This is a genomic window from Gaetbulibacter aquiaggeris (assembly GCF_044003965.1).
GTDB lineage: Bacteria > Bacteroidota > Bacteroidia > Flavobacteriales > Flavobacteriaceae > Yeosuana > Yeosuana aquiaggeris.
Map to the genome: position 1 here is coordinate 230,687 of NZ_JBAWKC010000004.1, position 57,671 is coordinate 288,357.

Consider the following 57,671-nt stretch of genomic DNA (forward strand, 5'->3'; position numbering starts at 1 on the left):
ATTTTACAATTTTTACAGCAAGTAACGGATTGTATATTTCTGAAAAAGAACGAACCCAGAGCAATTTGATAGTCTTAAATTCTCTTAGTTTGAAAGGATAATTTTTAAGATCAATCGCATTTGGAATAATCATTACATTAGAAAAACCTTGTTTTGAAAATTCAGACTGTATATATGTGGAAGGTGAAATGTTTATAAATGCATTTTTAAAAATGGCTTTGCTTAATTTAGGATTTGATTTTATTCTCTTTGGTAAATTACCACCGTGTAAAATGGGAATGAACTTTAAATTAACAATCCTACATAATTGGCTACATAAAAAGGCATAATAAAAATTTGAGGTACTATATGTGTCTATTAAAACATAATCTACTTTTATAGCATATTTTAAAATAGCAAAAAGCATATCAAAAAGTCGAACCAGTTTATTCCTTTTATTTGAAAAGGCAAAAACCTTATAACCTTCAAGTCTTAAGGATTTACTCAAGGTTTCAATAGTGGTTTCTGTTTTACCGGTTTTGGATAGATGATTTCCTATGTACAGGAGATTCTTCATACTTGATGTTTAACAAACAAAGTCCATAAATAAAGGCTGGTGCCGCGATACGCATAGCGGAATGATTAATAGTCAGAAGCCAAAAGATATAAAAAGAATAAAAAAACAAGTTCGATTTATTCTTTATTCTATAAATCAAAGGCGTAATGAGTAAAATTAAAAAAGCAAACACCCCTAACAATCCATGCTCTGCCACAATGCGACTTATTTCATTATGAGAGGCGGCTTCAACCCCGGTTTCGCTCAAACGTACTTCTTTTACTTTACCAACTCCAATTCCCAGAAATGGATTATCGACAAACTCGGCAAACTCAAAAGCTATTAAATCAGAACGACCTGTTGATACATCTTCCTTAACGCGACCTGCTGCATCCTGATTAGCATAGCGCTTGTCTATGAAGCCGCCCGTTTGCACCGAACTTATAATCCACGTAAAAAGTATCATTATCATGAAAATAATTAAGGACAGCTTAATCCGAAATTTTGTTTTTAAATTAACTTTTATATAATATAATCCAATAAAACTTAGAATCATGATTATTGCTGTTAGGACTCCTCCTCTACTAAATGTAATGATTGCTCTAAAACTTAAAATTCCCAATAAAGCTAAATCAAATAATCTGTGAAAAATAGTTTCTTTTGATATAAAAAACCTAACAGCTAACACAAACATACCAATTCCTAAAACCGTAGCTACTTGATTCGGACCAAAACCACCAGACGTTTCAAAGTTAGATTCAGTACCTGTAACAACTTCTTGTAAATTGGGGGTATACAAAACCAAATACACAGTCATACTTACTATGGGCAATAATAAAAACAACAAAATATTTTGAATTTGCTTAAAAGTAATGGTACGCTTATAACAAAATATAGCAGTTATTCCCAAACACACAGGTCCACTTAAATTAAAGGCTATGGCTCTTCGGATATCTGTTTGAAACCCCATTTCTGTTACGGCTACAAAAATCCCTGGTATTAGAAGCAATATATATAAAACAAATATCAGAGATTGGTTACTAAAACTATTGCTTATCAAACCCATCATAATAAATGCAATCACTAAATATTTAATAGCTTCATAAAAAAAAGTGCCTCCATTCATTCTTAAAAACACTTCAATACCCACAATATAAGCACAAGCCATTAATACATAAAAAGACTTGTTTTTTTTTGGAGCCATGAAGATTTTATAACTAAAAAAAATAGTAATGAATAAAAAATATAGGGTCGCAAATGGGCTAAATAGAAATATTACCACCGCTAAAAAGACATGAAAAACAAGCAGTTTATAATATAATGACAAGGTCATTTTTGATGTTTTTTATATATGTTCATTAAAGTTTCCATTGTACTCGATTCCGAAAAACTAGATGTTATTTTATTATTTAATTTTTTAGCAACATGTCTTGTCAAATCTACATCATTTATAAAAGTTAATAAAGCTTCAGCTAAAACTTTATCATTTTTTGGTTCAACTAAAATTCCTTCATCCTTATTGGAAACAACTTTATTACAATCACCTACCTTGGTAGCTATTACTGGCAAACCAGCTAAGCCATATTCTAATAAGGCTAAAGGTAAGCCTTCAGACTTTGAGGACAAAACACCTATAGTACTTTGTCTTAATATATGATGTACATCGGAACAACTTCCATAAACAAAAACATGATTATCCAATTTATTGTATTCAATAAAACCATTAATAGCATGGTAACATTCATCGTCACTAAATGCACCTATTAAATGCAAACTCCAATCATTATAGGTATTAAGAATCGAATTAAAAGCTTTTAATAAATTAATATGATCTTTATCTGGTCTTAAATTAGCTAAACAAACAATTCGTTTTCCTGATTCGCCATGAAGTGTTGTTGTTTTTAATTCTAAATTTATTGTCGGAAAATTAGAAAGCACATATACTTTTTTGGCTAAAAGTTTGTGTTCTGATCGAGTTTTTAAAGAATCATTGACTGCTATAATACCTGAAAAAAAATGAGAACTAATTTTTAGTATGAATTTATTTATTGATGAAGTTTTTTCTCTATTTCCATAATGTTCATGCCATATTACAACCAATTTTGGGTGTAATATTTTTATAATTGTTGCTAAAAAAAAAGAGGACGCATGGGCGTGAACAATATCGATTCCATGCCTTTTTATAAAACGATGTAGTTTTGAAATGGCTTTAAAATCCAGAGTATATTTTTTATTTAGAAACAGATAATGGACATCTTTAGAAAGACTTGTTTTTAACAATCCTTCTTCTCGTGTTGAACATAAATAAGACACTTCAATGCGGGGCACCAATGAATTTGCATAATTTACCGCTACACGTTCTGCTCCACCAGCATTTAATGAATCAATAAGCTGTAACACTTTCATGAATGATGTATCAATTTAGAAATTTCAGTTTCAAAAACCTCTAAAGTAAAGTTTTGAGACCAATTGGCTGCTTTTTCAGACATTGATTTTAATGTATCAACATCTTTTAATGCATCTTTAATTTGAATGACATCTAGTTTCAAGTTAGCTTCCATTAAAATGCCCCGGTTACCAAAATCTAACATATAAGGCACACATGAGACAGAAGTCGCAATAGGAATTACGCCAAAAAACATGGGTTCTGAAATGGCTTTTGGCCAACCTTCAGATTTTGAAGGTAATATCGAAAAATGAGCTCTTTTTAATGTTTCTTTTATAACCTCTTTTGGTTGATTTCCATGTAATATAACTAATTTTTCAAGTTTATTAACTGAAATATACTCTTCTAAAAGTTCTTTTAAAACACCATCGCCATAAATATCTAAATGTACAGGAATGCCTTCCTTGTGTAAGGCTTCAATAATTTGAATCGCTAATAATGGTCGTTTTCCTTCAACCAAACTTCCTATAAAAACAAATTTTAAATAACCAGAATAATCTCTTTTTAACGGTTCTATTATTTCTGATTTTCTATAGGTTGCAGTAAAAAAATGTTTTACATTTTTGGTTTGACACGGCCAATCGCCATAGACTAAAACCTGTATGTTTTTAGTTAAAAATGTGTTACTTAAAATCCACTTTTGCAATTTATAACTTAAAGGTTGTTTTGCTTTTGGATCCCAATTTCCAGCATATTTTGCTGTTTTCATTTTCTTCGGAAAAAAAATCTGAACAATACATCCTATGAAGCCAATATTGCCTGGGCAACGTAAATGAATATGATCTGTTCTTTTGCAGGCTTTTATTAAAGCAGCAATAATAATTGGCACCTTAAATAAAGATGTCAGAGTCGTTTTAAAAGACGTAAATTGTATTTCTGGTAATGCACTAAAGTGAATATTACTATGCTGATAAGCAATTTCAATTACTGTTTGCTCACCCCCGATCCTAGGTGCTACAATTTCAACTTTTTCTACATATTTTAACCATAAATTCATTTCAAGAACATAAGGAGCATAACTAAATATAGCGTCTTCTTTAGTTTTATGTAAAGCATGCGAAATAATTAAAAACCTCATATTTCTATCTTAGGAGCATTAAATATAAGTGAAAACCAACCAACAATACGTCCGAAACTCTCAGTCAACGCTTCCTTTTTGTTAGATGTTGTTACTATATTAAGTAGTCTTATTTTGGTCAATAAAATGGCTGTTAAATGCCACTTTAACCTCGCTTTTAAGGACGGATTGGGGTATTTAACACGCCATACATACCAACCATTTCTAATCACCATTTTACCATAACGATATTTATTGGGGCGACCAGAAAAATTATGATAATGAGCTAGTTGCGCATTTGTATTTATATAAAGCTTTCCTTTTTTAGCCAATCGTAGCGAAAAATCGGCATCTTCATATAACCCATAACCCTCAAAATACGTTGAGAATTTTAGATTTTTAAAAACTTCTTTTTTATAACTGGAAACACCTCCCATAAGTTGTTCTACTTGATATGTTTTACCTGAAGGCGGCAAAAAACTAATGGAACGCCCATGCGAAAACGTAGGCATAAAACCAGGATTAACATCTGGTAACAAACCAAATAGTTTGCGAATTTTAAAACGTGATGGCTCTTCTCGCATCCATCCGTCGTAATAAAATTTAGATTTATTATTTTGATTATCTGACTCTTGCCAATTAACTTCATTAGTTATATACCCTCCAACCGCCAATGCATCGGGTTTTTCTAAATAGGTTTTAATTAAATTTTCGAAATATTGTGGTTCCAAAATAATATCATCATCTAAAAAACAGATTATTTCTGATGTTTCATCAACTAAATTAACACCATAATTACGCTGTTTTGTTAAGCCTCTATTCTTCTCATTAATTTTAAAATACTTTAAATTTTCGAACGTATTTTCTTTTAAAATAATTTCAGTTTCACTATTGGTAGATCCATCAATAATTAAAATGTCATTAGGATATAAAGTCTGCACTTTAACCGACTGCAACAATTTAAGTATAGGTTGCGGTCGCATATATGTACATATAATTAATGTGAAGTTCATAATTATTTTGTTCTTTTTCCTAACGCAATAAGTTTTTTTGCGTAAAAAGTTGACCGATTAAACTGTAACATTCTTAATGGGAATTTCAAAATTCTTATTGGCAATTGCGCTAATTTAGCTTTCGAAAAATAAAACACAAAGTACTTGATTTTATACTCTTTACGTTGTCTTTCGTCGAAATGTTTAAACAATTGATACATAATAGTTGGGCTTGGTATTGGGACAATCCACTTAACAGGTGTGTCTAATTCCCAAGGTTGTTGTTTTCTTTTTTTGCCTTTTATCCCCGCTTGTTGCCCCCAAAATCGGTAACCGCCAACTGGAGGTTTTAAATGTAAATTAACTGAAAATGGGTTATGTAAAACAGTGACTCCCAGTTTTGTGATGGACAAACCAAAATCACTATCTTCACCATAACCGCCATCGTAATTAATATCGTTACCAACTAATAAGTTAACAACACGTCTTGAAACACAAGAATTAGCGTTACTGAATGATTGTGCAGCACCTACCTTCCAACGTGCATCTCCCATAGCTTTTAACTTTTCATCTAGATCGGATAAATCTTGTTGTTGATTATCCGCACGAATATCCAACCCATTGCAAGCTTCTGCGTTATATGTTTGCAATAATCGAATATGATTCTCAATAAAATTAGGTTGAATTCTTATATCATCATCTCCAAAAACAACATAATCACCTGTGCATAGATCAATTGCTTCATTTCTTGCTCTACAACTTCCCTTAGTGGTTTGCCATTTAAAAATTACTTTAAATGAATAGTTTTTAGTATCATATAAAAATTCATCTCTTGAGTTTGCAGGCGTTGCATCTACAACAATGACTTCAAACGGTTTATAGGTTTGATTTTCTAAATCGTTTAAAAGATTTAAGGTAAAATCCTGACGCATCATGGTGGGAATGATATAACTCACCTTTGGAGTTTCATTGATGGCATGTAATTCTCTTGATTTTAATAGGATTGACTTATCTTTAAACTGAAAATTCCTTTTTGCATACCAAAAACTATTGATTTCATTTAATTTCCAAAAACCTCTACGAAATAACATATAAATACTATGAGACCGTTTAAAATTTTTTACATAAAACGTATAAATATCTTTCGTTGAAATCGTGACTTCTTCAACAGTTTTATTAAATAACCCTTTAATAAATAAAGGAACGGCGCCTTGATATCGTAAGGTGTTAAATCCAAAATCTAATGCAGATGTTTGAATGTTTTCGTAATCAAAATCAAACCCACCAAACATCTCCCAAACCTGTTTCCTTATAACAAAAGCATTAGGATTTATACGCCAACTAACCGATTTGTCTAAATGATCAAAATCCTTGGCATACCAAAAATAAACCACCGTTTGATATACAATTTCAGGAAAGGTATTTTTATATCCTTGGTCTAAACTACTATGCCAAATATCGCCTTCGCCTAAAGCCAACTCATCTAGCAATTTTAAATCTGGATTGCCATGATACAATAATTCCTCGCCTGTTAATGTGATATGTTCTTTTAAATGTATCAAGGTTTGAGTAATGTTTTATAAAATTCTATCGAACGTTTCGCTATTAAATTATGACTAAATTGAAGCTTCACTTTTTCTCTAGCCGCAATGCCAAATTGAAGACGTTTTTTATCATCATCTAATAATTCTAAAATACATTCTGCATATTGTTTATGTTGCGTTGGATGTACTAAAAACCCTTCCTTCCCATCTTCTATCATCTCATTTGCCCAACCAATGTTAGATGCCACAATGGCCTTCTCCATAGCCATAGCCTCCAACCACGACACGGGTAAGGCTTCAGCAAAGGTAGGAAAAACACAAACCGTCGCATCTTTTATCAAATCTTGAATTCTAGAATAGTCTACAGCACCCAAATAACTTACTTTTTTTAAGGCAGTTTTATTGAAGAGTGGTTGCATTAATTGCCAAGTTGAAGAGGACCCTGTTTTTATATCGGCACTATCTTTTCCTACAAGAATTAATTCTACTTCCTTATTTGAATTGTGAACCACATTAAATATTTCTGGCAATTCTAAAAGCCCTTTTTTTCGAATTAATGTTCCAAAATAAAGAATAGTTATTTTTTCTGAATCGCTTTGTTTTGGCTGAAACAAAGACGCATCAATACTGTTTGGAATTACTGTAAAATTTCTATTCAAATTGAATAGCTCATTAGTTAAATTACCAGTGAAGGCACTCACGCTTATAATGCCATCAGCTTTTTTAAGCGCCCGTTTCTCAAGAAATTTGTTTTTATATTTTACTTTACGATCATCTAAATAACAAAAATAAGTGTCACTTCCATTTTCTCTAATAACTAAGGGGCATTTCGGATTTACAAATGCGGTAAAACCAGTCCAGTCTGGAGCTTCTAGGATATCTATTTTACCAGAAGCGTACAAGGAATTAATTAATCGCTCTACTTTTTTTTGAGTAAGAATAAGCGATACCCCTTTAACTTTCATGTTTTTTATTTTGAAAAAATGAATGTTACCTTCCAAAAAATAATCGTCTTTATCTTGTCCATAAGCAAGAATGTTTATTTCGTGCCCTAAATCAGATAAGGCTTTTGATAAATTGAAAATACTGGTACCAATCCCGCCAGCATTCTTCATTTTAAGATGCGGATATTCTGGAGTTAGAAAGGCTATTTTCATATATCTAAAATTTCTATATGATTATATACCATAGTATTAATTGAAAATTTATTTTCAATTAAGGTTCTAGTATTTCCTTTAATACTTTTATTTCCTTCAATTACTGAACTCAATATAGATGATAGAGCTTTAATATCTTTTGTTTCAAAGATAAATCCGTTTTCATTATGAGTAACAACTTCTAAATTGCCACCAACAGGTGTTGTAATTACAGGAATATTAGCTGCTAAACTTTCTAAAATAGACAAGCTAAAACATTCCATATGCGTAGGCTGAATGAGATAATCATAATGTTGGTACAACTCATTGACGTTAGAATGACTTCCTTTAAAAATAAAATTGTCTTCTAGTTTATATGTAGAAACTGACTGAATCAACTGATTTTTATAAGGACCATCACCATAAATATCAATTTTTAAATCTGATTTTAAATCACTTGGCAATACCCTAACTGCCTTAATTAAATCTTGAATACCTTTTGATTCTCTTAAATGCGAAACCACTAAAAACTTAGGGTTTATCAAAATTCTTTTAGTAGTTTTTGGTATGATATCATCCATATAAACACCATTATATATTGTTTGCGTTTTATCTCTTAAAAAACGACCAAAATCATGTAATATAGCACGACTTGTATAGTCTGAAACTCCAATAAATAAATCAATATGCTTAGAATATAACCATCCCTTTATTCTTTTCTTAATTCGCTTTTTAAGTGAATAGCCTTCTAAAGGTCTTGGGTTATGATCAACGACAATAACTTTTGCCCTTTGTAGCTTTTTAATGGTTGAATAAAAAGACGTACACAACTCTATAAAATGGGTGATGATATGTGAATATTGAGCTTTTTGTGTTTTTAAATATGTTGTAAAGTGTTGTTCCAGACTTACATTATTAGCAGGCATAATATTAAATTGATGATAATCTCCATGTGAAGCTCTATTAGGAAAAAACCAATCTACTTTAATATTTTTTTCGATGCATTTTTTATTAAAAGCCCAGAAAAAATAGTCCATTCCTCCAACCCTGCTTTCAAGAAGTTCGTAGTTGCAAATAATAGCAATATGTTTAGGGTTTACATCCATTGGTTTAAACTTAACACTAATTGCTTATTTGTTTCTTCTAAAGAAACACCTACTTGTTGTTTAATAAATTTTTTACGATTGGCAGAATCTTCATCATTATTTAAATAAACTGAAATGGCATTTAAAAGCGCTATCTTGTTTTTTACAACCTTTGAAGATTGACTATTCACTAGATGTTGTATGTGAGCATACCCAAGAAACCGTTGGTCATCATACAAACCATTAGTTTTATTTCCAAAAACAGGGTTAATAACAGACTTATCAAACAACATAAAATCTAAACTCATGGTAGATAGCATGTTAATATTTAAATCGGAATATTCTAACAATGCTCGCAATTGTTTAACATCTTCAAGTGTTGGAATACGTTGCGACCATGATTCTTGATGGTTGGCACGAACTTGTTTCCATTTTGGAAAATTCCACTTTATAAATGGAAATTTATGAACTAAAGTTTTAAAACGAATGGGGTCTTCAGCTGGCGAGGTTCTAACAATAAAATTAACAGTTTCAATGGTTTTATTCTGAATAGCTTTTGCAATGGTTTCAATATATAGCTCATCGTTTTTACTTGTTGAAATATCGCCACAACTAAAACAAATAGTCATTAAATTAGAATCTAAATTGAATTCTGAAATAAAATCTTCTTTTGATAATTTATAATCATCCATTACATACGGCACAAATTGTGGCGTCCCAACGACTTTAATTTGATCTTCGTTGATTGCGGTATAAAACTGAAGTAAATCTTGTTTCATTAAATCACTCCAAACTAAGTAATAATCAAAATTTGAAGCCATTCTACCTTTTGAAGCTAAATTATCCCAACTAAAAATAAAGGCTGCAGTTTTTAATTTATTCTTTTGCGCAGCATAAACCAACGGTGCTATATATGGCGGACGCTGATGCGTAAAAAATAACAAGTTGAATTCTTCTTCCTTTAGAATAGAAGCATATTCAATCGTTATTTTATGATTACCAAAGGTACTATTTTGTAACTTTTGAAATTGTTGAATATTGTATTCTGAATGAAATACGGATGTTAATTTGTAGATAAACCGCGTTGCATATCCTCTACTAGTTTTTAGTTTAGAATCATTTGTTTTTAAATTATCTTGAATGCCTAAATTTCCTTTTTGATTTAGCTTTAAATGCGCAATTTCTTTAGCTTTTCTAAAAAACCAGGTTTTAAAAGTTTCTACAAAAACATCAAGTTCAATAACTCTTAAATTAGTGTGTTCACTATAGATTTCTTTGGGTAAACATGATAGAATAACAACCTCATCAAAAGTTTTATTTGCATATTTTAAAAAATCACTTAAAATGAAATTTCTAAAGCCAACGCCATCGGTAATTACCAATCCAAGTTTTTTCATTAAAGCTCTCTAAATTGTTTTTGATGATTTGTTTTCCAAAGTGATTCTGATTGTAGAACCTTTAAAAATTCTTCAGCACTGTTTCCATTACCAAAATTATTGGTTTCTTTAGGAAAACTAATATTTTTTATCTGTTCAATACTTTTCAAAATCTCTAAGCCAGTGTATTCAGAATTAATAATAGCTTTTGAAAAAACCCTGTTATTTTGCCTTGTGCCAATATTTACAGTAGGAATTCCATAATAAGGCGCTTCCCTCACGCCGGCACTACTATTGCCAATAATAAATTCAGAATGCTTTAACAAGGTTAGAAAATATTCAAATCGAACAGATGGAAATACCCTAAAATTAAGATATTTATTAAGCAATTGGTAAGCGTTTAATATGGTTTGACTTCCCATGTCATTATTTGGATAAATAACCACATAGTTTTTACTACTTTCAATTAATGCATTTACAAATTCCTTAGCGTAGTTTTCCATTTGCCTATGCTCGGTGGTTACAGGATGAAACATAGCCATGGCATAAGTTTCAAAAGAAATATCATAATAGGATTTTACGGTTTGTATATCTGGTAATGCATTAGAAAACATAATATCAACGTCCGGAGAACCAATACTATAAATAGATTCTGGTAACTCTCCCATTTGCTCTAACAACAATTTTGCTTTGTCATTTGAAACAAAATGAATATGACTCATTTTACTAGTGGCATGGCGCAACAATTCATCAATGGTACCAGATAATTCGCCTCCTTCAACATGCGCCACCAAAATATTGTTTAAACTACCTACAATGGCTCCTGCTAAAGCCTCCACACGATCACCATGAATAATAATTAAATGGGGTTGAACTTGTTTAACAAATTCAGAAAAACCTGTAATGGTTTTAGCTAAGGTTAAATCCATACTGGCTTCATCAGTATCGTTTCTAAATGTAGAAATATTTTTAAAACCGCAACGCTCTACTTCAATAAGTGTATACCCATAAGTTTCAAGAAGATGCATGCCGGTAACAAAAATATGAGGTTCAAAATCTTTATTATCCTCAAGAATTTGAATAAGGGGTTTCATTTTACCGAAATCGGCCCGTGTACCCGTTAAAAACGCTATTTTTTTTACCTTATTCAATATCGCCCCAAGTTAATTGTTCATCATTTCTAATATCGCGAATAGCTTTCTTTCCTAAGATACTTTCAAAATGTTCTGCTAAAATCTTTCCTGTACCAGGGCGTTTTACCCATAAATTATCTTTCGTAAATAGGTCACCTTTTTTTATTTTTGAAATACTGCAAACCGACGCAAAAGCGAAATCTATGGTAACTTGTTCTTCTTTCGCAGGTTCTTTAGTGCCGCCTCGCATTAAGGCCATTTCTTTACTGTCAACAATGAGGTTTTTACAAATAATTTCATCCATACTACAAACAATATCTGGACCTTGACGATTCATATGGTCTGTAAAGTGGCGTTCTAAAATAGAAGCCCCTAAAGCTACAGCACCTAAACAAGCATTGTTATTAAGTGTATGATCGCTTAAACCAAATACCTTATCTGGAAACGCTTTATGCAACTCTATCATAGCTCCAAAACGCACTAAATGACTTGGTGTTGGATATAAATTAGTAGTATGAAGCAAAGCAACTGGCACATGATGTTTATCAAAAATGGCGACTGCTTTTTTAACACTTTCGATGGTATTCATGCCTGTACTCAGAATAACAGGTTTCCCAAATTGCGCAATATGCTCTAATAATGGGTAATTATTACACTCACCAGACCCTATTTTATAAGCGGGTACATCAAACCGTTTTAAACGTTCAGCAGCAGCACGTGAGAAAGGTGTTGAAATAAAAATCATGTCTTTACTTTCTACATAATTTTTTAATTCAAATTCATCTTCTTCATTAAAAGAACAACGTTCCATGATGTCATAAATGGACACATTAGCGTTTCCTGGGATTACTTGTTTAGCAACACAGCTCATTTCGTCTTCAACAATGTGTGTTTGGTGTTTTACAACCTCTACACCTGCTCTATGAGCTGCATCGACCATTTGTTTTGCTACTTCCAACGAACCTTCATGATTGATACCAATTTCGGCAATGACCAAAGGTGGATAATCCAGTCCTATTTTTCGGTTTGCAATTTCTATGAATGGGTAATTCATCAATTATTAAATTTTCTAACTTTTCGTTTCACGTATGTAAATACTTTTTCTTTAAACCAATATATCTTCATTAAAAAAGTTGGGTTTATAAATATCAACTGACCTCCACCTAAATAATTTTCAAAACTATTTCCTCCATGAACATAAGTAGGATTTTTCTTTAAAGTAATCACATTAACATAATAATGTTTTGGAAATAAACTCTTTAAAGTTTGGGTTTGAATACTACGATCTCCTTCTACAAATAGTATTGTATGTGTCTTTACATAATTCTTAATTTGATGCAATGAATTATCTAAACCATCAATAATAATCAAATCAAATGTTTTATTATCAATACTTTTAAGTTCATCAAATAATTTCACATCATTAAAATATTTAACATTAATTGGTAGAACAGACAAACAAAATTCATTTAACTCTGTACCATAATAACTTAAAGACTCTTTTTTTTCTTTTGAGCATTTTAGGATTGTATCGGAAACTGAACCAATCCCCATTCCCAATTCCAAAACACTTTTTATTTTAAATTTTTGAATTAAATTTAAAATAGTAAAAAGCGCAAATTCTGAAGCTATATAATCACTCCCATTTAATTCACAAAAAAACTTATAGTTTTCTTCTGCTATTTTTTTTATTAAAAACTTACTCATTATTATTTTAATAGTTGTTTAAAATAAATTCTGCTAAATCAAAATCTACTTGGCTATCAATATCAATGGATGTAAAAGGATGGTTGACTATTAGTGGAAATACATTTGATGTAATTATTTCGTTATTTAAAATATGCTTTGATTTTGTAATATATAACAAGCCGTTTTCAAAATACAAAGGTTCTAAATCCTGACTACGTTGCCCAATTTTATAATTAAATGGTTTGAATTCATCATTCTTAATTGTTCCAAACTTCTGATGATTCCTCGAAACCGTAAACAAACTATCACATCCTCTTTTTTTAAATAATTCAATGGCCTCTATTAATAAATGTTTTGGTCTTAACGGATTTGTAGGTTGTAATAAAACAACGTTTTCAACTTGTTCTTTAATACTTTCTAAAACATGTTTTAAAGCTGAAACTGTTGGTTCTAAATCACCTGACAAATTACATGGTCTATCAATAACTAAAGCGCCATGTTGTAAGGCTATGTTTTTAATGTTTTCATCATCAGTTGTTACATATATAGCGTCAATAAATTCATACTGCTTTGCGTAATTGATACTATGTACTAACAACGGAATATTTCCTAATAATTTAATATTTTTATTGGGTAATCGCTTGGAGTTTCCTCTTGCTGGTATGATGGCTATCGTTTTCAATGTTTTTCTATCAATATCATATTTACATTTTTTTTTAGGAACTATTTCATAACTCATACCTTTAGCTAAAGGGTTTCTATATTCAATAAATGATTCAATTTTAGATTTCACCCAATCTTTGACTGACGCTATTTTTCTTTCTTTATATTGAGTATCAACAATGGCATATTCCAAAATTTCTAAACCACACTGTTTTAAAAAATGTTCTACTACATGCTACAAAGGAGTGAATACATGGTTTTCTATTAGGTGTTTTTCTTGAAATGCATACAACAAACCTCGTAAAAACAAACTTAAGATATTTTTACTAGATTTAAGGATAGGAGTAGTTAATACTAAAAAACCACCTTCTGCGATATGATTGGCGATATTTTGAATTCCCAGAAGCGGCTTATTTAAATGCTCTAACACTTCTAAAAACATAACTATTCCTGCATTATTAACACCACGAGGACCTTCATCATTTAAATTCCATATGATAGTTTCGTCTATTTTTTTAACAGAATCAAATGGCTGCCACTTTCTATTTAAAGATTCAATTTTATCCTTCATATGCCCAAAACCTGTTCCAATATCACTCACAATTAAATTTGGTGATTTAGAATAATACCTATCTAGCATGGTGTTTGCGAAAATAGTACGGTTTTTAAATGTTTCTGTTTTTATACTCATTGAGTATCTTTTTAAGATGCTTATAAATTTATAAATCTTTTGGATTCCAATATAGTTTTGTAGCTGGAAGTTTTGAATACTCCAAAAATTCTTGTTTTGATAACCTGTTTGAATTTCTAAACAAACGTGACAAATTGATACTAACATCGCTCAAAGCCTGTATAATAGCCAAAAATGCTTTAATATCCCCTTTAAATACTTTAATTTTAAATTGAATCCATAAGGTATATAAAAACCGTTTTGGAATTAATTCCCACGGATAAAACAAAAAATACAAATACCAACCCGAACGTAATGAACGCCTTAAACGGAATTGGTAATCTTTTTCCTTTTTCCTGTTTTTTATATCAACCCTATGATGAACCAAAACATTGGGAACATAATGTACTTCCCATTTTTTTTTGAATAGATGATAACTTGCAAACGCCTCTTCACCATAAAACACAAACCAATCTGGATAGTTTGGTATATCTTTCCAGGCTGCCATTCTCCAAACGTGTCCGCAACCCACGAAACTTTTTACTCTCTGTGGTTTTAAATTATGTTCGGTATTTTGTAATACATTTTTACCCCAAAATATTCTAAAAGCAATCACAGCACATTTTTTATTGGATTCAAAAAATGTCTCAATTATTTCTAAAGGGTTTTGCGATAGTATATGAGCATCATCATCCAAAGTAATAGCATAAGATGCTTTTGTTAAGTTAAGCAATTCGTTTCTACTTGCTATTAACCCTTTAGACTTTTGATGTTGTATTAAAATAATATTTGGGTAGTTATCCCTTAAATATTTAGAAGTTCCGTCACTAGAGCCATCATCACAAATAATACATTCGATATTATCGTTTTGAATAAAATAAGCTAATTGATTTAATGTTGTTTTTAAATCATTAAGTCTGTTTTTTGTAGCGATTAATATAGAAAACTTAGTCATTGTCAAACACCTTTTCGAGTTGTTCTTTTAAATACTCTTTTCCTAAATAGTTTTCTAAATCCGGTCTATTTAAACGTAACGTTTTGGTCTTATTTAACCATTCGCTATAAAGTTTTTCTAATATTTCAGAAATCGTTTTCACATTATCAATTTCTGTCCAATATTCATAATTCTCACCAAGTAAACGCTTCGTTTCACTATGATTTGGACCTAAATGTAATATTGGTTTGTCTGCTTCAACACAGTGAGGAAACTTACCGGGCAAAAATGGACTAATCTCTGAATTTGCTTCTAAAATAACATTTACAGATACCTGTTTTTGCAAATAATAAACTTCAATAAAAGGAACATTCATAAGTTTTATAAATAGCTGAGGTAAACTAGTCGCAAATTTATTAATAGACTCTTTATGATAATCAGCATTACCCAATAACAAAAGCTGAGAGTCTTCTTTAGCTTTTGGTTTGTTTTCAAGAAACAGCTCAAAGCCCTTTATTAAACCTTCTGGATTACGCTGCTTCATTAAGTTTCCTGCATGTAGCACATTAAACTTTGTTGTATCAAAATAACTTGGGACTTTTAAATTTATTAATTCTTCTTTAAAATTTTGATGGGGTATCACGATACCGGTTTTAATAAAATTAGGGAAGTAATTACACATCCATTCTTGTAACAACAAACTTGGAAATGCTGAATATTTGGCATTTTTTGAGACTTCTTTAAAAAAAAGTCGTTTTTGTTTATGTCCAGGTTCATTCCACTGATATGGTTGCGGATAACAACTCATGGGATAAGGATCGTGTATATATGCCATCCATTTTTCATGTAAAACCGGCAGTTTGTTTATTGCATAATGCGGCCTGAAACTTGCGCCTTTACTTAATGTCAATATCAAATCAAATTTTGAAATATCCAGTTTTTTCAACGCTGCTTTTATGCTATTTACATCATTAAAAAAAGTAAAAGAAAAACCAAAAACAGACTCTAAACAGGCAGCTAAGTTAATTTTAAAATAACGTTGAATGACCCGTTGTGTTCTACTTAAAAAATATAATGGTGTATATTTTTTTTCTTTTATTGAAACACAGGTAACACCTTTTAAGTAAATATCATTTTGTGTGTAATGCATAACTGTGACATGATAACCTATTTTAGAAAGATTATTTATTAAAGCTACTCTTCCTTTTGAGGCACTACTATCATTTACATTAATTGAATCTACTATTACTAATACTTGTGAAATTTGATTCAACATTATCTAAATTGATTTATCAATGATAATCTTCTTTAAAACACTAAGAATTCTTTCTGCTGTTTTGCCATCCCATTTATCAGGAATATTTCCTCTTTTCCATTTCCCATCAAAAACAATATTTAAAATTGAATTGAAAATTTCTGGATTTGTTCCAACTAATTCATTAGTCCCAATAGATACTGTTTCAGGTCTTTCAGTAGTTTCTCTAAAAGTAATGCAGGGAACCCCCATAACAGTGGTTTCTTCTGTTATACCTCCTGAATCAGTTATTACAACCATGGCATGTTTTGTAAGAAAATTAAATTCTAAATATCCCATTGGCTCAGTGAAGTGTAAATTATTATAATTTATTTCGAAAGTTTCTAAGACTTTTAAAGTTCGAGGATGTACCGGAAATATGATTGGCGTATTTTTAGAATTCTCACATATTTTCTCTAATACTAATTTTAAATTTTCTGACACATCAACATTAGATGGTCTATGCAATGTTAACAATATATATTCTTTTTTTTGAAGATTTAATTCGTTCCAAATTGGAGGTCTTTTTAAATGATCTTTAAACTTAACTAAAGTGTCAATCATTGTATTTCCTACAAAAAAAATTTTATCTGAAGCAACCCCTTCTGCTCTTAAATTATCACATGCTGATTGTGAAGTAGTAAAAAAATAATCAGTTATACTATCGGTTATAATTCTGTTTATTTCTTCCGGCATTGTCATATCTCGAGATCTTATTCCAGCTTCTACATGGGCAACTTTTATATTGTTTTTTTTTGCAACAATAGAGCAAGCCATGGTTGAATTAACATCTCCTACAACTATGCATAAATTACTTTTTTGAACAAGCAATAGATTCTCATAAGACAACATAATAGCAGCTGTTTGTGATGCTTGACTACCACTTCCTATTCCAAAATTAATAGTTGGTTCAGGTATGCCTAGTTCTTTGAAAAATTGAGAGCTCATCTTTTCATCGTAATGTTGCCCAGTATGTATCAGTCTATAACTTATGTTTAAACCATTAGCTATATGAGACTTTAATGCATCAACTAAAGGAGCTATTTTTATAAAATTTGGTCTTGCACCAGCAATTATATCTATTATCATTTTTTTATTTTAACCTTATAAAAAACCCAAACAGGAAACTGATAATATTTTAGTTTGTAAAATAACTTTAAGTACCACTTTGGATTTGTAATGTTAAGAATATTTTTAACCAATTTAAAATCCCTAAACGAGATAGCGTAATTTACTAAGTATTTAAACAGATATGGTGTTAAGAGTTGTTCTTTGTACAAATTGCTAACAACTAATATCATGGCTTTTTTTTTGGATGCCACGCGTACAGCATCACCTTTCCAGAATTCACCAGTGTTTGAATTGGCATGTTTTCTATTAAAATACAACACTTTATCTATAACGACACCCTTAAACTTGTTACTGAGTATTCGCTGATAACATTCCCACTCCTCTGCATACATCAAATCTTCATTAAAAACACTTTTTTCAAAACATTCCTTTTTCCATAAAACTGTACAAGATGCAAAAGGAATTTTTTGTGTGACAACGTTTTCTAATAAATCATCTTTGGTTATGTCAAAATGATATTCTTTATTTCTATCGATTATATCATAATCAAGCTTCTCAAAAAAAGCGGCTTTCTTATAATTACAAAAAGACACATCATGAACGGTATTAAATACAGATAAACAAATTTCTAAACATAACGGATGTACTACATCATCATCATCAAAAAAAATAATATAATCTCCTTTTCCTAAACCCAAACCATAATTTCTGCTGCCTGGCAAGCCTTTTTTATAAGTTGAGGGGCGTTTATAATATTGAAATCGATTATCTTCTTTTAATATAGGTTCTAAAATTTCTTCCGTATTATCGTTGCTTCCATCATCAATGATTAAGCATTCCCAATTGGTATGGGTTTGTATTTGTATGGATTTTAAGGCTTCTACAATAAAATGTGATCTATTGTAGGTTGCCATGATGATTGAAACTTTTGGAAACAAGTTCATTTTAAAAGCGATTTTACCCAACGAATAGGTATTAAAATGGTTCGACCAATTTTAAATTCCAATCGCTCATTATTTTTTATTTTTTCCTTTTCTTCTCTTTCAGCCTTATTCAACAAATGCATTATTGTTAACTCATAATTATTAATGTATAACTCTTTATGTTTTAAAAGGATGTAATTGAGCAACTCATATTTATTTTTATTGGCAATGGAAGTTGTAGAGCTTAATCTCTTTCTATAATTATATAAAGGCTCTTTAATAACCTTAGCGGTTCCACCATTTTTTAAAAGCCTTATAAAAAACTCCCAATCTTCAAATCCATTCCGCATAGTTTCATCATAACCTCCACAAAATGCCCAATCTTCCTTTTTAAACATTGAAGTACCTAATGATTGATTAAAAAAAAGAAAATCTTTAATACTTCCACCTTGAGGTTCGAAGCGCGTCGTGATCCCATTTTCTAAAATTAAATTTGCATAGCAACTAACTATCTTAGTATCCATATCAGATGTGAGTATATGCATGGCTTTTTCACAAAATGTAGGTTCAGAAAAATCATCACTATCTAAAACTAGTATATACTCTCCTTTAGCTTCTTTGATTCCAATATTTCTTGCTTTACTTTGCCCTTGATTTTCTTGAGTGATTAACCTAGTGATTTTAAGTTCAAGTATTTTCAAAACCTGTTTCGTTTCTGAATTTGAACCATCATCAACAACAATAACTTCTATGTTTGGATAGGTTTGATTTAAAGCTGAATAAACAGCTTGCTCGACAAATTGACCATCGTTAAAACAAGGTATTACTACTGATATTAAACTAGATACATTTAATTGTTTACCATTCATCATTTAAAACGTGTTGTGCTTGTTTAATCCAAAAATAGCCTTTACCGATGATAAAATTAGTTATTATCCACATAGTATAACAACATATCACTTTTAAATCACCAAACTTTATTAATTCTTTCAACACGGTAAACTGTACTTTTCTGAGAGTGAATTTTTTTTGAGTTTCATAACTTAAACTAATTAAGCGTTTAAAACACCTCCTGATTATTTCTTTAGGAACTTTTCCTTCTATATCATTTAACAGTACAAATTCATTAAATAATCTTTCTTTTTTCCTCTTACTTACACTCTTTAATAACTGCTGTTGGATTGAATTATCATGTATTCTTCTTCTAGTTAAAATATTGTCTAGAAACAAACCTCTATTAGTGTGTAACAATACTTTTACAAAAAAATTATATTCCTGTCCAGAGTTCAATAATTCATTAAATATAATACCTTCCAAACATTTTTTTTTAGCAAAAAAATCTGGAGTGTACCATGTTACTAAACCCAAAATATAATTATTAGCCGTGATAGCTTTATTTTTATTATCATTTTCAGAAATTTCAAACTCATGCCCAGTATTATCAAAGTTCACTGTCTTAGAAAAAACGAAGTCAAAACTAGTCTCTTCTATTGCTTTTAGCTTACAACTTATAAAATTTTTCAGCATTATATCATCGCTATCAAACCAATTAATATAAGTTCCTTTACTTAATTCAAAACCATAATTTCTACAGGCATTTGCTCCTTTTGGTCTTTCTTCAGGACGTTTATAATATTTAAATCTAGCATCTTTTTCAACATATTCACCAATAACCTCTTCTGTATTATCTGTACTTCCATCATCAACCAATATACATTCCCAATTTTCATAAGTTTGATTTAGAATACTATCTAAAGTTTCTCCAACCAAGTGAGCTCTATTGTAAATTGGTATGATTATTGAAACCATTGTCATTTTTGTAAACTTTTTAAAAATAATTTTCTAAAAATATACCCTTTGTTAAAAATCCTTCCGGTAAACTGGTAAGTAAGATATAAAACCATAGATTTTATTTGCCCTAATCGTAAAAACTCAAAAGAAATTATTAAAATTCTTTTTATGGGATAATCCACTTCCATATTAATAGAGTTGTTTACTGTTTGGTTAAAAAAATAAGGTATTGTATCTACCGTAGTTAGTGACTTTAACTTTTTTAAATCTAACCAATTGTAATAATAAATGAGACCTCTTTCATAAATATACTGTTGCGGTTTCTTAATTAAATTTCCTTTTACAGAATCATCATGCATTCGTCGTTTTGTCAATACAACTTGTTTTAAAAGTGCATTTTCTGATATTGCAGTGAGTTTACAATTAAAATTAAATTCTTGTCCTGAATGTAAATTTTCATTGTATTTAATTTGTTTGGATAATTGCCTTTTTACAAACAAATCAGGGGTTAGCCAATTTAGTTTTTGAGTGCAATAATTATAATGGGTAATTTTGAATTTATCAAATGTGTAATATTTGCTATTAATCTCTAAACTATCGTTAATATTTGGATGTTTAAAATCTTGTGTAAGTGTTATAAGATAATCATAATTGGTATTTTGAAGTAGTTTCACTTTAGATTCTAAAAATTCAGAAAGCATAATATCATCACTATCAAACCATTGAATGTAATCACCTTTACTGTGTTCTAATCCATAGTTTCTACAAACATTAGCTCCTTTTAACCTATTTATTGGTCGTTCAATAAATTTTATTCTTGAATCCTTTTTTATATAGTTTTGTAATACTGATTTTGTATTGTCAGTACTACCATCATCTACTACAACACATTCCCATTTTGTGTAAGTCTGTGCTAACACGCTGTCTAGTGTTTCTGTAATAAGATGAGCACGGTTGAAGGTGGGAATAATGATAGAAACGAGATTCATAAAAGTTCAATGAAAAGAAATTCTTTCTGTGATTTTAAACTATTTTTATAATGGTTAATTACTGTTTTTTTCTGTCTAAAATATACATATAATTTGCAACAATTATTAAATTCTTTAAAACGAAACTTTATCAAACTTTTTAAAATTGCTTTTTTATGTTTTTGAATTAATTGATCAAAACTAAAGTTATCATTCAAATCAAACAACTTTATTTCAAGTAAAAGCCTATCTATCATTTCTTTTTTCTTTTTTGAATCGCTTTGGTTTCTGTCGTGTTTTACATAAACATTACTCACTATACCCAATTTACATTTATGGAATAAAACTCTATTAACAAAGTCTCTATCTTCACCATATTGAAAAAAATAGGGGTTAAAGCCTCCGACTTTTTTTAAACATTCTTTTGAAATTAGCCAGGAAGCCGCATTAACAAAATCAATATCTACTATTTCAGGGGATAAATTATTTTTCAAAAACAAGCTATCTATAAGAAATCCCTTAGAACGCTTTACAAAATTTTTAAAATTATAATCCAGTGCATCGCCTTTTCCGTTAAGATGAACAGGGCTTAATACGCCATACTGTGGGTATTCCTGTTGTTTTTTAATTAAAACATTCAGGCAATTAATCTGTAAATACGCATCTTGATTCAATAAAAAAACGTGTTCCGCTCCTTGCTTTAAAGCATACGTAATGCCGACATTATTACCTTGCCCAAAGCCAAGGTTTTCTGTTTGAGGCAAGATTATCACGTTAGGATATGTTGCTTGTATATAGGCAAAGGTAGCATCAGTAGAGGCATTATCAACCACTATGATAGGATAATTTCCACAGCTTTTTAGACAATGGTCTATCCAAGACATGGCGTTGAAAGTAACGATGATAATGGTAGTGCTATTCAAAACTGAGTATTTTTTTTAAAATTTTCTTAATCCTAAGTCTCAGTGATTTTTTAAAATTATAATTATTTTCTCTAAAGCTCATTTTTAACAACAATCTATAATTCTGTAGATTTTGAGTACTTTTTGTAATATGTTTATTTTGAATCAGGTTTTTTATATGGTTCCAATGGGCATCCAATAAAGTTGAGATTTTATTTACAGTTTGATTTGAGAGGATTGCTGGTTTATCAATATTTAAATAACATTCATTAAAGGAACTACACAAACTATCTTTTTTTAAATCGCAAAGCTCATATAAGCCTAAAAATTTATGCATAGGCTTGTTATTTAAAACCATAAACGCAGGTGTCTTATATGAAAGCGCAGTTATAAAACCATGCATTGAGGAACCAATAAACAATCTACTTCTTCCAATACATTGTGCTAGTTCTTTTAGGTTATCAGATCTATGTATTTCATATTTTGAGACTATCCTTTTTGCCACAAGATTAGTAAAGATAGAATCTCCGTGACATTCTCCTATTACCACAAAATTTATATCGCTATTGAATTTTAAAGCTATTTTATCAATCCACTTTGCAGTTTCGTCAGCAGGATTATGATATCTACTATTAAGATTAATAGTTATAACGTTATTCTTCAATTGATTTTCTAAAGGCCAAACTTTACTTATCTCAAAAGCGGTGTCAGGTACTACATTTATATCAATAATCTCCTGATTAAATAAATCTTTAATAATTTTTTCACTATAAATCTCACGAACTGAAATATAACTGCAGCTTATCAAAGCATCATATACTATTTTTTCTTCAATATCACTTTTAAATTTTTCTGGAATTCCAGGAGAATTGAATAAGCTTGGGATTTTACTTTCTCCAGCTAACTTAATCGCTCCAATCCATAAGTCAGCGTAACTAAACCCGGTTATACCATAAACTGTATTTACATTTGGTTTTAAGTGTAATATATTTCCACCCCCAATAATGACTGCATTGTAATTTTTTTTTACACAATCATCAAAACAAATTATACTTTTAGCATCTTTAAAGATTGTTTTTGTGTTGGTTGGTGAAACAAACTCCAATTTATAGTTTTCAAGCCTATGTTCAGCTAAAAATGGAAATAACAAATCTCCATAATTATCAACATCGAAAGTTCCAAAAAGTGCTATTTTATTATTCCCAATCAAAATCAATTAACGTTTTGGCTTTTAATGCTGATGCTCTAACATTAAAACCACAATTATAAAAATCACCATTTAAAACCCCAAAATTTAAACACTCCTTAACTTCATCAACTATTAAGTTATTAGCAATTAATCCAATATTTACATAATATCTTCCCTCGGTAAGAGCTAGTTTGGGTATTGTACACTTAAAAACGTTTTTAGTGTTATTTAAATACCCTTCATCAAAATATTCAGATGAAATATGCACTAATTTCTCATCATTAACATCGTAAATTCCAATATGAAGATTTCCTTTATCATATTTCATTAAATCGGCTTTTATAACTATTGTCATTTGTTTTCCCGATATTAAAATATTTTCCAATATTTTCACCCCTTTTATTGGCTTATCATTGTTTTTATTAAAATATTCAGATGAAAGCTTATCCTTAACATTGTTTTTGATATAATACTCTATACTTTCATCAACTGTCCCATCAAATACTGAAATTCCATTTTCCAATACAATTGTCCGTGTACATAAACTCTTAACCGCCGCCATATTATGGCTCACAAACAATACCGTTCGCCCTTGCCCTCTACTAATATCCTGCATTTTGCCTATGGCTTTTTTTTGGAATTCGGCATCACCAACCGCCAAGACCTCATCTATTACCAAAATTTCTGGTTCTAAAAAGGCGGCCACCGCAAAAGCCAAACGTACTTTCATTCCAGAACTATAACGCTTGACTGGCGAATCTATATAACGTTCGCAACCCGAGAAGTCAATAATGTCATCAATCTTTGAAGTGATTTCCTTTTTGGTCATCCCCAAAATAGCACCATTTAAGAAGATATTCTCTCTACCTGTCATTTCACCATGAAATCCTGTCCCTACTTCTAACAAAGATGCTATACGGCCTTTTGTTTTGATTTCTCCTGTTGTGGGACTTGTTACTTTAGATAGTATTTTTAACAAGGTAGATTTACCCGCGCCATTTTTACCAATGATCCCTAAAACTTCACCTCTTTTGACTTCGAAATTTATATCCTGCAACGCCCAAACATAATCAGATGTTCCTTTGGTGCTCCGATCATTTGCTTCACCAATTTTTAAATAAGGGTCTTCTTTACCACGAACTTGATACCACCAACGATTTAAATCATGACTAATAGTACCCGTGCCAACCAATCCTAATCGGTATTGTTTACTTATATTTTCGGCTTTTAATATAATATCACTCATGTCTATAATGAAATGTGAATAGTGAAATGTGAATAGTTGCTACTCAAACCTAATGCTTTTTAATAATATCATTTCTAAATCCTAGAAGTAACTTTTTTACCTCTACCATAGCATCTTCTAAAACTTTATTCTTATCTGCAAAGCGTAATCTAATAGAAATAAGATATTGTGTTTCTAATTCCGTTATAGAACTAATAGCAATCATTAAAAACTGAATCAATTCCTTATCTCCTTTCCTAGCTGCTCCTTCTGCTAAATTAGAAGGAATAGAAACTACAACTCTTTTCATTTGACTTGTCAAACCATTTATTTCGTCTTGTGGAAATGACTTCGTAAAATCATAAATAAGTTCAACCAAGTCCATGCTCTTTTTCCAAACGTCTAAATCCTTATGATCCATTATCCACTTTTTTTTATTTTCACTACTCACCATTCCCAACTCACTACTCACCATCACACCGTATCAATAAATTGTTTTTCTGTTCTGTTAAAAATAATCAGTCCTATTAAAAAAATAATCACACTAATTATTAAAGCATACAGTAATTTAAAAATTGAAAAATCTCCCACTCCAAGCGTGATATGTCTGAATAATTCTATAACGGTCGTCATGGGATTATATTCTATCAAATTCCCCACCCAAACAGGTAATATTCCTGTCGCTGCTTTTTCTTGTATTAACGATATTGGGTACATAACCGCAGAACCATACATGAGCAATTGAACACCAAACCCTACCAAAAAACTTAAATCGCGGTATTTAGTAGTCATCGATGAAATGGCCATTCCTAATCCTAAACCTAACAATGCCATAATTAAAACCACTAAAGGAAGCCAAATAATGCCAATAGTTAGCCCTGTATTATAGGCGCTATCTGTAAAAAATACAAAATAGATATAGAAACAAACAAATACCAATAACTGAATACCAAATTTTATTAGGTTAGACAACACGGTAGACATGGGCATAATGACACGAGGAAAATAAACTTTTCCAAAAATACCCTGGTTTTGTTTAAAGGTATCACTGGTTCCGTTAAGGCAAGCACTAAAATAATTCCAGGCACTGATGCCTGCTAAATTAAATAAGAAAGGTGGTACGCCCTCTCCTGTTTTTATATCTGCAATATTATTAAAAACCAATGTGAAAATTACCGATGTAAACAATGGCTGAATAAAATACCATAGAGGCCCCAAAATAGTCTGCTTATAAAGTGTAATGACATCACGTTTTACAAACAATAAGAGCAAATCACGATAGTACCAAATTTCTTTAAAATTTAGATTGATAGCACTCTTTTTAGGTGAAATGGTATAAAGCCATTCATCTGTTACATTTTTATTCAAAAATTTAATTATTTAAAAATTAATCGCTTTGTTTATTAACTTTTTATTTTTTGAAAAAGGATTTTACTATTGAAAAAAATCCTGACTTCGATTTAGCATCATCATGATATCCATTTGCATAATTTCCATAGCCATAACCATAACCATAACCATAGCCGTATCCATAGCCATACTTCGCTTTCTGGTCATAGCCGTTATAAATGAGACTTATATTTTTTATCTGCTTAGTTTTATGTTTTTCATTTATAAAATTCAGCATTCCTTTTTTTGTATAGTCCTGTCTTACAACATACAAGGAGGCATCGACATATTCCAGCAATTCCATAGCATCTGAGACTAAACCAACAGGAGGCGTGTCTAAAACGATATAATCATATTTTGTTTTTAAAACACTGATTAATTCATTTAACTTATCATTAATCAATAATTCAGATGGGTTTGGAGGTACAGGACCTGACGTAATCACATCCAGAAATTCTATTTCAGTATGTTGAATCACATCCTCCAAAGAACTTTGTCCAATTAAATAATTTACAACGCCTATATCATTTTGAATACCAAAATCTCCAAAAATCTTTGGCTTCCTCAAATCTAACCCTACCAAAATCGTTTTTTTACCGCTTAAAGCAAAAACCGTTGCCACATTAATGGAACAAAATGTTTTTCCTTCTCCACTAACTGAAGAGGTTACCATCAAGGTTTTAGCACCGTCCGATATTTGTGATTTATAGTAATACTGTAAATTAGAACGTATGGCTCGAAAGGCCTCAGCAACCGCTGATTTTGGCTTTCGATGAACCACTAAATTATTATCTAAACGATTCTTGCCAACAACACCCAAAATTGGAATAGACGACAATTTCTCCAAATCCATGGGACTATGAATATTGTTGTCTAAAACGGTTAAGAGAAAGGCCACCAATAATGGAATTAGCAGAGCAGCAAAAAAGGCAAACACATAACGAATATTTAAATTCCTGCCTAAAACGGTCGCCCCTGTATTCTTGGCAGAATCAATAATAAGAATATCGGATACATTGGAGGCTTTGATAATTTCAGCCTCACCACGTTTTGCCAAAAACACATTATAGGTTTGCTCACTTAAAGTATATTGACGCTCAATAGTAATGAGTTGTTGCTGATCTTCTGGCAACTTGCTGAATTGCGCCTCAACCTTACTTAAATTAGTATTAATAGTCTGTAACTCTCTTTTTAAACCATTATCAGCTGCATTAATGTTTTCTAAAAGCACATTTTTCAGTCCTTCTATTTGTCTGTTTAGATCATTAAAAACAGAGGTTTCACTTCGAACCGAATATTGTAGTTTTGATTTTTGAACAGATAGCTCATTGATTTTTGCGACGTTATTTAAAATGTTAGCATCACCAATTCCAGCTATAGAAGGTGCTGGTATATCTGTAAAAGAACTACTCGTTAATAAATAGTTTTTAAGATTGGAATAATAATTTAATTGTCTCTTAATTCCCTCTTTATCTGAGTCTAAATTGGTGAGTTTTTCATTCAGCAAAGTGCTTTCTTCATCAAGGCTATAAATTTTATTCTTCTTTCGGTAATCATTTAATGCTTCGGCATTATCAGATAAATCACTTTTTACTCTAGAAATTTGCTGGTCTATAAAAATAATGGCATTGGAGGCATATTGGTTTTTACGTTCCAATTGATCCTCACTTAACACGGTAACCAGAGCATTCAAATAATCCACAATTTTCTCTGTATTCTTATCAATTAAAGAAATATCTAAAATGGGTGAATTATTGGTATTGGCTATACCTGTTCTTCCCTGATAACTTGCAACGACACTATCAAAATTACTGAACTGAATAAAATACTCCTCTCCTGGTGTGGGATTTCGATTTTCATTTAATGCTAAAGTGCCCTTTAAAAATGGTAAATCTACTAGTTCACCTACTTTGAATTGTTTTTTAAATACACCTGTTGGCACGTCAACTCTTGATAACTCCTTAGTGATATAGTTTTGAACTGCGACAGTATTTTCTAAAAACTCAACTTCTAATTCAAATGAACCCGCATCCAAAAAGGTTAATTTTATAGGATTATTGATTATCTGACCGAAATTGTATTCATGATCAAACCTAAAAGGGGCTGCTTTATAAATATCCTGTTTTGCAAAACGACCTTGTTTTAAGTAACTTTTATAAAACTCCAGCCTGTCGACCACCTTTTCATGATGGGAACGTGATTTCATGGTCACGATCATAGTCTGAACCTTAGCAGTGACACCACCCCAATTAAAAGTTAAGCTTGCATTGGAAGTAAATAAGGGGTTACTGTCATCCTCGACGGATATTTTTGTGCTTAAACGATAAGAGAACTCTTCCCTAATATTTTTTTGATAGACATAAAAAACACCTAAAGCCAAAAGCAACAAAAACCATTTCCAATAGCTTAAGGCTCTGAATAAAAACTTTTTGATATCAAAACTAGTAGAGGCCGATTCTGAAACTTCAAATTCTTCAATCATGATTTTACATTAAAGATTTTTAGTTAAAAAATAGGTCGACACAATAATTGCAAAAATAGAAGCCACCGTTGTTAAAGTCTGTGTAAAAGTCTCCCCTGCACCTAATGCTTTACGTTTTAAAGGTTTTACAAAAATCATATCATTTGGCTGAATATAATAGTAGGGCGATTGCATGGCCACCAGATCGGTTAAATCTATATGGTGAATTTTTTGACCTTGCGGATATTGCCTAATCACCATCACATCGGTTCTATCTCCAGTATTTTTAATATCCCCTGCATTCGCTAAGGCTTCAATGATGTTGACACGGTCTTGAAACAAAGTAAAAACACCAGAGCCATTTACTTCACCAGTAACGGTATATCTTAATCCTGCTAATTTTACAGTCACAAATAATTCTGCAGTATCCTTGAAATATTGCTTAAGTAATTCACTTTTAACTTTTTCTTCTATTTGTTCAACAGTGAAACCTAACACGTTAATTTCACCTAAAATGGGGAATTTAATATTTCCATGTAAATCAACCGTGAATCCATTAAAATATAGTTGTGCGCCTCCTTGAGATGCATTAGAATTGGTGGTTTCTACCGGATTAAAAATTTTAGTCAATTCATTATCTAATGCCTTTACATTAATACTTAAAATATCATTGACCTGAACGCGATAGGGTTTAGAGGTTTCTTTTAGTAATAAAGAATCATTAAGAACCGTTCCTTTATCCTGAAAATAAACGACATCCTTATTGGTAATACACGATGAAAAGAACACGCTGATTAGTGTACAAATAAATAAAATCAATCGTTTCATTGCGGGCAAATGGTTTAAAAGCAAATATAACCTTTCAACAGGAATATAAAAACTAATGTAGCAAATTTTGGTAATTTGTAGCATCTTTGCAAAAAAGAATCTTTTGAATTATCTAACTGTTGAAAACATATCAAAATCTTACGGAGAATTAACGCTGTTTGAGAATATTTCATTTAGCATCCATAAGGATGAAAAAATAGCATTTATTGCTAAAAATGGGACTGGAAAAACCTCCATTTTAAATATTATTGCAGGTGATGATGAACCTGATTCTGGTAATATCACTTACCGAAATGGCATTGCTGTTTCATTTTTACCTCAGGACCCTAAACTTAATCCGGCATTAACGGTTGAAGAAACCATTTTTGCAAGTGACAATCCTATTTTGAAGGTCATTTTAAATTATGAAAAAGCCTTGTTGCATCATGAAGACCAGGAAGCTTATCAAAAAGCCTTCGAAGCTATGGAGCGTCACCAGGCCTGGGATTTTGAAACCCAATACAAACAAATTCTATTCAAACTCAAACTTGATAATTTAGATCAAAAAGTAAGCACCCTTTCCGGAGGACAAAAAAAACGATTGTCTTTGGCGAATGCGCTTATCAACAAACCAGATCTACTCATTTTAGATGAACCAACGAATCATTTGGATCTAGAAATGATAGAATGGCTGGAAGCTTTTTTTGCAAAAGAAAACATCACCCTATTTATGGTCACGCATGACCGCTATTTCTTAGAACGAGTGTGTAATGAAATTATAGAGTTAGATGAAGGTGAATTGTACAGTTATAAAGGAAACTACTCTTATTATCTTGAAAAAAGAGAAGCACGCATTGAACAAGAAACCACGGAAACAGGCAAAGCCAAACAACTCTTTAAAAAAGAATTGGAATGGATTAGAAGGCAACCTAAAGCCAGAACCACGAAATCTAAATCAAGGATTGACGATTTTCAGGATATCAAGCACCGAGCCAGCCAGCGCAGAAATGACCACCAAGTGCAGTTGGAACTCAACATGGAGCGTTTGGGTAATAAAATTATTGAACTTCATAAAGTATCTAAATCTTATAAAGACAAGGTGATTCTCGATGGATTTAGTTATATGTTTCAAAATGGCGAACGCTTAGGTATCATAGGTAAAAACGGTACGGGTAAGTCTACTTTCCTAAATCTTCTAACTCAAACCATAAGACCAGATTCCGGCAAAATTGTTTTAGGTGAAACCGTCAAATTTGGTTACTATACTCAAAGTGGTATCACCATTAAACCAGATCAAAAAGTGATTGACGTCATTCGCGAATTTGGTGATTACATACCACTTAAAAAAGGACGTCAAATAAGTGCGCAACAACTTTTAGAACGCTTTTTATTCAGCAGAAAAAAACAATATGATTTTGTTGAAAAACTGAGTGGCGGCGAACTTAAGCGATTATATCTATGTACCGTTTTAATTCAAAATCCCAATTTTTTAATCCTTGATGAGCCTACCAATGATTTAGATATTGTAACCCTCAATGTACTTGAAAGTTTCTTGCTAGATTTTCCTGGTTGTGTTATAGTCGTGTCTCATGATCGTTATTTTATGGATAAAGTAGTGGACCATTTATTCATTTTCAGAGGTGATGGTGTTATTGAAGATTTTCCTGGAAACTATACCGATTTTAGAGTGTATGATGATAGTCAGCCCGCCAAATCAAATGCATCAGAAGAGAAAAAAGAAAAAAATACCTGGAAAAAGACAGAAGACAACAAGTTATCTTATAATGAAGAAAAAGAACTTAAAAATATTGAAAGCAAGCTGAAGTCTTTAGCTTTTGACAAAAAAGAACTAGAGCATAAATTCCATAATCCGGAACTCTCTCAGGATGATATTTTAAAATTGTCTGAAAGGTTACAAAAAATAATTGATGAAATGGATGCTAAAGAAGAACGCTGGTTTGAATTATCATCCAAGCTTGAAGATTAATGTTTTATCAAATTATCAAATACATTCAATTCTTATATAGATCAACCAATCAGCATGGTGTGCACTCTCCTTTTGTATATGATCTAATTACTCAATGTTTTTATGATAAAACCCCATACCAGAGTTATCAAACCATATCAGAGTACAGAAAAGCACTCATAAAAAATAAATTAAAAATTAAAATAACAGATTTAGGAAGTGGCTCTCATAAAAACAATTCAAATATGAGAACTATTTCAGAAATGGCTAAACATGCCGGATCTTCATTTTTTAGGGCTAAACTCATTCACAGATTAGTTCGATATTTCAAGAGTGATACTATTTTAGAGTTAGGAACTTCTTTAGGTATCGCAACACAGGCTATGCATTTAGGAAATCCTAAGGCCAAAATCACTTCAATTGAAGGATGCCCGAATCTTTCGGAATTTACAAAATCAAATTTTTCAAAAAACATGTTAAATGGCATCAGCATTATTAATGATGATTTTAAAAAAGCTTTAAAAGGATTAAATTCTACTCCCTTTGATTTGGTGTTTTTTGATGGCAACCATCAAAAAGAAGCTACTTTAGAATATTTTGAAGCACTTTTACCTGCTATTCATAATGATTCTGTCTTTATTTTTGACGATATTTACTGGTCCAAAAATATGACTGAGGCCTGGAAGCTAATAAAAGAGCATCCAAAAGTGACCGTAACCATTGATACTTTCTTCTGGGGCTTCGTTTTTTTTAGAAGTGAACAAAAAAAAGAACATTTTACGATTAGAGTGTAACAAGAAAGTGGTATATGCGTCAAATAACATAGAATTCATTTTATGAGTAAGGTTATTAAAATCAGAAACATTATTCGTGACTTTAAATTAGGTCAGGAAATTGTTAACGTATTAAAGGGTATTGATTTAGATATTGAACGTGGAGAATACGTTGCCATTATGGGTCCGTCAGGATCAGGTAAATCCACTCTTATGAATATTATAGGCTGTCTGGACACCGCAACTGCAGGTACTTATATTTTAAACGGTAAAGACGTCAGTAAAATGTCTGACGATGAATTAGCAGAGATCAGAAACAAAGAGATAGGGTTTGTGTTTCAAACCTTTAATTTATTGCCAAGAACCACGGCTCTTGACAATGTAGCTTTACCTATGGTTTATGCTGGTTTTTCAAAAAGTGAACGCACAAAGCGCGCTATAGAAGTACTTAAAGATGTAGGATTGTCAGACCGTATGGATCATAAACCGAATCAACTTTCGGGAGGTCAAAGACAGCGTGTAGCTGTAGGTCGCGCTTTAATAAATAACCCTTCCATCATCTTAGCTGATGAACCTACCGGAAATTTAGATTCAAAAACCTCTTTAGAGATATTAAATTTATTTGAAGATATACATAAGAAAGGTAATACTGTTATTGTGGTAACTCATGAAGAAGATGTTGCAGCCCGTGCCAAAAGAATTATCAGATTAATTGACGGTATGATTAGCAGTGATACAATGAACTAGTAACCGTAGTAATTAAAATTATCATAATTTTTTTAGCTTTTACCATTTTACCTTTACTTTTATAAAATGAAAATCTACACAAAGACAGGAGACAAAGGCACAACCGCATTATTTGGAGGCACAAGAGTCCCTAAACACCATATTCGTATTGAAAGTTATGGAACCGTTGATGAATTAAATTCACACTTGGGTCTCATTCGCGATCAAGATATCAATCCACATTATAAAGACTTACTTATTCATATTCAAGACAGATTATTTACTGTTGGAGCCATTTTAGCAACTGATCCTGAAAAAAATATTTTAAAAAACGGAAAAGAACGCCTGAATATTCCAAAAATTTCTATTCAGGATATTGAACGCTTAGAACAAGAAATGGATACTATGAATGAAGTATTGCCACCAATGACTCACTTTGTTTTACCTGGCGGCCATCAAACCGTGTCATTCTGTCACATTGCACGCTGTGTTTGCAGAAGAGCAGAACGTTTGGCAACCGCGCTTAATGACATTTCTCCTGTAGACGGCCACACCCTAATGTATTTAAACCGTCTTTCTGACTACCTTTTTGTATTGGCACGGAAGTTGTCAAATGATTTACAAGCAAATGAAATTAAATGGATTCCTGAGAAACATTAGATCCTTAAAAAAATAGATTTTACTCAGTTTATCATCATTTTAAATTCAAAAATTTGTAATTAAAAAATACGTTCTTAAAAATAATAATTAAATAATTCAATTTTTCCTTGTCTGTTTAAACTAAAAAATTATTTTTGCAAAAAATTTAAACACTTATACCATGTATTGGACATTAGAATTAGCATCTTATTTAAGTGATGCACCTTGGCCAGCAACTAAAGACGAGTTAATAGATTACGCTATTAGAACTGGAGCTCCGCTAGAAGTTGTTGAAAATTTACAATCTATAGAAGATGAAGGAGACTCTTATGATTCAATTGAAGAAATTTGGTCTGATTACCCAACTGATGATGATTATCTTTGGAATGAAGATGAATATTAATAAAGCATAAAGAAAAGTTAAAAAGTCTCGATAAGAGACTTTTTTTATGCGCTATTTTTTACAAAACAGCATAACAAAATGTATCTTTGACTGCTTTTTGAAAGCAACAAAAAATTAAAATATTATTTAGGTGATTCCTAAATTAAAAATAAAATATATTATCCATGAGTTTTTTAAATTCAGTACTTAAAGTATTTGTTGGCGATAAGTCAAAACAAGATGTCAAAGCCATCACACCTCTTGTAAATAAAATAAAAACCTTTGAAACGGCTTTAGAAGCTTTATCGCATGATGAATTGCGAGCTAAAACCTTAGAATTTAAAGCAGCCATCGCTGAAGCAAATAAGGCTATCAATGAAAAAATAGAAACGCTCTTAACCGAGGCAGAAGCTACAGATGATATTGATGCACGGGAAGATATATATCTGGATATTGATAAACTTAATGATGAAGCCTACTTAGTTACTCAGGAGGTTTTAAATACTATTTTACCAGAAGCTTTTGCCGTAGTCAAAGAAACCGCCAAGCGTTTTGTTAACAACACAGAAATAAAAGTTACTGCCAATACTTTTGATAGAGAAATATCTGGAAGTAAAGGGTATGTCACCCTTGACAATGACCATGCGATATGGTCAAATTCTTGGGACGCTGCCGGTAAACCTATTACCTGGGACATGATCCCTTATGATGTACAACTTATTGGAGGTATTGCTTTGCATGAAGGTAAGATTGCTGAAATGCAAACCGGTGAAGGAAAAACGTTAGTTGCAACACTTCCTGTATATTTAAATGCATTGACTGGAAAAGGGGTTCACTTAGTAACGGTGAATGACTATCTGGCCAAACGTGATAGTGCCTGGATGGCACCTATTTTTGAATTTCATGGTTTAAGTGTTGATTGTATTGATCATCACCAGCCAAATTCTGATGCCCGTAAAAAAGCCTATAACGCCGATATCACTTATGGAACCAATAATGAATTTGGCTTTGATTATTTACGCGATAATATGGCGCATTCGCCAAATGATTTAGTACAACGTCCACATCATTATGCCATTGTTGATGAGGTGGATTCGGTATTAGTAGATGATGCCCGTACCCCATTAATTATATCAGGTCCCATTCCTCAAGGTGAACGCCATGAGTTTAATGAGCTAAAACCAAAAGTAGATGATATTGTTGCCGTACAGCGCAAATATTTAACCAGTGTTTTAGCGGAAGCAAAAAAATTAATTAATGATGGTGATACCAAAGAAGGTGGTTTAAAATTATTGCGTGTTTACAGAGGTATTCCAAAAAACAAAGCCCTAATAAAATTTTTAAGTGAAGAAGGTGTTAAACAATTGCTTCAAAAAACTGAAAACTTTTACATGCAGGATAACAACCGCGAAATGCCTAAGGTTGATGAGGAATTATATTATGTAATTGACGAAAAAAACAATCAAATTGAATTAACTGATAAAGGGGTTGAATATCTTTCTGGCTCAGATAATCCAGACTTTTTTGTAATGCCTGAAATTGGATTAGAAATTGCAAAAATTGAAAACCAAGGATTACCACTTGAAGAAGAAGCCAGATTGAAAGAAGTATTATTCAAAGATTTTGGAGTAAAATCTGAACGTATTCATACCTTGAATCAGTTATTAAAGGCTTATGCCCTATTTGAAAAAGATATTCAGTATGTAGTGATAGACAATAAAGTCATGATTGTTGATGAGCAGACCGGACGTATTATGGATGGTCGTAGATATAGTGATGGGTTACACCAGGCCATTGAAGCTAAAGAAAACGTGAAAATTGAAGATGCCACGCAAACCTTCGCTACAGTGACGCTTCAGAACTACTTTAGAATGTACAAAAAACTATCTGGTATGACAGGAACTGCGGTTACTGAAGCAGGAGAGTTTTGGGAAATATATAAGTTAGATGTGGTTGAAATTCCAACCAACAGACCTATTGTTCGTGATGACCGTGAAGATTTAGTTTATAAAACGAAACGTGAAAAATACAATGCGGTTATTGAAGAAGTAACACGATTATCAGAAGCAGGTCGCCCTGTATTAATTGGAACTACCTCCGTTGAAATTAGTGAGTTATTGGGGAAAATGTTAACCATTAGAAAAATACCTCACAACGTATTAAATGCTAAAATGCATAAAAAAGAAGCCGACATTGTTGCTGAAGCTGGTCAACCTGGCCAGGTGACTATTGCAACGAACATGGCTGGTCGTGGGACGGATATTAAATTATCTGAAGAAGTTAAAAAAGCTGGTGGTTTGGCCATTGTTGGTACAGAACGTCATGATTCTCGTCGTGTTGACAGACAGTTACGTGGTCGTGCCGGTCGTCAGGGAGATCCGGGTAGTTCTCAGTTTTATGTGTCTCTTGAAGACAATTTAATGCGTTTATTTGGTAGCGAGCGTATTGCTAAGATGATGGATAGAATGGGCTTAAAAGAAGGTGAAGTCATTCAGCATTCCATGATTTCTAAATCTATTGAGCGTGCACAGAAAAAAGTGGAGGAAAACAACTTTGGGGTGCGTAAGCGTTTGTTAGAATATGATGATGTTATGAATGCGCAACGTGAAGTTGTTTATAAACGTCGGCGTCATGCATTGCATGGTGAACGTTTAAGAGTAGACTTAGCCAATATGATTTTTGATACTACTGAAATCATTGCAGAAGCTAACAAAGGGGCCAATGATTTTAAAAACTTCGAATTTGAATTAATCAGATATTTTTCAATGCCTTCACCTATATCTGATACTGATTTTGGAAAGTTAACTGCACAAGAAATCACTTCTAAAGTTTATAAGGCAGCTTTTGATCATTACAAAGATAAAATGACTCGCAATGCAGATATTGCCTTTCCTGTCATTAAAAATGTGTATGAAACACAGCGCGATAAATTCAAAAGAATCGTGGTGCCATTTACAGATGGTATTAAAACCTTACAAGTAGTTACTGATCTTGAAAAAGCCTATGAAACTAAGGGAAAACAGTTAATTACAGATTTTGAGAAGAACATTGCGCTTGCTATCATTGATGATGCTTGGAAAACCCATTTACGTAAAATGGATGAGTTAAAGCAATCTGTTCAATTAGCAGTTCATGAACAAAAAGACCCTTTATTAATTTACAAATTTGAAGCTTTTGAATTATTCAAAGCCATGATTGATCAGGTAAATAAAGAGGTTATTTCTTTCTTGTTCAAAGGGGAATTACCTACTGAAACTCAAAATACTATTCAGGAAGCAAGAGTTAGAAAGCAGGAAAAATTACAAACTCAAAAAGACGAAATTCCTAATATGGACGAACGTTCTGCACAAAGCAGGGCGGCCGGGAACACCCAACGTCAACCTGAGGTGGTTGAAACTATTGTTAGGGACCATCCTAAAATTGGCCGTAATGACCGTGTTACTATAAAGCATGTGATGAGTGGAGAAAATAAAACCGTAAAATACAAACAAGCCGAACCTTTAATTAACAAAGGGGAATGGGTTTTAGTTGAAGACTAAAATTTTATTGACAGTAAAAAAAAGCCTTGACAGATAATCTGTCAAGGCTTTTTTAATTTTTTTAGCGAAATAATTACAAATTTTAGACTTGATTTTGTGAATAAAGAAGAATAACTTGATTTAAATGCTGATATAAATCATTATAACAATCCGTCATAAAATATTGTAGGTAATTAACAAAACCAACTGTCAGAATTAACAAAAAAACTATTGGCAAACGATATTATTTAAATTTTCCTTTAAAAATAAGATTGTCAATAGTTTCAATTACCACGTCAATATCATCTACTTCATAATGCTTGAACAAAATTTTAATGAAGTAGCTAATCTTGCAAACATATGTGTATGATGACCACCTTCGTAAGTTTCAAATGTGTGATCGATTGTATATTCATTTAACCTATTTATGACTGGTACATGAGCTTGTTGAGTTCCAATTTCATCAAGAAGTCCAACATCCAAATAGATTCCGTTTAAGGAATTAAAATCAAAATTATCAAGGTACAATTCTTCTAATAGGCTATATACATCATTTTGGTGCCAAAGGTTTACAACTTCGGGAACAAGCTCTATATGACCTTCATTATTGAAAACAAAAGGAAGGTCTACAAAATAAGGAGGATTGTTTAGGTTTGGTGACCAAGCGGCACTCATTGCATACCCAGCACTAGTAAAAAATTTTCTCGGGTCTGGACCTGTAAAACCATCAGGATTTTCTTGTTCAAGTACTGGACCCATTGTAAATAAGGCATCGACAAATAATAGACCACTGTGACTCGCTATAGTGCTAAAAACATCAGAATGTAGTAAACCAATTTTAAACGCTGCATAACCACCTTGAGAATGCCCTATAACCGCTCTTCCTGAAGCATCAGGAATAGTATTATAATTTTTATCCATGTAGTTTACGAGATCGTTTACAATAAAATTTTCAAAGTTTCCGTTAAGGATTGAATTTGTGTAAAAACTAAAACCATATGGCTCTGTCTCTGCATTAGGCATAACAATAATCATCGGTTCAATGTTGCCATCAGCTATAAGGTTATCAATCCAAAGTCTAAATCCTTCTTCAGGGAAATCGGGATATTCTTGAGTCCAAAGGTAAGGGGTAATCCAATCATCCCAGGTTTTTATATCAATAAATGCTTTTTCAGAAAATGGAAATCCATGTAGCAAATATACCACTGGATATTGCTGAGGACCATTTTTTTTGTAGCCTGGAGGTGTATAAATTTGCAGCTTCCTTGTAAAAGTGTTACCCACAAAATTACCCCTTAGGGCATCACTATTTATCACCCTATTTTGTAATTTACTTTTATAAACTTCTTCACTCTTCTCAACTTTCTTAGAAGTGAGATCTGTTGACTGTTCGCTAATTAAATCTGCTTCAATAGATTCAATCTCGCATGCTGCAAGACTTAATAATGACAAAACGCTGATTAATACTAATTTTAATTTTTTCATATCATAAATTTTTGGTTAATAATAGAAGTTTATACAAACTGTATTGTGCTATTATTAGTCAAATGAAGTCATGATAACTTTTTATTCCTTAAGTCAATACAGCTTATAAACCTTAAGTCAATCTAAAATAACGGATGTTAATTTTATATGCACTGATTTAAGTCAGTCTCAATTTATACGATACTATTTCTTTTAAATATCACCAAAAAATTGTCCTAGTTATAGTCAAAATCTGATAAAAATTAGATCATTATTGTAACTCAATTAAATAGAATGTTACTTAATTTTAATAAAGTATTGGGATCTGGGCAATTGTTTAAATAAAAATTCAAGTCTTTTTTACTGCAAACCCCTGGATAATCACCCTGATAGTTTTGAATATCTTTAATAATTTGAAAATGTAAATGAGGTGGATAATCACCATTTATGTGAGCATCCCCTAAATCACCAAGATGATCCCCTTGTTTAAAAGCCATACCTACTTTTAAACCGGCAATAGATTTTAAACTTAAATGTCCATAAAGTGTATAAAAAATTTGCCCTTTTAGATTGTGTTTCAAAATAATAGTTGGACCATAATCACCAAAATGTGTATTATTTTTAAAACTATGTACGGTAGCATCTAAAGGCACATAAACTGCTGTAGTAGCTGGCGCCCATAAATCAACACCCAAATGGATATTCCTTTCATTATCAGCTTCTGATTTATTAAAATGAGTACTTCTCTGGTAAATATTTCTCGTTTCATTATAACCACCAAAAGCAACCAAGCCCTGATAGTTTTTAATATGAGCATTGACAAAACTACCTAAAGCGGTTGTTGATGACACATCTATGGCTTTTAATAATTCATTATCAATTGATAAATCAAGAGGAACATATTTTGAAAACGGAATTGTTTTATCAAAGACATGAATACCTTTTGAACTAATGCCATTTAAAAAATTTGAAAACGCCTCCATAAAACTATTTCAATAAGTCTTCTAAAGCAGGTTCTAAATGATGGTACTTGAAGCTAAATCCTGCCTCTTCAATTTTTTTTGAACTCACACGCTGACTTAAAAATAATAAGGTATGCATGTCCCCTAAAACCAATTTCATAAAAACCTTAGGAATATTAGGCAACCATAAAGGCCTGTTTAAAACCTTTGCGCATAATTTGGTAAGATCAAGATTAGTAACCGGATTTGGAGCAACCGCGTTAAACGCACCCTCTAAATTATTATTCATTACATACATAAATAGTCCGGCTAAGTCTTTAATATGAATCCAGGACTGCCACGATCTACCAGAACCAAAAGCAGCTCCTAACCCCAACTTTATAGGTTTGCTTAATTCTGGTAATGCGCCACCTTTATCAGATAACACCAATCCAATTCTTATTTTAGCTACCCTTATATTTAACTCAGAAAAAGTATCAATAGCCGCTTCCCATTTTTTTACCACTTCACTTAAAAAACTAGCATCCCCTTCTGAATCAACTTCTTCATAATAATTGGATAAGGAATCCGGATAAATACCAATAGCACTAGCCGCAATGACCTGTTTTACTTGATTTTTATTATTTTTTATAGAATTTACCAGCAGTTGTGTGGTTTCTAATCTACTTGATAAAATCTCCTTTTTATATTCTGAAGTCCATCGTTTTGAAACCGTCGTACCGGCTAAATGAATAATCACGTCAACCTCTTTAAAACACTGAATATCAATCTCTTTTGTCTTTGGATTCCAGTAAAAACCTTGATAGTCTGCCTTATTTGAAATTTTAGATTTACTCGTAGTTAAATAATTTACGCCAATATTTTTCTTGTGACAAAGCTTAACAATTTCCTTTCCAATTAACCCAGTAGCTCCGGTAATTAATACACGCATTTTATTTTTTGAATAAAATTACAAAATGATACAGTAAATCAAATTAGATTTATGTTAGGTTTAACAAAAGTTAATACTATATATTAATAGCCTTTTAGTTATATAAAAAGTTTTATTCCGCGAAGCATCTCACGCTTACCCGGTGGTCCTGGTAATTTTTCAACTTTAAATCCAACCGCTTGCATGGCTCTGCGAACGCTTCCTTTGGCAGCATAGGTTACTAAAACACCTTCTACTTGTAAAGCGTCATACATTTTTTGAAATATAGTTTCAGTCCATAATTCTGGTTGTACTCGGGCTCCAAAAGCATCAAAATAAATAATATTGAAAATATTGGTGTCATTAATGTTTTTAAACTCTTTTTTTTGTTTGGTTAATTTGAAATCACCTGTAATATCCTGATCTGTTTCCCATGAGGTATCGTGCAGTTTAGAAAACAATTTTTCATCAGTTTTGAGCTCTTCAACATAATTAAGCTGATTTATTTCTTCTGCAATAACCGGGAACGCTTCAACACCTACATATTCAATTTTAGTTTGTGTTTCAGAAGATTTTAAGAGAGTTAAATAAGCATTAAGTCCGGTACCAAAACCTATTTCAAGAATATGAATAGGCTGTATTTTTGGGTGCATTTCTTTAAAAAAAAACAATCCATGTTTTATAAATACATGTTTTGCTTCTTGTATGGCCCCATGGACAGAATGATATTGTTCATTCCATTCCTCGATTTGAATGGTTTTTGAACCATCTGCTGTGGTTATTATGTTTCGTTTCAAACTAATTAATGAGTAACTTTTTAATTTTAGGTATGGGTCCTGTACATTCTGTTTTATGACAAGAGATACATAAATTAATAGCATTATTATAACGTTCAGAAATATCTGAATGGGCATCTGTATTACATATTTCTTTTTGATTTTCTACAAAAAGCGAAGAATATGCTTGAAACGTTTCATTACGCGATTTAAATTCTGATAATTCAGCGGTATAAATATTTAAGAAATTTGTAGGGAAATTGACAGGTGTTTTACCTTCTAAAATCTCTTGCTTTATTTTCAAGTTATAATCATACATTTCATTCATGAGTATGGACATCTCTGATGGTTTGTACATATCATAAACAATGTCTCCATTTATTTCTGTATTTTCCTTTTCGGAATTATTACAGCCAGAGAAAAACACTACTAAAGCTACCCATAAAAAAAATTTCACTTTTTACTTTTCTTTTAATAAAACGCCATCAGCTAAAAATGAAAGTGTCTTTTTTGGTTCAATAATAGCTGCAATTTCCTCCTCAGTTAAACCAGCATCTTCAGCATAGTGACGTTGCTCTTCAACTGAAACTTCTTCAACATAGGCTACTCCGTTTATTATGACTTCTTCTCCAGCAATATTTTTTGGCATAAAGAATCCGTAATCTTTAAATTTCACCATGACTTGCTCATTATTTCCTAAATCTACTTTCATCCAACAACCTTTAGCCTGACAAACTTCATCAACTTTAGCAATCATTTTTGAATTAATACTATCTCCTAAACTCATTGTTTTATAATGTTCAGACATTGATTGAGCCATTATGGCATCATCAGGAATTATTGACTTCCCAAAAGATTTGTATTGCGTTTCAGCAATATTTTCCATAGTAGTTTCAGATGTTTTGTTTTCATTCTTACAAGAAAATAAAACACTTATAAATAAAATTAAAGTGAAAATTTTTTTCATGACTAAGTGTGATTTTTAATTATCATTTTTAAGTTATTAAAGATACCTATTTTTGCCAAATTATACTTTTTTTATAAACTCTTATTTATGTAAATTTGTATGAATTAAGAATGCACTATATAAAGAGTGATTTCTTCAAAAAGAATACTAATGAATACAGCAGTGAGCGACATAGAAGTAATAAAAGCGAAAAAAACAAAAATACATGATGTAGATTTTGATCATTTGAGTTTTGGTAGTACATTTTCAGACCACATGTTGGAATGCAATTATAAAGATGGTAAGTGGCAAGCACCAAAGGTGGTACCCTATCAACCAATTACTTTAGATCCGTCTGCTAAAATTTTTCATTACGGCCAGTCCGTTTTTGAAGGCATGAAAGCCTATAAAGATGCTAAAAATGATATTTATTTATTCAGACCGTTAGACAATTGGAAACGATTAAATATTTCATCTAAACGATTAGCGATCCCTGAAGTTCCGGAAAGCTATTTTATGGAAGGTCTAAAAACTTTATTAAAACTGGATAGTGAATGGATTCCTAAAAAAGAGGGGAGTTCTTTATATATCAGACCATTTATTTTTGCCACCGGTAAAGGGTTCCATGCGTCGCCAGCCAATGAGTATAAATTTATCATTGCTTGTGCACCCTCTGGTGCTTACTTTGCAGGAAAAGTAAAAGTTTTAATTGAAGAAACCTATTCTCGTTCTGCCAATGGTGGCGTGGGATTTGCAAAAGCTGGCGGTAACTATGCCGGGCAATTTTACCCAACGCAATTAGCTGTAGAAAAAGGCTATCAACAAGTTATCTGGACCGATGATAATACGCATGAATATATTGAGGAAGCAGGCGCCATGAATATTTTTATCAGAATTAATGATACCTTAATAACAGGTCCAACAAGTGACCGTATTTTAGATGGTATTACCCGAAAAAGTATTATTGAATTAGCAAAAGCGGAAGGCATAGCCGTTGAAGTAAGAAAAATTTCAGTTCATGAAGTGGTAGCAGCGGCTAAAAACGGCTCTTTAAAAGAAATGTTTGGAGCAGGAACTGCTGCGGTCATCTCTCCTATTTCAGGTTTTGGTTATCACGGAGAAGATTTTGATATACCAGAATTAGAAAACACCTATGCAAGTTTAATGAAAAAACGTATTACTGATATTCAAACCAACAAATGTGAAGATCCTTTTGGATGGCGTTTTAAAGTTGAATAATAATATAATCATAAATAAAAAAAGGCAGCCAAATAGCTGCCTTTTTTTATTTATCTAATATTGCTTCAATGTTAGGCTTAAAATAATTGGGGCCTTTTAAAACTTTTCCATCTTCTCTATAAACTGGCTCACCATTTTCACCAAGTTTACTCATATTACTACGTTGTATTTCTTCAAACACTTCTTCTATTTTATATTGTAATCCATGTTCAATAATAGTACCACATAAAATATATAACAAATCACCCAGTGCATCTGCAACTTCAACTAGATCATTATTGTTGGCAGCTTCTAAATATTCTTCATTTTCTTCACGCATTAATTTATAACGTAACAAATTTTTAGCTAATCCCAAATCAGCTTTGGGCGTTTCTCTGTGTCCTATTTTAAATGCTGTGTGAAACGCTTTAACTGCTTCTATTTTATTTTTCATTGATTAACTTAGTTTTAATTAAATTTGCATAAAAATAGGAATATGTTTAGTAAAGGTCAAATCATTTTTGGAATTATCTTTTTTATTGTTTTCGCCATTATAATAGGGTTTACTTACCGAAAAGATTTAAAACTTCACAAACAATTTTATGCCGGAAGTATTTGGGTTCTTCTTGCTTTTATATCATTTATCTTATTTATTACCGCTATAAAATTTATATTTAAATAAATAATCCAATCATTTTATTGAATTACCATAATACTCAGTAATTCAAATTAAACTACATTTTTTTTAAGGGAAAACAAGAAAGTTAACTGTTCTATAGTTAGTTAATAACTTTTGACGCAACCATTTTTATAATGGTGTATCTATTGAATAAGAAACCAAAATAAACATGAATATAGTTATAGCAGTTACTGTTCTTATAATAGTAAATATTCTTCTATTAGTGTTTAGTGTAAATAAAAAAACAGAACCCTAAAGATTCTGTTTTTTTATTTAATTCATTTAAACTTTTAGTTTACCTCAGGTAAAAAATGATACTTTTTACCATAGTCAATCATTTGTCCGGCAAAAGTTTCAGGTTGAGTTACTTTAATTGCCAAAATTTCTCCAGCATCATTTGTTTCTGGAACTAAAACCGGATTTACAAATCCTGAATAAGGAGCTGATGTAAATTGTTTGTTTCTTTCTAATACTTCAGCATGCAACACCTGATCTACTTTCACTCCATAAGTTTCAACTAAATGTTCAACAGCAGCATAATCTCCTTCAGATTTTATGCGTTGCGTTTCACGTAATAATTGACCAAATAAATCGCGAAGTTTTGCATAGTCATTGATATTAAAATAAGTTTTTCCATCGCGTGTTACTTTCTCGATTACATTATCAGCTTTTCCTTTATCAAAAACCCAAGCCGATACCCATTGTCTGTTTCTCATATGGGCTTCTTCAACATCATCACCAAGGTTTAATCTGATTAATTGGGTTATTAGGCCATTTCTTATGTAACCATCATAAGCTGCTTTCCCAACTTTTTGCCAGTCATCAACCAAACCTAATTCTTGCAGTTTAGAATCATATAAGTAATATAATGCTACTAAATCAGCGCGGCCTTCTTCCAAAGTGGAGGCATAATTTTTTAATGTTTCTTTAGTCTCTCCAACTCCAGGATTCATTTTACCGGAAGCATGACCAATGACTTCATGTAATGCCGTATGTAACTTATCTCCTACCTGACCATAGGTTTCTTCCAATTGAAGTTCCTCTTCATCATTGACAAATTCTTTTAAACGACCTGAACTAGCCGCATTATTATAAGCCTCAATAATATTACCTAAAGAAACCGATTTGCTTCCAACAGCAGCTCTGATCCAGTTGGCATTTGGTAAATTAACCCCTATTGGTGTACTTGGCGAGGCATCTCCAGCTTCTCCTGCTACATTAACCACTTTATAAGTAACACCAACCACATTTTCCTTTTTATGTTCATCCATCAAAGTAGAATTATCTTCAAACCACTGCGCATTATCTGAAACCACTTTCATTTTTTGTGACATGTCAAAATCATTGATTTGTACAATGGTTTCATAAGACCCTGTATAGCCTAACGGATCATTATACACTTCAATAAAGCTATTGATATAATCAATATTACCAGCAGTTGCTGACGTCCAGGCCACATTATAATCGTCCCAGATTTGTAAATCACCTGTTTTATAATAATTAACTAGCAACCCTAAAGCATTGGCCTGGGCCTCATTTTCAGCTACACCTTTTGCTAATTCTAACCATTTGATAATTTCATCGATAGCAGAGCCATATAAACCTCCTGATTTATAGGTACGTTCTTTTAAAACCCCATTCTCTTTTACTAATTGAGAATTTAAACCAAAAGACAAAGGTTTTGAGGCATCGGGTGACTTCTTATTTTTATAAAAATTAATAACATCATTATTGGTGACGTCAGGACCATACATATTTACTGCAGAAAGTAATACGTTGTCCACACCTTTTCCTTGATTTACTTTTTTTGAATCTTTATCATTAAAAATAACCTCAAAAGCTTCACCTTCTAAAACTGTATTGGTATCAGTCAATAATTGGTTTAAATAATCAGCCGAAAACTCAGGTTTAATTTTATCATTTGAGTAATGGTGATGAATTCCATTACTAAACCAAATACGCTTTAGGTAGGTTTCAAAAGCACCCCATTCTGGTGTGGATTTATCACCCTGGTAATTGTTATAAACAGATTCTAAAGCTTTTCTAATGGTTAGATTGTATCTGTAGTTTTGATCCCATATGATATCTCTTCCAGCTAAACCAGCCTGCGTCAAATAGTAGGCTAATTTTTGTTCTTTTAATGTAAGTTGCTCCCAACCGGGAATTTGGTAACGCAAAATTTTAATGTCAGCAAATTGCTCAACATTGTAGTTAAACTGTATACTATCTTTTACAGCTAAATCTTCTGAAATTTTATCAGATTTTTCATTTCCACAGGATGTCAAAAACAAAGCTAATAATGACAGTCCTAATATTGATTTTAGTTTCATTAAATAATTATTTATTATTTTTTAATTTATTCTTAAAAAACATAATTAATAACGAACGTTTTGTAGAATAATTCTCATTAACGGTTTTTAATTATTAAATATGTATTTTTATGCTAACAAATATAAGAATTTATTAATGAATGAATTAATTTGATTACCTTTGATTTATTCTTTTTTTTCAAATAATTTGTCCCCATGAAAGCATTTAAATATTTCTTTTTTTTAGTACTAATTTTTACTATTGGTTCTTGTATTTATATTGCTGTTCAACCAAATTCTTTTGATGTGACGAGAACACGAACAATTGAAGCTCCTTCTGCTGTTATTTATAAGAATGTTATTGATTTTAAAAACTGGGAATCTTGGTCTTCATGGGCTGAAACTGATCCTGATTTAAAAATTTCATTATCAGAACAAACAAAAGGTATTAATGGCGCTTTTTTTTGGGAAGATAAAAATGGGGTTGGAACCATTAAAACCATTGAAACCACACCTTTTAACAGTATTCAACAAGAAATGCAAATTTCAGATTTTCCTGTATCAAGCATCAACTGGAAATTTCAACCAAATGAGGACGGATCAACAGAGGTCACATGGAATGTTATTGGTGATGATTTACCCTTTCTGTTTAAAATGTTTACAGTAATTAAGGGTGGTATGGAAAAACAAATTGGGCCACATTATGAGCGCAGTCTGGAAAAACTTGACAGTATGGTGGTTTCAGATATGAAAAAATACAGCATTGAAATTAATGGTTTTACAGAACATAGCGGCGGTTATTACCTTTACAACACCGCTTCCTGTAAAATTGATAATTTAAAAAATAAGATTGATGATTTATTTCCAGTGATTAAAAATTATGCTTCAAATAATAATATAGCTGTTTCCGGATTCCCTTTCATATATTATCATACTTATGACATTGAAAATAATGCGGTCATATTTTCATGTTGCCTACCTACAAATTCCAGAGTTATAACCACCCAAAATGATATTTTAACTGGTCAATTAGAGCCTTTTAAAACACTTAAAACAACACTCAAAGGAAATCATGCAAATTTAAAGGAAGCATGGGATTTGAGCATGACGTATATTTCTTCTAGTGGTTTTAATTTCAATGAAAATGGTCCAATGCTGGAAACTTATTTAACTGATTCTTCAAACGTTCCGAATCCTGCAGATTGGATAACAGAAATCTATATTGCTTTAAAAGATTGATTTTAATAATTACGTCTTAATTTTTATCCTATTTTTGAAAACAGAAAGCAATTAAATTTTATTGAATGAAGCATGCAATTCTTGTTTTTATAGGTGGTGGTTTTGGCAGCGTCCTTAGGTTTGTTATTGGTAAATATTTAAATAGTACTGCATCCGGAATACCTTATGGCACTTTTTTGGCTAACATTTTAGGGAGTTTACTCATTGGGATTATTCTAGGACTAGCAGCTAAAAGTAGTACGCTTTCACAAAGTCAAACGGTACTTTTAGCCACCGGGTTTTGTGGTGGTTTTACTACCTTTTCTACTTTTGCTTATGAAAATCATGTCTTTTTAAAATCAGGTGATTTTACAAGTTTTGCAATTTACACGATAGCAAGTTTTGTTATCGGGTTTATAGCTGTATTTCTTGGACTGTATTTAGTGAAATATATTTAGTGATCTTTAAACTTCTTTACACCTGCTTCAATTCTTGTTCTTAAATAATTTTCTCTTGGAACAATAGGACAAGAATATTTGTCATTATAGGCACAATAAGGATTATAAGCAGAATTAAAATCAATTATTAATGTATTGCCTTCCGGAATTCTCAAATCAATGTAACGTCCGCCTCCGTAACTTTCAACACCATTTGTTTCATCAGAAAAAGGCAAAAACAAATAATTCTCATAACCTTCCTGTTTTTTTAATTCTTGATTTTGATAAACATTCAATTGAAAAATTTCATCGTGAAGAAAGAAATCCAAGACGCCATACTTCACGTATTCCGGAAGTCGGTCAGTAGTTGTTTTCATTTTAAACGGTAGCTCATTAGTAGTTCTTGTAAATAATGCTTCTATGACATAAGTAGGGTCATATTCAAAAAAGTCCAAGCCCTCAAATTCCTTCCTGTCTTCTTCCTTTAAAGGAGAAGAGGTGGCATCTTTATATTCAGCATTTATTTCTATTTGAAATTGTGTTTCACCTTTAATAGGCTGTTTACCATCATTACAACTTGATAAGCACATTAAAACAAGAACGAATGTAATAGCTAACTTCATTTTAAATATTTTCTTATCAAAAATACAATTTCCAAATATTTTATATACATTTGAAAATAAAAATAAAATAAAAATGAATAATAACGTCATAATTTGTAGACAATACTGGACATCAAAACAAAGATGTTGGGCTTGTTATGTGTTGTTATGATATAAATATAATATTATACCATATGTAAAAGTCCAACTGTAAAGTTGGACTTTTTTTTATCTAAAATACCAAAGAAAAACATCAAAAAAGTATTGAATCAATCAAAGAAATGCAAACACTTTTTATAAAATACATAAATACCTTTAAAGGCCTTTCTACTGAAGTATGGTGGCTAGCCTTAATAACTCTTATCAATAGAGCTGGTACTATGGTGATACCTTTTCTGTCCTTATACTTAACAAAAAGCTTACATTTTTCATTAAGCGATGTGGGGTGGATTATGACGGCTTTTGGTCTAGGTTCTGTTATTGGGTCTTGGCTGGGAGGTAAATTAACTGACAAAATTGGCTTTTATAAAGTCATGGTTTTTAGTTTATTTATTTCAGGATTGTCATTTATTATTTTACAATTCTTAACAACATTTGCTGCTTTTTGGATGGGTATATTTTTAGTAATGGTTGTTTCTGATATGTTTAGACCTGCCATGTTTGTCGCTTTAAATTCTTATAGTAAACCAGAGAACAAAACCAGAACGGTAACGCTAATACGACTTGCTATAAACCTTGGTTTTTCTGCCGGACCAGCTATTGGCGGTATTATAATTATAACCATGAGTTATGGTGGCCTTTTTTGGATAGACGGTATTACCTGTATGCTAGCTGCTTTAGTTCTTTTAAAGGTCTTACATCCAAAAAAAGCTAAAACTCTAGATCATTTGAAAATAGAAAATCCGCAATCGGCTTACCAAGACAAAATCTTTTTGCTTTTTTTAGCAGCCATGGTCCTATTTGGTATTGTCTTCTTACAATATTTTTCTACAATGCCACTTTATTATAAAGATGCTCATTATTTAAGTGAACTAGAAATTGGCCTATTATTAGGTCTTAACGGATTTTTAATCTTTGTGTTTGAAATGCCATTAATAAAGTGGTTAGAAAATTCAAGATTCACAAAATCTGGTTTAATGTTAATGGGAGCTCTTTTAACAGGGTTGAGTTTTTTTGTTTTAAATGTAAGCTCATGGTCTGGTGTTTTAATAATAGGCATGCTACTCATGACATTTGGCGAAATGATTGCTTTTCCGTTTTCTAATGCGTTTGCTATGGAAAGAGCTAAAAATGGAAATCCAGGAGAATACATGGCTTTATATAGTATCTCATTTTCTATTGCCCATATATTTGGGCATAATGCAGGATTGCAGTTAGTTGACGTTTTTGGTTTTGATAAAACTTGGTATTTAGCTACATTACTTGCTGGCTTCTCTGTATTTTTACTTTTTATTTTAAATCAGAAATTAAAATATTAAGAGATAATAATAAATTATGGTTTTAGAAAAAGAGGTTATAATTGTTGGTGGAGGTCCTATAGGCATTGCCTGTGCCTTAGAATGTAAAAAAAGAGGCTGGAATTATTTAGTTTTAGAAAAAGGCGCCTTAACAAATTCCTTATTTAATTACCCAAAAAACATGACCTTTTTTTCAACTTCTGAAAAATTAGAAATTGATGACATTCCATTTATCAGTAAAAACCCGAAACCAAACAGAGATGAAGCTTTAGAATATTACAGACGCGTGGCGACTTCAAATACATTACATTTAAATTTATATGAAGTCGTTACAAGCATTAATAAAGAGGATACTTTATTTAAAATTGAAACTAATAGGAATCATTATATTACCAAAAAAGTCATCCTTGCCACCGGGTTTTATGATATTCCCAAACTTTTAAATGTTCCGGGTGAACAGCTCCCTAAAGTAACTCACTATTATAAAGAAGCACATCCATACAGTATGCAAAGTGTCATTATTGTTGGAGCGAGTAATTCATCAGTTGATGCTGCTCTTGAAATTTGGCGCAAAGGCGGCCATGTTACGATGATAATAAGAGGCAAAGATATAGGTGAAAGAGTGAAATATTGGGTAAGACCAGATATTTTGAATCGAATTGAAGAAGGTAGCATAAAAGCTTTTTACAATTCAGAAATAGTTGAAATTAAAGAACATGAGGTGATTATTTCTACGCCTGAAGGCATTAAAAATATTCCAAATGATTATGTTCTTGCACTTACGGGATACCAACCTGATTTAAATTTTTTAAAAGCCATTGGTGTTGATTTATCTCATGAAGAAAATAAAATTCCTAAATATAACTCAGAAACTATGGAGACGAATATTGTAGGTCTCTATTTAGCAGGCGTTATATGTGGCGGTATGGAAACCCATAAATGGTTTATTGAAAACTCACGCATGCATGCTAAACAGATTGTAAAGCACATTGAAAAATCTAAAGAAAGGTAGATTTTAAATCGTATAAAACATTTCGGGCGTTATTTTATTAAACTCTTTATCTCTATCCAACTTGTTTTCATACTTTTCTAAACCACTCTTAATAATTTCTTGCATGTCGTTTTGATCTTTTAGCAATTCATTTTCATCAAAAACTATAGGTTCCTTTTTTGTCAAGAGTTTAAAAACTCGTTTCATTTTCTTATCATCATTAAAATCTAAAATATTAAATTTTACACCCGCAGAGAATGCACCCATCACAGCATTGGCCTCCACTATATAAATTTTATCTGCTAAAAGATCGGCTTCTAGATAATCCGTATTTTCGCCTTTTACCCAAAATAAGTGTTTTCCTGGTTCACATTCATATCTCAAATAGTTTTTATCTTTAAATTTTCCCAAGTATTTTTCACCATCAAAGAAGCGAAAATTCATGATAGCCCCTAAAGCTGAAGTGCGCATTATATATATAACTGATTTATTCTCTGATGGGGATTGAAATGTATTTTGGGCCTCTACTTTGGAAAAGGGTAATACTAAAATAACTGCTGTAAAAAAGAAAGTTTTAACAGATTTCATAACCTTATATTTTGTTATCTAAAGATAATTAAAATAAGACTATTTCACTGGTTTTACCTCATTGTATTTTACCACATGCGACAAAACAATTTGAGTCTTAGTTTCGCCATAAACAATAAGCTGGTCAATGAAAGATTCTAAATGTTTTTGATTTTTAAAAACTACTTCCATCACAATATTTTCATTTCCCGTAATTCTATAACAATTCAAAACCTCATCATAGGTTTTTACTTTTTCAAGAAATGGTTTTAACATGCCCATGAACGCTCTCAGAGTTATTAAGGCTTTTAACTGATAGCCAACATCTAAAGGAGATACCGAGGTTTTATATCCTTGTATAATTCCTGCGTCTTCCATTTTTTTTATGCGCTCTGAAACTGCAGGAGAACTTATACCAACAATTTTCCCAATAGCCACATTTGATTGTCTGGCATTAACCTGCAGACACTTTAAAATCTTCCAATTTAAAGAATCTAATATCATTAAATAAATTTAACTATTAAAACTTAATTATTAAAGTAAATATACAATTTTACTTTAATATTAATAGTATAAATTGCTTACTTGTAAGTAATTTTGATAAAATTGCTTTTAAAAGATGTTGCCTACTATTCCATCCCACTTATCTGATCTGCCTATTTATAAAAAGGCTATGGAAATTTATATCTTATCTCGAAGTATTTCGTCTTATATTCAGTATGACTTGATAGATATCAAAGCAGATGGTACTGAAAATACAGATATTTATTTTTCTGGTGACATCATTCAACAATCAGTGTCATTAGGACCAGTTATAGTAAATGCAGAATTAGAGCGTTATTCTGACAAAAAGTATAAACATATAGAAGCATTACAGCGACTTACAAGTCTGTTATATAAAAATTCTTTTCGTTTAGAATATTCAAATAGTAACGGTAAAGACTTTTTACCAATATTACGAAGTGAATTGAAAAAATTTAAAAAGCTTCAACGTAACTGGATGTTAACCTTGTAATTTTAGTAAAAAATTCTTTTTAGCTATTTAAAGCGCACCTCTTGCTGATTATTTAAAATAATGGCTTCTATTTGGTAATATTTTTCAGATTTTATAATGTTTAATAACCAATCTACATGGTTTTTAGATTTTCTTTGAAAATTATAATTAAGTGAAGTTTCCATAGTCATAGTTTATTTTTAAAAGATTAAATAATAGTTACAATAAATTTAGAGACAAGACAAAATTAACTAGGGTAACTGAAACTATAATAACAAAGAATAAGATATTAGTTGTATGGGCAGATTCTTCCTTTTATCGCAAACCCAAGACAAAATTCAACGATTATCTGCAATGTTAAAATGAAATATTTTGCTTTAAGTTATTAAGTAAGCATTATTGATTATTTGTTGATTCTTTCAAAAATTATCAGCAAAAAAAATCACACATAATTATATGTGTGATTCTGGTTCTCAAAGAGAAAACACTTATGCTAAATAGCTTACATGTTTCTTCTATACTGGCCTCCTACTTCAAACAAAGCGTTAGTAATCTGTCCTAAAGAGCAGACCTTACAAACTTCCATTAAAGCTTCAAAAATGTTTTGATTATGAACGGCTACATTTTGTAATTCCTTCAATATATCATCCGATTTATTTGCCGCATGCAAATTATGCAACGTTTTAATTTGAAATTGTTTTTCTTCTTCTGTTGCCCTAATAACTTCTTTTGGTTGTATTGTTGGTGAACCTTTACTACTTAAAAAGGTATTGACTCCGATAATTGGAAATTCACCATTATGCTTTAAGGTTTCGTAGTATAAACTCTCTTCCTGAATTTTGCTCCGTTGATACATAGTTTCCATAGCTCCTAATACGCCTCCGCGTTCGGTAATTCTATCAAATTCCATCAACACAGCTTCTTCAACCAAATCAGTTAATTCCTCAATGATAAATGATCCTTGAATTGGGTTTTCATTCTTTGCCAATCCCAGTTCTTTATTAATAATAAGTTGTATGGCCATAGCACGACGAACAGATTCTTCTGTGGGTGTTGTTATGGCTTCATCATAGGCATTGGTATGCAAAGAATTACAATTATCATAGATAGCATATAAAGCCTGAAGTGTGGTACGGATATCATTAAAATCAATTTCCTGAGCATGCAAACTACGCCCGGATGTTTGAATATGGTATTTTAACATTTGAGCCCGCTCATTAGCGCCATATTTATGTTTCATGGCCTTTGCCCAAATTTTTCGCGCTACACGTCCAATAACAGCATATTCCGGATCAATACCGTTTGAAAAAAAGAAAGATAAATTTGGTCCAAACTTATTAATATTCATGCCTCTGCTCAGGTAATATTCTACGTACGTAAATCCATTAGACAATGTTAAGGCTAATTGGGTAATAGGATTGGCCCCAGCTTCTGCAATATGATAACCCGAAATAGAGACCGAATAAAAATTGCGCACTTTGTTTTCAATAAAATACTCCTGAACATCACCCATTAAACGCAATGCAAATTCGGTTGAAAATATACAGGTATTCTGTGCCTGATCTTCTTTTAAAATATCAGCTTGCACCGTTCCTCTGACTTGTGCAATTGTTTTTATTTTAATGTCTTCATAAACCTCCTTAGAAAGTACTTGATCGCCAGTAACACCAAGCAACATTAAACCCAACCCGTCATTTGTTTCAGGTAATTCTCCATTATATTGAGGACGAACTTTTCCTTTATATAGTTTGTTTATCTGCGCTTCAACAACCTTTTCTAATCCGTTTTCCTTTATGTATATTTCACATTGCTGATCAATAGCTGCATTCATAAAAAACCCTAATAACATAGGAGCCGGTCCATTTATAGTCATACTCACTGAAGTCAATTCATGGGCTAAATTAAATCCGGAATATAATTTCTTAGCGTCATCTAAACAACAAATGGAAACTCCTGCATTTCCAATTTTCCCATAGATATCTGGTCTGAAATCCGGATCATTACCGTAAAGCGTCACACTATCAAAAGCGGTTGACAACCGTTTGGCAGGTAATCCTGCACTCACATAATGAAAACGCCTGTTGGTTCTTTCAGGTCCACCTTCTCCAGCAAACATTCTTGCTGGATCTTCTCCTAAGCGTTTAAAAGGATATAAGCCCGCTGTATAAGGAAATTCTCCTGGAACATTTTCCTGCAAGGTCCAATTTAATATATCTCCCCATGCCTGATATTTTGGTAAGGCCACTTTAGGAATTTGTATATGCGATAATGATTCTGAATGTGTTTCGATTTTTATTTCTTTACCGCGTACTTTAAAAGAATAAATAGGGTTTTTATATTTATTTACCTTTTCTTCCCAACCTAGCAGTATTTCCCAATTATATGGATCAAGGTTTAATTTTACTCTGTCAAACTCGCCAAGTAATAACTTTATAAAATCTTTATTTTCAAGACCATCATTAAATTCTATCTCTAACCCTACTTTATCCAACCTTGGTTTATCTCCCAATACTGATTCTAAGGTTTTGTAAATACCGTATAACTTTTGAGCTACTTCTGCTTGCTGAGAAGCTGTTTTGTCATAAGCACGATTATTTTCCGCAATTTCAGATAAATAGCGTGTTCTTGCAGGTGGAATCACAAAGATCTTCTCACTCATTTCATTTGAAATGGTAAAGGTTGATTTCAGTTCAGCCTTTGTTTTGTTGACAATGGTGTCCATCACGGCCTTGTAAAGCGTATTCATTCCGGGATCATTAAACTGAGAAGCAATAGTGCCATAAACCGGCAAATCGTCTTGATTCATGTGCCATAATTCATGATTCCTCATGTACTGCTTTTTGACATCCCTTAAGGCATCTAATGAGCCACGTTTATCAAATTTATTGATAGCCACCAAATCTGCAAAATCAAGCATATCAATTTTTTCCAGTTGCGTCGCAGCCCCAAATTCAGGCGTCATGACGTACAACGACACATCGCTATGCTCAATAATTTCAGTATCAGATTGCCCAATACCAGAAGTTTCTAAAATAATCAAATCATACTCTGCGGCCTTTAAAACTTCAACCGCTTCATTAACATATTTGGATAAAGCCAAATTTGATTGACGCGTTGCCAAACTACGCATGTAAACACGAGGATTGTTAATAGCATTCATTCGGATTCTATCTCCTAAAAGAGCGCCACCTGTTTTTCGTTTTGATGGATCTACAGATACAATTCCCACCGTTTTATTGGGAAAATCAATTAAAAACCGCCTTACCAATTCATCTACTAATGATGATTTCCCAGCACCACCAGTTCCTGTAATTCCTAAAACTGGAGTTGTAGAGGTTTTGTTTTTAGAATGAATTGCCGCTAAGGTTTTTTTAGCGATCTCAGGAAAGTTTTCTGCTGATGATATGACTCTTGCTATTTCCTTTGAATCTTTATTTTTTAGTGTATTTATGTCAGTATCTAAAACATCTCCTATCGCAAAATCAGATTTTTCAACCAAATCATTAATCATCCCTTGCAAGCCCATTTCACGTCCATCATCTGGAGAATAAATACGTGAAATGCCATAATCCATTAACTCTTTTATTTCAGAAGGCAAAATAACGCCGCCGCCGCCGCCAAAAATTTTTATATGTTCAGATCCTTTTTCTTTTAATAGATCATACATGTATTTAAAATACTCATTATGACCACCTTGATATGACGTTAAACAAATGGCATTCACATCCTCCTGAATAGCGGTATTCACCACTTCATCAACACTTCTATCATGTCCTAAATGAATCACTTCAACACCAGTAGACTGTATAATTCTTCTCATTATATTAATGGAGGCATCATGCCCATCAAATAGTGAAGCTGCTGTGACTATTCTAATTTTATACTTTGGTTTATATGGAGCTATTTGTTTCATTAATAAAATTATCTATTTTTTGCCCTGCAATTTACGGAATATTCAAAAAAATATACTAATTATCCTTAATTATATAAATCTATATTGAGATCCAAAGCTGTTCTTTTAAGCTATTTTAAACTAACAATAAAAACAAATTGTTATTAATAAAATTAAAAACATTAATACATTGAAAGATTATAAGATCAAAACTGTTAATTCTTCTCAATCAAGTGAAAAATCAGCGCCTTCTTTCGCAAAATGAAACCCCAAATTTTGAATACTATCGTTTAATGTACTCTTTTCCTTTAATGCAGGATTGGTATGATTTAAATGAATGAAATAGATTTTTGATTTTGTTTCTAAAGATTCCTTTTCAAACAATTTGACTGTTTCAACAATAAATGGATGTGGAATTTCTTTCATAGGTCTCGATATTTCTCCATCTTTAAAAAAGCTTGCGTCAATAAAAGCATAATCCACCTTTTTAACTTCATCAACTATGCTTCGCTCCAACAAATACCATTTATTAATATCTGGAATAAATAAGGCGGATTTCAGTTTTCCTTGAATTTTATAACCAACGGTTTCAGAATATTCATCTCTGTGAGGCACTAAAAATGGAGTAATTTTTAAATCCTTATTTAAATTTATTGTTGAATCGTTGTGAAGTGGCTTTAATTCTATATTTTTCATAGTAACTAATTGACTCCATGGACCGTTGGTCTCGAGATAATGTTTCATTCGTGGCATCACATATACGGGAATATCTTTAGCACTCATAGCTTCTTTTCCAAAATACATTAAACCCGTATAATGCCCTATATGCCCATGGGTAAGAAAGACCCCATCAATGACATTACCATTATCTAAATGATTTGATTTCAAAATTTGTATTTGCTGGGTAAAATCAGGTGTCGCATCAAAAATATATTTTTTGTTGTCTTTTAAATCCACCAACCCTA

The 57,671-nt window shown here is 31.7% G+C and carries 54 protein-coding genes (2 of these 54 running past the window's edge); 12 read left to right on the top strand and 42 right to left on the bottom strand.

Features of this window, described 5'->3' with window-relative positions:
• The 28 genes from V8G56_RS12840 to V8G56_RS12975 form a co-directional block, all read right to left on the bottom strand.
• Nucleotides 1–556, bottom strand: the 5' portion of a protein-coding gene (locus V8G56_RS12840) for a glycosyltransferase family 4 protein (RefSeq protein ID WP_395438853.1). It extends 455 nt beyond the left edge of the window; only the first 556 of its 1,011 coding nucleotides appear in the window; its start codon is at nucleotides 554–556; the stop codon falls past the left edge of the window.
• Complete coding sequence (locus tag V8G56_RS12845; RefSeq protein WP_395438854.1) at nucleotides 510–1,739, bottom strand: O-antigen ligase family protein; 1,230 nt, start codon at nucleotides 1,737–1,739, stop codon at nucleotides 510–512. The genes V8G56_RS12840 and V8G56_RS12845 overlap by 47 nt, the downstream gene beginning before the upstream one ends.
• A gap of 125 nt (nucleotides 1,740–1,864) precedes the next feature.
• Nucleotides 1,865–2,941: a glycosyltransferase gene (locus V8G56_RS12850; protein ID WP_395438855.1), complete on the bottom strand. Its 1,077-nt coding sequence runs from the start codon at nucleotides 2,939–2,941 to the stop codon at nucleotides 1,865–1,867.
• A complete protein-coding gene (locus V8G56_RS12855; protein WP_395438856.1) occupies nucleotides 2,938–4,059 on the bottom strand; it encodes a glycosyltransferase family 4 protein in 1,122 nt (373 codons plus the stop codon). The genes V8G56_RS12850 and V8G56_RS12855 overlap by 4 nt, the downstream gene beginning before the upstream one ends.
• Nucleotides 4,056–5,051, bottom strand: a complete 996-nt coding sequence (locus V8G56_RS12860) for a glycosyltransferase family 2 protein (RefSeq protein WP_395438857.1) — start codon at nucleotides 5,049–5,051, stop codon at nucleotides 4,056–4,058. Before V8G56_RS12860 ends, V8G56_RS12855 begins: the two co-directional genes overlap by 4 nt.
• Nucleotides 5,052–5,053: 2 nt before the next feature.
• The gene (locus V8G56_RS12865; protein WP_395438858.1) at nucleotides 5,054–6,592 is read right to left on the bottom strand and encodes a glycosyltransferase family 2 protein; all 1,539 of its coding nucleotides are present in this window, start codon (nucleotides 6,590–6,592) and stop codon (nucleotides 5,054–5,056) included.
• Nucleotides 6,589–7,731, bottom strand: a complete 1,143-nt coding sequence (locus tag V8G56_RS12870) for a glycosyltransferase family 4 protein (RefSeq protein ID WP_395438859.1) — start codon at nucleotides 7,729–7,731, stop codon at nucleotides 6,589–6,591. The genes V8G56_RS12865 and V8G56_RS12870 overlap by 4 nt, the downstream gene beginning before the upstream one ends.
• Nucleotides 7,728–8,816: a glycosyltransferase family 4 protein gene (locus tag V8G56_RS12875; RefSeq protein ID WP_395438860.1), complete on the bottom strand. Its 1,089-nt coding sequence runs from the start codon at nucleotides 8,814–8,816 to the stop codon at nucleotides 7,728–7,730. The genes V8G56_RS12870 and V8G56_RS12875 overlap by 4 nt, the downstream gene beginning before the upstream one ends.
• Nucleotides 8,807–10,192, bottom strand: coding sequence for a hypothetical protein (locus V8G56_RS12880; protein WP_395438861.1), 1,386 nt, complete (start codon nucleotides 10,190–10,192; stop codon nucleotides 8,807–8,809). The genes V8G56_RS12875 and V8G56_RS12880 overlap by 10 nt, the downstream gene beginning before the upstream one ends.
• Nucleotides 10,192–11,322 (bottom strand): UDP-N-acetylglucosamine 2-epimerase, encoded by a 1,131-nt coding sequence (gene neuC / locus V8G56_RS12885; protein WP_395438862.1) that lies wholly within the window; start codon nucleotides 11,320–11,322, stop codon nucleotides 10,192–10,194. Before neuC ends, V8G56_RS12880 begins: the two co-directional genes overlap by 1 nt.
• Entirely contained in the window at nucleotides 11,315–12,358 is a 1,044-nt protein-coding gene (locus V8G56_RS12890) for an N-acetylneuraminate synthase family protein (protein WP_395438863.1), read from the bottom strand. Before V8G56_RS12890 ends, neuC begins: the two co-directional genes overlap by 8 nt.
• Entirely contained in the window at nucleotides 12,358–13,011 is a 654-nt protein-coding gene (locus V8G56_RS12895) for a hypothetical protein (protein WP_395438864.1), read from the bottom strand. The genes V8G56_RS12890 and V8G56_RS12895 overlap by 1 nt, the downstream gene beginning before the upstream one ends.
• 7 nt (nucleotides 13,012–13,018) lie before the next feature.
• Nucleotides 13,019–13,849, bottom strand: coding sequence for an acylneuraminate cytidylyltransferase family protein (locus V8G56_RS12900; RefSeq protein ID WP_395438865.1), 831 nt, complete (start codon nucleotides 13,847–13,849; stop codon nucleotides 13,019–13,021).
• A gap of 42 nt (nucleotides 13,850–13,891) precedes the next feature.
• On the bottom strand, nucleotides 13,892–14,347 hold the full coding sequence (locus tag V8G56_RS12905; RefSeq protein ID WP_395438866.1) for a class I SAM-dependent methyltransferase: 456 nt from the start codon (nucleotides 14,345–14,347) through the stop codon (nucleotides 13,892–13,894).
• A 28-nt stretch (nucleotides 14,348–14,375) separates the two neighbouring features.
• A complete protein-coding gene (locus tag V8G56_RS12910) occupies nucleotides 14,376–15,281 on the bottom strand; it encodes a glycosyltransferase family 2 protein (RefSeq protein ID WP_395438867.1) in 906 nt (301 codons plus the stop codon).
• Entirely contained in the window at nucleotides 15,274–16,536 is a 1,263-nt protein-coding gene (locus tag V8G56_RS12915; protein WP_395438868.1) for a glycosyltransferase family protein, read from the bottom strand. Before V8G56_RS12915 ends, V8G56_RS12910 begins: the two co-directional genes overlap by 8 nt.
• Before the next feature lie 3 nt (nucleotides 16,537–16,539).
• Nucleotides 16,540–17,643, bottom strand: a complete 1,104-nt coding sequence (gene wecB / locus V8G56_RS12920; RefSeq protein WP_395438869.1) for a non-hydrolyzing UDP-N-acetylglucosamine 2-epimerase — start codon at nucleotides 17,641–17,643, stop codon at nucleotides 16,540–16,542.
• Nucleotides 17,640–18,539, bottom strand: coding sequence for a glycosyltransferase family 2 protein (locus V8G56_RS12925; protein WP_395438870.1), 900 nt, complete (start codon nucleotides 18,537–18,539; stop codon nucleotides 17,640–17,642). Before V8G56_RS12925 ends, wecB begins: the two co-directional genes overlap by 4 nt.
• Before the next feature lie 26 nt (nucleotides 18,540–18,565).
• On the bottom strand, nucleotides 18,566–19,420 hold the full coding sequence (locus V8G56_RS12930; RefSeq protein WP_395438871.1) for a glycosyltransferase: 855 nt from the start codon (nucleotides 19,418–19,420) through the stop codon (nucleotides 18,566–18,568).
• Entirely contained in the window at nucleotides 19,407–20,363 is a 957-nt protein-coding gene (locus V8G56_RS12935; RefSeq protein WP_395438872.1) for a glycosyltransferase family 2 protein, read from the bottom strand. The genes V8G56_RS12930 and V8G56_RS12935 overlap by 14 nt, the downstream gene beginning before the upstream one ends.
• Nucleotides 20,360–21,328, bottom strand: a complete 969-nt coding sequence (locus V8G56_RS12940; RefSeq protein WP_395438873.1) for a glycosyltransferase family 2 protein — start codon at nucleotides 21,326–21,328, stop codon at nucleotides 20,360–20,362. The genes V8G56_RS12935 and V8G56_RS12940 overlap by 4 nt, the downstream gene beginning before the upstream one ends.
• Entirely contained in the window at nucleotides 21,325–22,230 is a 906-nt protein-coding gene (locus V8G56_RS12945) for a glycosyltransferase (protein WP_395438874.1), read from the bottom strand. Before V8G56_RS12945 ends, V8G56_RS12940 begins: the two co-directional genes overlap by 4 nt.
• Complete coding sequence (locus tag V8G56_RS12950; protein ID WP_395438875.1) at nucleotides 22,223–23,419, bottom strand: polysaccharide pyruvyl transferase family protein; 1,197 nt, start codon at nucleotides 23,417–23,419, stop codon at nucleotides 22,223–22,225. Before V8G56_RS12950 ends, V8G56_RS12945 begins: the two co-directional genes overlap by 8 nt.
• On the bottom strand, nucleotides 23,406–24,644 hold the full coding sequence (locus V8G56_RS12955; RefSeq protein WP_395438876.1) for an ABC transporter ATP-binding protein: 1,239 nt from the start codon (nucleotides 24,642–24,644) through the stop codon (nucleotides 23,406–23,408). The genes V8G56_RS12950 and V8G56_RS12955 overlap by 14 nt, the downstream gene beginning before the upstream one ends.
• A 49-nt stretch (nucleotides 24,645–24,693) precedes the next feature.
• Nucleotides 24,694–25,044: a four helix bundle protein gene (locus V8G56_RS12960; protein ID WP_395438877.1), complete on the bottom strand. Its 351-nt coding sequence runs from the start codon at nucleotides 25,042–25,044 to the stop codon at nucleotides 24,694–24,696.
• A 53-nt stretch (nucleotides 25,045–25,097) separates the two neighbouring features.
• Entirely contained in the window at nucleotides 25,098–25,991 is an 894-nt protein-coding gene (locus V8G56_RS12965; RefSeq protein ID WP_395438878.1) for an ABC transporter permease, read from the bottom strand.
• A 43-nt stretch (nucleotides 25,992–26,034) separates the two neighbouring features.
• Nucleotides 26,035–28,494, bottom strand: a complete 2,460-nt coding sequence (locus V8G56_RS12970; RefSeq protein WP_395438879.1) for a GumC family protein — start codon at nucleotides 28,492–28,494, stop codon at nucleotides 26,035–26,037.
• 9 nt (nucleotides 28,495–28,503) lie between these two features.
• Nucleotides 28,504–29,301 (bottom strand): polysaccharide biosynthesis/export family protein, encoded by a 798-nt coding sequence (locus V8G56_RS12975; protein WP_395438880.1) that lies wholly within the window; start codon nucleotides 29,299–29,301, stop codon nucleotides 28,504–28,506.
• A 103-nt stretch (nucleotides 29,302–29,404) separates the two neighbouring features.
• Here V8G56_RS12975 and V8G56_RS12980 point away from each other — a divergent pair, with 103 nt between their 5' ends.
• From V8G56_RS12980 to secA, 6 genes are all read left to right on the top strand, one after another.
• Nucleotides 29,405–31,267: an ABC-F family ATP-binding cassette domain-containing protein gene (locus V8G56_RS12980; RefSeq protein WP_395438881.1), complete on the top strand. Its 1,863-nt coding sequence runs from the start codon at nucleotides 29,405–29,407 to the stop codon at nucleotides 31,265–31,267.
• On the top strand, nucleotides 31,267–32,040 hold the full coding sequence (locus V8G56_RS12985) for an O-methyltransferase (protein ID WP_395438882.1): 774 nt from the start codon (nucleotides 31,267–31,269) through the stop codon (nucleotides 32,038–32,040). The genes V8G56_RS12980 and V8G56_RS12985 overlap by 1 nt, the downstream gene beginning before the upstream one ends.
• Before the next feature lie 42 nt (nucleotides 32,041–32,082).
• Nucleotides 32,083–32,766 (top strand): ABC transporter ATP-binding protein, encoded by a 684-nt coding sequence (locus V8G56_RS12990; protein ID WP_395438883.1) that lies wholly within the window; start codon nucleotides 32,083–32,085, stop codon nucleotides 32,764–32,766.
• A 66-nt stretch (nucleotides 32,767–32,832) separates the two neighbouring features.
• Entirely contained in the window at nucleotides 32,833–33,405 is a 573-nt protein-coding gene (locus V8G56_RS12995) for a cob(I)yrinic acid a,c-diamide adenosyltransferase (RefSeq protein WP_395438884.1), read from the top strand.
• Nucleotides 33,406–33,565: 160 nt separating this feature from the next.
• The gene (locus tag V8G56_RS13000; RefSeq protein ID WP_166963690.1) at nucleotides 33,566–33,787 is read left to right on the top strand and encodes a DUF2795 domain-containing protein; all 222 of its coding nucleotides are present in this window, start codon (nucleotides 33,566–33,568) and stop codon (nucleotides 33,785–33,787) included.
• A 164-nt stretch (nucleotides 33,788–33,951) separates the two neighbouring features.
• Nucleotides 33,952–37,305 (top strand): preprotein translocase subunit SecA, encoded by a 3,354-nt coding sequence (secA, locus tag V8G56_RS13005; RefSeq protein ID WP_395438885.1) that lies wholly within the window; start codon nucleotides 33,952–33,954, stop codon nucleotides 37,303–37,305.
• A gap of 285 nt (nucleotides 37,306–37,590) precedes the next feature.
• Here secA and V8G56_RS13010 read toward each other — a convergent pair whose 3' ends face one another.
• The 6 genes from V8G56_RS13010 to V8G56_RS13035 form a co-directional block, all read right to left on the bottom strand.
• On the bottom strand, nucleotides 37,591–38,736 hold the full coding sequence (locus tag V8G56_RS13010) for an alpha/beta hydrolase (protein ID WP_395438886.1): 1,146 nt from the start codon (nucleotides 38,734–38,736) through the stop codon (nucleotides 37,591–37,593).
• Nucleotides 38,737–39,029: 293 nt separating this feature from the next.
• Nucleotides 39,030–39,731, bottom strand: a complete 702-nt coding sequence (locus tag V8G56_RS13015; protein WP_395438887.1) for a peptidoglycan DD-metalloendopeptidase family protein — start codon at nucleotides 39,729–39,731, stop codon at nucleotides 39,030–39,032.
• A 4-nt stretch (nucleotides 39,732–39,735) separates the two neighbouring features.
• Nucleotides 39,736–40,641, bottom strand: a complete 906-nt coding sequence (locus V8G56_RS13020; RefSeq protein WP_395438888.1) for a TIGR01777 family oxidoreductase — start codon at nucleotides 40,639–40,641, stop codon at nucleotides 39,736–39,738.
• Between the two features lie 98 nt (nucleotides 40,642–40,739).
• A complete protein-coding gene (gene mnmD / locus V8G56_RS13025) occupies nucleotides 40,740–41,417 on the bottom strand; it encodes a tRNA (5-methylaminomethyl-2-thiouridine)(34)-methyltransferase MnmD (RefSeq protein ID WP_395438889.1) in 678 nt (225 codons plus the stop codon).
• Nucleotide 41,418: 1 nt separating this feature from the next.
• The gene (locus tag V8G56_RS13030) at nucleotides 41,419–41,853 is read right to left on the bottom strand and encodes a hypothetical protein (protein ID WP_395438890.1); all 435 of its coding nucleotides are present in this window, start codon (nucleotides 41,851–41,853) and stop codon (nucleotides 41,419–41,421) included.
• Nucleotides 41,854–41,856: 3 nt separating this feature from the next.
• Complete coding sequence (locus V8G56_RS13035) at nucleotides 41,857–42,363, bottom strand: DUF4920 domain-containing protein (protein ID WP_395438891.1); 507 nt, start codon at nucleotides 42,361–42,363, stop codon at nucleotides 41,857–41,859.
• Between the two features lie 150 nt (nucleotides 42,364–42,513).
• On the opposite strand from V8G56_RS13035, the gene V8G56_RS13040 reads away from it, so the two are divergent.
• Complete coding sequence (locus tag V8G56_RS13040; RefSeq protein ID WP_395438892.1) at nucleotides 42,514–43,581, top strand: branched-chain amino acid aminotransferase; 1,068 nt, start codon at nucleotides 42,514–42,516, stop codon at nucleotides 43,579–43,581.
• Nucleotides 43,582–43,627: 46 nt separating this feature from the next.
• On the opposite strand, the gene V8G56_RS13045 is transcribed toward V8G56_RS13040, so the two are convergent.
• Both V8G56_RS13045 and V8G56_RS13050 read right to left on the bottom strand, forming a co-directional pair.
• Nucleotides 43,628–44,014: a pyrophosphohydrolase domain-containing protein gene (locus tag V8G56_RS13045; RefSeq protein ID WP_395438893.1), complete on the bottom strand. Its 387-nt coding sequence runs from the start codon at nucleotides 44,012–44,014 to the stop codon at nucleotides 43,628–43,630.
• Between the two features lie 515 nt (nucleotides 44,015–44,529).
• Nucleotides 44,530–46,569 (bottom strand): dipeptidyl-peptidase 3 family protein, encoded by a 2,040-nt coding sequence (locus tag V8G56_RS13050; RefSeq protein WP_395438894.1) that lies wholly within the window; start codon nucleotides 46,567–46,569, stop codon nucleotides 44,530–44,532.
• Nucleotides 46,570–46,764: 195 nt separating this feature from the next.
• On the opposite strand from V8G56_RS13050, the gene V8G56_RS13055 reads away from it, so the two are divergent.
• A complete protein-coding gene (locus tag V8G56_RS13055) occupies nucleotides 46,765–47,787 on the top strand; it encodes an SRPBCC family protein (RefSeq protein ID WP_395438895.1) in 1,023 nt (340 codons plus the stop codon).
• 65 nt (nucleotides 47,788–47,852) lie between these two features.
• Entirely contained in the window at nucleotides 47,853–48,224 is a 372-nt protein-coding gene (crcB, locus tag V8G56_RS13060) for a fluoride efflux transporter CrcB (protein ID WP_395438896.1), read from the top strand.
• On the opposite strand, the gene V8G56_RS13065 is transcribed toward crcB, so the two are convergent.
• Nucleotides 48,221–48,826 (bottom strand): DUF1684 domain-containing protein, encoded by a 606-nt coding sequence (locus tag V8G56_RS13065; RefSeq protein ID WP_395438897.1) that lies wholly within the window; start codon nucleotides 48,824–48,826, stop codon nucleotides 48,221–48,223. The two genes, crcB and V8G56_RS13065, sit on opposite strands and share 4 nt — an antisense overlap.
• Nucleotides 48,827–49,086: 260 nt before the next feature.
• Here V8G56_RS13065 and V8G56_RS13070 point away from each other — a divergent pair, with 260 nt between their 5' ends.
• Together V8G56_RS13070 and V8G56_RS13075 are read left to right on the top strand one after the other, a co-directional pair.
• Nucleotides 49,087–50,283: an MFS transporter gene (locus tag V8G56_RS13070; protein ID WP_395438898.1), complete on the top strand. Its 1,197-nt coding sequence runs from the start codon at nucleotides 49,087–49,089 to the stop codon at nucleotides 50,281–50,283.
• A 16-nt stretch (nucleotides 50,284–50,299) separates the two neighbouring features.
• The gene (locus tag V8G56_RS13075; protein ID WP_395438899.1) at nucleotides 50,300–51,274 is read left to right on the top strand and encodes a YpdA family putative bacillithiol disulfide reductase; all 975 of its coding nucleotides are present in this window, start codon (nucleotides 50,300–50,302) and stop codon (nucleotides 51,272–51,274) included.
• Between the two features lie 3 nt (nucleotides 51,275–51,277).
• Here V8G56_RS13075 and V8G56_RS13080 read toward each other — a convergent pair whose 3' ends face one another.
• Nucleotides 51,278–51,841: a hypothetical protein gene (locus V8G56_RS13080; protein ID WP_395438900.1), complete on the bottom strand. Its 564-nt coding sequence runs from the start codon at nucleotides 51,839–51,841 to the stop codon at nucleotides 51,278–51,280.
• Nucleotides 51,842–51,880: 39 nt separating this feature from the next.
• Entirely contained in the window at nucleotides 51,881–52,324 is a 444-nt protein-coding gene (locus tag V8G56_RS13085) for an Lrp/AsnC family transcriptional regulator (RefSeq protein WP_331628839.1), read from the bottom strand.
• A 169-nt stretch (nucleotides 52,325–52,493) separates the two neighbouring features.
• Here V8G56_RS13085 and V8G56_RS13090 point away from each other — a divergent pair, with 169 nt between their 5' ends.
• Nucleotides 52,494–52,835 (top strand): hypothetical protein, encoded by a 342-nt coding sequence (locus tag V8G56_RS13090; protein ID WP_395438901.1) that lies wholly within the window; start codon nucleotides 52,494–52,496, stop codon nucleotides 52,833–52,835.
• 23 nt (nucleotides 52,836–52,858) lie between these two features.
• On the opposite strand, the gene V8G56_RS13095 is transcribed toward V8G56_RS13090, so the two are convergent.
• From V8G56_RS13095 to V8G56_RS13105, 3 genes are all read right to left on the bottom strand, one after another.
• Nucleotides 52,859–52,999 (bottom strand): hypothetical protein, encoded by a 141-nt coding sequence (locus tag V8G56_RS13095; RefSeq protein WP_395438902.1) that lies wholly within the window; start codon nucleotides 52,997–52,999, stop codon nucleotides 52,859–52,861.
• Between the two features lie 317 nt (nucleotides 53,000–53,316).
• Entirely contained in the window at nucleotides 53,317–56,727 is a 3,411-nt protein-coding gene (locus tag V8G56_RS13100) for a methylmalonyl-CoA mutase family protein (protein ID WP_395438903.1), read from the bottom strand.
• 204 nt (nucleotides 56,728–56,931) lie between these two features.
• On the bottom strand, nucleotides 56,932–57,671 hold the 3' portion of the coding sequence (locus V8G56_RS13105) for an MBL fold metallo-hydrolase (protein WP_395438904.1). Its footprint extends 208 nt past the window's final position; the window shows 740 of its 948 coding nt (coding positions 209–948); the start codon falls outside the window, past its right edge; it ends in the stop codon at nucleotides 56,932–56,934.

Bases quoted from the DNA above. Each gene is read 5' to 3' on its own strand.
- V8G56_RS12845 (WP_395438854.1), bottom strand. From the start codon at position 1,739: ATGGCTCCAAAAAAAAACAAGTCTTTTTATGTATTAATGGCTTGTGCT.
- V8G56_RS12850 (WP_395438855.1), bottom strand. From the start codon at position 2,941: ATGAAAGTGTTACAGCTTATTGATTCATTAAATGCTGGTGGAGCAGAA.
- V8G56_RS12855 (WP_395438856.1), bottom strand. From the start codon at position 4,059: ATGAGGTTTTTAATTATTTCGCATGCTTTACATAAAACTAAAGAAGAC.
- V8G56_RS12860 (WP_395438857.1), bottom strand. From the start codon at position 5,051: ATGAACTTCACATTAATTATATGTACATATATGCGACCGCAACCTATA.
- V8G56_RS12870 (WP_395438859.1), bottom strand. From the start codon at position 7,731: ATGAAAATAGCCTTTCTAACTCCAGAATATCCGCATCTTAAAATGAAG.
- V8G56_RS12875 (WP_395438860.1), bottom strand. From the start codon at position 8,816: ATGGATGTAAACCCTAAACATATTGCTATTATTTGCAACTACGAACTT.
- V8G56_RS12880 (WP_395438861.1), bottom strand. From the start codon at position 10,192: ATGAAAAAACTTGGATTGGTAATTACCGATGGCGTTGGCTTTAGAAAT.
- V8G56_RS12890 (WP_395438863.1), bottom strand. From the start codon at position 12,358: ATGAATTACCCATTCATAGAAATTGCAAACCGAAAAATAGGACTGGAT.
- V8G56_RS12895 (WP_395438864.1), bottom strand. From the start codon at position 13,011: ATGAGTAAGTTTTTAATAAAAAAAATAGCAGAAGAAAACTATAAGTTT.
- V8G56_RS12905 (WP_395438866.1), bottom strand. From the start codon at position 14,347: ATGAGTATAAAAACAGAAACATTTAAAAACCGTACTATTTTCGCAAAC.
- V8G56_RS12910 (WP_395438867.1), bottom strand. From the start codon at position 15,281: ATGACTAAGTTTTCTATATTAATCGCTACAAAAAACAGACTTAATGAT.
- V8G56_RS12915 (WP_395438868.1), bottom strand. From the start codon at position 16,536: ATGTTGAATCAAATTTCACAAGTATTAGTAATAGTAGATTCAATTAAT.
- wecB (WP_395438869.1), bottom strand. From the start codon at position 17,643: ATGATAATAGATATAATTGCTGGTGCAAGACCAAATTTTATAAAAATA.
- V8G56_RS12925 (WP_395438870.1), bottom strand. From the start codon at position 18,539: ATGGCAACCTACAATAGATCACATTTTATTGTAGAAGCCTTAAAATCC.
- V8G56_RS12930 (WP_395438871.1), bottom strand. From the start codon at position 19,420: ATGATGAATGGTAAACAATTAAATGTATCTAGTTTAATATCAGTAGTA.
- V8G56_RS12935 (WP_395438872.1), bottom strand. From the start codon at position 20,363: ATGACAATGGTTTCAATAATCATACCAATTTACAATAGAGCTCACTTG.
- V8G56_RS12940 (WP_395438873.1), bottom strand. From the start codon at position 21,328: ATGAATCTCGTTTCTATCATTATTCCCACCTTCAACCGTGCTCATCTT.
- V8G56_RS12955 (WP_395438876.1), bottom strand. From the start codon at position 24,644: ATGAGTGATATTATATTAAAAGCCGAAAATATAAGTAAACAATACCGA.
- V8G56_RS12960 (WP_395438877.1), bottom strand. From the start codon at position 25,044: ATGGATCATAAGGATTTAGACGTTTGGAAAAAGAGCATGGACTTGGTT.
- V8G56_RS12970 (WP_395438879.1), bottom strand. From the start codon at position 28,494: ATGATTGAAGAATTTGAAGTTTCAGAATCGGCCTCTACTAGTTTTGAT.
- V8G56_RS12975 (WP_395438880.1), bottom strand. From the start codon at position 29,301: ATGAAACGATTGATTTTATTTATTTGTACACTAATCAGCGTGTTCTTT.
- V8G56_RS12985 (WP_395438882.1), top strand. From the start codon at position 31,267: ATGTTTTATCAAATTATCAAATACATTCAATTCTTATATAGATCAACC.
- V8G56_RS12990 (WP_395438883.1), top strand. From the start codon at position 32,083: ATGAGTAAGGTTATTAAAATCAGAAACATTATTCGTGACTTTAAATTA.
- V8G56_RS12995 (WP_395438884.1), top strand. From the start codon at position 32,833: ATGAAAATCTACACAAAGACAGGAGACAAAGGCACAACCGCATTATTT.
- V8G56_RS13000 (WP_166963690.1), top strand. From the start codon at position 33,566: ATGTATTGGACATTAGAATTAGCATCTTATTTAAGTGATGCACCTTGG.
- secA (WP_395438885.1), top strand. From the start codon at position 33,952: ATGAGTTTTTTAAATTCAGTACTTAAAGTATTTGTTGGCGATAAGTCA.
- V8G56_RS13015 (WP_395438887.1), bottom strand. From the start codon at position 39,731: ATGGAGGCGTTTTCAAATTTTTTAAATGGCATTAGTTCAAAAGGTATT.
- V8G56_RS13020 (WP_395438888.1), bottom strand. From the start codon at position 40,641: ATGCGTGTATTAATTACCGGAGCTACTGGGTTAATTGGAAAGGAAATT.
- V8G56_RS13035 (WP_395438891.1), bottom strand. From the start codon at position 42,363: ATGAAAAAAATTTTCACTTTAATTTTATTTATAAGTGTTTTATTTTCT.
- V8G56_RS13040 (WP_395438892.1), top strand. From the start codon at position 42,514: ATGAATACAGCAGTGAGCGACATAGAAGTAATAAAAGCGAAAAAAACA.
- V8G56_RS13045 (WP_395438893.1), bottom strand. From the start codon at position 44,014: ATGAAAAATAAAATAGAAGCAGTTAAAGCGTTTCACACAGCATTTAAA.
- V8G56_RS13050 (WP_395438894.1), bottom strand. From the start codon at position 46,569: ATGAAACTAAAATCAATATTAGGACTGTCATTATTAGCTTTGTTTTTG.
- V8G56_RS13055 (WP_395438895.1), top strand. From the start codon at position 46,765: ATGAAAGCATTTAAATATTTCTTTTTTTTAGTACTAATTTTTACTATT.
- crcB (WP_395438896.1), top strand. From the start codon at position 47,853: ATGAAGCATGCAATTCTTGTTTTTATAGGTGGTGGTTTTGGCAGCGTC.
- V8G56_RS13065 (WP_395438897.1), bottom strand. From the start codon at position 48,826: ATGAAGTTAGCTATTACATTCGTTCTTGTTTTAATGTGCTTATCAAGT.
- V8G56_RS13070 (WP_395438898.1), top strand. From the start codon at position 49,087: ATGCAAACACTTTTTATAAAATACATAAATACCTTTAAAGGCCTTTCT.
- V8G56_RS13075 (WP_395438899.1), top strand. From the start codon at position 50,300: ATGGTTTTAGAAAAAGAGGTTATAATTGTTGGTGGAGGTCCTATAGGC.
- V8G56_RS13080 (WP_395438900.1), bottom strand. From the start codon at position 51,841: ATGAAATCTGTTAAAACTTTCTTTTTTACAGCAGTTATTTTAGTATTA.
- V8G56_RS13085 (WP_331628839.1), bottom strand. From the start codon at position 52,324: ATGATATTAGATTCTTTAAATTGGAAGATTTTAAAGTGTCTGCAGGTT.
- V8G56_RS13090 (WP_395438901.1), top strand. From the start codon at position 52,494: ATGGAAATTTATATCTTATCTCGAAGTATTTCGTCTTATATTCAGTAT.
- V8G56_RS13095 (WP_395438902.1), bottom strand. From the start codon at position 52,999: ATGGAAACTTCACTTAATTATAATTTTCAAAGAAAATCTAAAAACCAT.
- V8G56_RS13100 (WP_395438903.1), bottom strand. From the start codon at position 56,727: ATGAAACAAATAGCTCCATATAAACCAAAGTATAAAATTAGAATAGTC.